47 protein-coding genes and 1 tRNA gene are annotated in these 52910 nt (G+C 69.8%); 31 read left to right on the top strand and 17 right to left on the bottom strand.

The window, feature by feature from the left end:
* Positions 1-48: 48 nt before the first annotated feature.
* Positions 49-1332, bottom strand: a complete 1284-nt coding sequence (locus tag ACN6LB_RS34480) for a hypothetical protein (protein WP_445029272.1) — start codon at positions 1330-1332, stop codon at positions 49-51.
* Between the two features lie 231 nt (positions 1333-1563).
* Here ACN6LB_RS34480 and ACN6LB_RS34485 point away from each other — a divergent pair, with 231 nt between their 5' ends.
* The 4 genes from ACN6LB_RS34485 (at position 1564) to ACN6LB_RS34500 (ending at position 6592) form a co-directional block, all read left to right on the top strand.
* Positions 1564-3735 carry an FG-GAP repeat domain-containing protein gene (locus tag ACN6LB_RS34485; RefSeq protein ID WP_445029273.1) on the top strand — a complete coding sequence of 724 codons (2172 nt, stop codon included), beginning with the start codon at positions 1564-1566 and terminating at the stop codon, positions 3733-3735.
* A 312-nt stretch (positions 3736-4047) separates the two neighbouring features.
* On the top strand, positions 4048-4251 hold the full coding sequence (locus ACN6LB_RS34490) for a cold-shock protein (RefSeq protein ID WP_046247661.1): 204 nt from the start codon (positions 4048-4050) through the stop codon (positions 4249-4251).
* A 264-nt stretch (positions 4252-4515) separates the two neighbouring features.
* Entirely contained in the window at positions 4516-6096 is a 1581-nt protein-coding gene (locus ACN6LB_RS34495) for a DEAD/DEAH box helicase (RefSeq protein WP_356134993.1), read from the top strand.
* 121 nt (positions 6097-6217) lie between these two features.
* Entirely contained in the window at positions 6218-6592 is a 375-nt protein-coding gene (locus ACN6LB_RS34500) for a hypothetical protein (protein ID WP_445029274.1), read from the top strand.
* Positions 6593-6670: 78 nt separating this feature from the next.
* On the opposite strand, the gene ACN6LB_RS34505 is transcribed toward ACN6LB_RS34500, so the two are convergent.
* On the bottom strand, positions 6671-8248 hold the full coding sequence (locus tag ACN6LB_RS34505; protein ID WP_445029275.1) for a carbohydrate-binding protein: 1578 nt from the start codon (positions 8246-8248) through the stop codon (positions 6671-6673).
* A 373-nt stretch (positions 8249-8621) separates the two neighbouring features.
* On the opposite strand from ACN6LB_RS34505, the gene ACN6LB_RS34510 reads away from it, so the two are divergent.
* The 4 genes from ACN6LB_RS34510 to ACN6LB_RS34525 all read left to right on the top strand — a co-directional run bounded on the left by ACN6LB_RS34510 (position 8622) and on the right by ACN6LB_RS34525 (position 10839).
* Entirely contained in the window at positions 8622-9026 is a 405-nt protein-coding gene (locus ACN6LB_RS34510; RefSeq protein ID WP_445029276.1) for a sortase-dependent protein, read from the top strand.
* Entirely contained in the window at positions 9023-9670 is a 648-nt protein-coding gene (locus tag ACN6LB_RS34515) for a class F sortase (protein WP_445029277.1), read from the top strand. Before ACN6LB_RS34510 ends, ACN6LB_RS34515 begins: the two co-directional genes overlap by 4 nt.
* A gap of 205 nt (positions 9671-9875) precedes the next feature.
* On the top strand, positions 9876-10367 hold the full coding sequence (locus ACN6LB_RS34520; protein WP_445029278.1) for an RNA polymerase sigma factor: 492 nt from the start codon (positions 9876-9878) through the stop codon (positions 10365-10367).
* A complete protein-coding gene (locus ACN6LB_RS34525) occupies positions 10351-10839 on the top strand; it encodes a hypothetical protein (RefSeq protein ID WP_356134981.1) in 489 nt (162 codons plus the stop codon). Before ACN6LB_RS34520 ends, ACN6LB_RS34525 begins: the two co-directional genes overlap by 17 nt.
* 83 nt (positions 10840-10922) lie before the next feature.
* Here the strand turns inward: ACN6LB_RS34525 and ACN6LB_RS34530 are convergent, their stop codons facing one another.
* Complete coding sequence (locus tag ACN6LB_RS34530) at positions 10923-11606, bottom strand: DUF6766 family protein (protein WP_445029279.1); 684 nt, start codon at positions 11604-11606, stop codon at positions 10923-10925.
* Positions 11607-11696: 90 nt separating this feature from the next.
* Entirely contained in the window at positions 11697-11921 is a 225-nt protein-coding gene (locus tag ACN6LB_RS34535; protein ID WP_445029280.1) for a hypothetical protein, read from the bottom strand.
* A gap of 556 nt (positions 11922-12477) precedes the next feature.
* Here ACN6LB_RS34535 and ACN6LB_RS34540 point away from each other — a divergent pair.
* The 3 genes from ACN6LB_RS34540 to ACN6LB_RS34550 all read left to right on the top strand — a co-directional run bounded on the left by ACN6LB_RS34540 (position 12478) and on the right by ACN6LB_RS34550 (position 15121).
* Complete coding sequence (locus ACN6LB_RS34540; RefSeq protein ID WP_445029281.1) at positions 12478-13593, top strand: SGNH/GDSL hydrolase family protein; 1116 nt, start codon at positions 12478-12480, stop codon at positions 13591-13593.
* A gap of 212 nt (positions 13594-13805) precedes the next feature.
* A complete protein-coding gene (locus tag ACN6LB_RS34545; protein ID WP_445029282.1) occupies positions 13806-14477 on the top strand; it encodes a DUF4097 family beta strand repeat-containing protein in 672 nt (223 codons plus the stop codon).
* Between the two features lie 110 nt (positions 14478-14587).
* Positions 14588-15121 carry a hypothetical protein gene (locus tag ACN6LB_RS34550; protein ID WP_445029283.1) on the top strand — a complete coding sequence of 178 codons (534 nt, stop codon included), beginning with the start codon at positions 14588-14590 and terminating at the stop codon, positions 15119-15121.
* Here ACN6LB_RS34550 and ACN6LB_RS34555 read toward each other — a convergent pair.
* Together ACN6LB_RS34555 and ACN6LB_RS34560 are read right to left on the bottom strand one after the other, a co-directional pair.
* Positions 15073-17736, bottom strand: a complete 2664-nt coding sequence (locus ACN6LB_RS34555; protein WP_445029284.1) for an RICIN domain-containing protein — start codon at positions 17734-17736, stop codon at positions 15073-15075. The two genes, ACN6LB_RS34550 and ACN6LB_RS34555, sit on opposite strands and share 49 nt — an antisense overlap.
* A 170-nt stretch (positions 17737-17906) precedes the next feature.
* Positions 17907-18689: a polysaccharide deacetylase family protein gene (locus ACN6LB_RS34560; protein ID WP_445029285.1), complete on the bottom strand. Its 783-nt coding sequence runs from the start codon at positions 18687-18689 to the stop codon at positions 17907-17909.
* A 465-nt stretch (positions 18690-19154) separates the two neighbouring features.
* Between ACN6LB_RS34560 and ACN6LB_RS34565 the strand changes: the two genes are divergently transcribed.
* The 4 genes from ACN6LB_RS34565 (at position 19155) to ACN6LB_RS34580 (ending at position 22191) form a co-directional block, all read left to right on the top strand.
* A complete protein-coding gene (locus tag ACN6LB_RS34565; protein WP_445029286.1) occupies positions 19155-20447 on the top strand; it encodes a hypothetical protein in 1293 nt (430 codons plus the stop codon).
* A 66-nt stretch (positions 20448-20513) separates the two neighbouring features.
* Positions 20514-21317, top strand: a complete 804-nt coding sequence (locus tag ACN6LB_RS34570) for a calcium-binding protein (RefSeq protein WP_445029287.1) — start codon at positions 20514-20516, stop codon at positions 21315-21317.
* Between the two features lie 167 nt (positions 21318-21484).
* A complete protein-coding gene (locus ACN6LB_RS34575) occupies positions 21485-21751 on the top strand; it encodes a ribbon-helix-helix domain-containing protein (protein ID WP_445029288.1) in 267 nt (88 codons plus the stop codon).
* Positions 21748-22191 carry a PIN domain-containing protein gene (locus ACN6LB_RS34580; RefSeq protein WP_445029289.1) on the top strand — a complete coding sequence of 148 codons (444 nt, stop codon included), beginning with the start codon at positions 21748-21750 and terminating at the stop codon, positions 22189-22191. Before ACN6LB_RS34575 ends, ACN6LB_RS34580 begins: the two co-directional genes overlap by 4 nt.
* Positions 22192-22364: 173 nt before the next feature.
* Here the strand turns inward: ACN6LB_RS34580 and ACN6LB_RS34585 are convergent.
* A tRNA-Gly gene (locus ACN6LB_RS34585) sits at positions 22365-22435 on the bottom strand.
* Positions 22436-22699: 264 nt separating this feature from the next.
* Between ACN6LB_RS34585 and ACN6LB_RS34590 the strand changes: the two genes are divergently transcribed.
* The 3 genes from ACN6LB_RS34590 (at position 22700) to ACN6LB_RS34600 (ending at position 24077) form a co-directional block, all read left to right on the top strand.
* Complete coding sequence (locus ACN6LB_RS34590; RefSeq protein WP_445029290.1) at positions 22700-22879, top strand: hypothetical protein; 180 nt, start codon at positions 22700-22702, stop codon at positions 22877-22879.
* A 95-nt stretch (positions 22880-22974) separates the two neighbouring features.
* Entirely contained in the window at positions 22975-23550 is a 576-nt protein-coding gene (gene dcd, locus ACN6LB_RS34595) for a dCTP deaminase (RefSeq protein WP_356134908.1), read from the top strand.
* 11 nt (positions 23551-23561) lie between these two features.
* Positions 23562-24077 (top strand): phosphoribosyltransferase, encoded by a 516-nt coding sequence (locus tag ACN6LB_RS34600; RefSeq protein ID WP_445029291.1) that lies wholly within the window; start codon positions 23562-23564, stop codon positions 24075-24077.
* A 178-nt stretch (positions 24078-24255) separates the two neighbouring features.
* Here the strand turns inward: ACN6LB_RS34600 and ACN6LB_RS34605 are convergent, their stop codons facing one another.
* Complete coding sequence (locus ACN6LB_RS34605; protein WP_445029292.1) at positions 24256-26292, bottom strand: cell wall-binding repeat-containing protein; 2037 nt, start codon at positions 26290-26292, stop codon at positions 24256-24258.
* Positions 26293-26694: 402 nt separating this feature from the next.
* On the opposite strand from ACN6LB_RS34605, the gene ACN6LB_RS34610 reads away from it, so the two are divergent.
* Entirely contained in the window at positions 26695-26994 is a 300-nt protein-coding gene (locus ACN6LB_RS34610) for a hypothetical protein (protein WP_356134902.1), read from the top strand.
* Positions 26995-27312: 318 nt separating this feature from the next.
* Complete coding sequence (locus ACN6LB_RS34615) at positions 27313-27537, top strand: hypothetical protein (RefSeq protein ID WP_445029293.1); 225 nt, start codon at positions 27313-27315, stop codon at positions 27535-27537.
* A 75-nt stretch (positions 27538-27612) separates the two neighbouring features.
* Here the strand turns inward: ACN6LB_RS34615 and ACN6LB_RS34620 are convergent, their stop codons facing one another.
* The 6 genes from ACN6LB_RS34620 to ACN6LB_RS34645 form a co-directional block, all read right to left on the bottom strand.
* Positions 27613-28629, bottom strand: coding sequence for a Yip1 family protein (locus ACN6LB_RS34620; RefSeq protein ID WP_445029294.1), 1017 nt, complete (start codon positions 28627-28629; stop codon positions 27613-27615).
* Between the two features lie 146 nt (positions 28630-28775).
* A complete protein-coding gene (locus tag ACN6LB_RS34625; RefSeq protein ID WP_356134896.1) occupies positions 28776-30263 on the bottom strand; it encodes an FG-GAP and VCBS repeat-containing protein in 1488 nt (495 codons plus the stop codon).
* A 263-nt stretch (positions 30264-30526) separates the two neighbouring features.
* A complete protein-coding gene (locus ACN6LB_RS34630) occupies positions 30527-31963 on the bottom strand; it encodes an FG-GAP-like repeat-containing protein (protein ID WP_445029295.1) in 1437 nt (478 codons plus the stop codon).
* 51 nt (positions 31964-32014) lie between these two features.
* Positions 32015-33484, bottom strand: a complete 1470-nt coding sequence (locus tag ACN6LB_RS34635; protein WP_445029296.1) for an FG-GAP-like repeat-containing protein — start codon at positions 33482-33484, stop codon at positions 32015-32017.
* A 221-nt stretch (positions 33485-33705) separates the two neighbouring features.
* The gene (locus tag ACN6LB_RS34640) at positions 33706-34971 is read right to left on the bottom strand and encodes an FG-GAP repeat domain-containing protein (RefSeq protein WP_445029297.1); all 1266 of its coding nucleotides are present in this window, start codon (positions 34969-34971) and stop codon (positions 33706-33708) included.
* Positions 34972-35122: 151 nt separating this feature from the next.
* Positions 35123-37414, bottom strand: coding sequence for a (Fe-S)-binding protein (locus tag ACN6LB_RS34645; RefSeq protein ID WP_445029298.1), 2292 nt, complete (start codon positions 37412-37414; stop codon positions 35123-35125).
* Positions 37415-37673: 259 nt separating this feature from the next.
* Here ACN6LB_RS34645 and ACN6LB_RS34650 point away from each other — a divergent pair, with 259 nt between their 5' ends.
* The 5 genes from ACN6LB_RS34650 to ACN6LB_RS34670 all read left to right on the top strand — a co-directional run bounded on the left by ACN6LB_RS34650 (position 37674) and on the right by ACN6LB_RS34670 (position 42994).
* Complete coding sequence (locus tag ACN6LB_RS34650) at positions 37674-38693, top strand: MraY family glycosyltransferase (protein WP_445029299.1); 1020 nt, start codon at positions 37674-37676, stop codon at positions 38691-38693.
* 107 nt (positions 38694-38800) lie between these two features.
* Positions 38801-40648: a molecular chaperone DnaK gene (gene dnaK / locus ACN6LB_RS34655; RefSeq protein ID WP_356134882.1), complete on the top strand. Its 1848-nt coding sequence runs from the start codon at positions 38801-38803 to the stop codon at positions 40646-40648.
* The gene (gene grpE / locus ACN6LB_RS34660; RefSeq protein ID WP_356134880.1) at positions 40645-41313 is read left to right on the top strand and encodes a nucleotide exchange factor GrpE; all 669 of its coding nucleotides are present in this window, start codon (positions 40645-40647) and stop codon (positions 41311-41313) included. The genes dnaK and grpE overlap by 4 nt, the downstream gene beginning before the upstream one ends.
* A gap of 36 nt (positions 41314-41349) precedes the next feature.
* A complete protein-coding gene (gene dnaJ / locus ACN6LB_RS34665) occupies positions 41350-42537 on the top strand; it encodes a molecular chaperone DnaJ (protein WP_445029300.1) in 1188 nt (395 codons plus the stop codon).
* Positions 42538-42541: 4 nt separating this feature from the next.
* The gene (locus ACN6LB_RS34670; protein ID WP_356134878.1) at positions 42542-42994 is read left to right on the top strand and encodes a heat shock protein transcriptional repressor HspR; all 453 of its coding nucleotides are present in this window, start codon (positions 42542-42544) and stop codon (positions 42992-42994) included.
* A 77-nt stretch (positions 42995-43071) separates the two neighbouring features.
* On the opposite strand, the gene ACN6LB_RS34675 is transcribed toward ACN6LB_RS34670, so the two are convergent.
* On the bottom strand, positions 43072-44769 hold the full coding sequence (locus ACN6LB_RS34675; protein WP_445029301.1) for a fibronectin type III domain-containing protein: 1698 nt from the start codon (positions 44767-44769) through the stop codon (positions 43072-43074).
* Positions 44770-45087: 318 nt separating this feature from the next.
* On the opposite strand from ACN6LB_RS34675, the gene ACN6LB_RS34680 reads away from it, so the two are divergent.
* From ACN6LB_RS34680 to ACN6LB_RS34695, 4 genes are all read left to right on the top strand, one after another.
* On the top strand, positions 45088-46197 hold the full coding sequence (locus ACN6LB_RS34680) for a sugar ABC transporter substrate-binding protein (RefSeq protein WP_445029305.1): 1110 nt from the start codon (positions 45088-45090) through the stop codon (positions 46195-46197).
* Positions 46198-46533: 336 nt separating this feature from the next.
* The gene (locus ACN6LB_RS34685) at positions 46534-48012 is read left to right on the top strand and encodes a hypothetical protein (protein WP_445029302.1); all 1479 of its coding nucleotides are present in this window, start codon (positions 46534-46536) and stop codon (positions 48010-48012) included.
* Between the two features lie 80 nt (positions 48013-48092).
* The gene (locus tag ACN6LB_RS34690) at positions 48093-48599 is read left to right on the top strand and encodes a hypothetical protein (protein WP_445029303.1); all 507 of its coding nucleotides are present in this window, start codon (positions 48093-48095) and stop codon (positions 48597-48599) included.
* A 478-nt stretch (positions 48600-49077) separates the two neighbouring features.
* The gene (locus tag ACN6LB_RS34695) at positions 49078-50121 is read left to right on the top strand and encodes a helix-turn-helix transcriptional regulator (protein WP_356134870.1); all 1044 of its coding nucleotides are present in this window, start codon (positions 49078-49080) and stop codon (positions 50119-50121) included.
* Here ACN6LB_RS34695 and ACN6LB_RS34700 read toward each other — a convergent pair.
* Together ACN6LB_RS34700 and ACN6LB_RS34705 are read right to left on the bottom strand one after the other, a co-directional pair.
* Positions 50075-51058, bottom strand: a complete 984-nt coding sequence (locus ACN6LB_RS34700) for a helix-turn-helix transcriptional regulator (RefSeq protein ID WP_445029304.1) — start codon at positions 51056-51058, stop codon at positions 50075-50077. The genes ACN6LB_RS34695 and ACN6LB_RS34700 overlap by 47 nt on opposite strands.
* Positions 51055-52065: a helix-turn-helix transcriptional regulator gene (locus ACN6LB_RS34705; RefSeq protein ID WP_356134864.1), complete on the bottom strand. Its 1011-nt coding sequence runs from the start codon at positions 52063-52065 to the stop codon at positions 51055-51057. Before ACN6LB_RS34705 ends, ACN6LB_RS34700 begins: the two co-directional genes overlap by 4 nt.
* A gap of 112 nt (positions 52066-52177) precedes the next feature.
* Here ACN6LB_RS34705 and ACN6LB_RS34710 point away from each other — a divergent pair, with 112 nt between their 5' ends.
* Both ACN6LB_RS34710 and ACN6LB_RS34715 read left to right on the top strand, forming a co-directional pair.
* Positions 52178-52447, top strand: a complete 270-nt coding sequence (locus ACN6LB_RS34710; RefSeq protein ID WP_356134862.1) for a hypothetical protein — start codon at positions 52178-52180, stop codon at positions 52445-52447.
* Positions 52444-52779 carry a hypothetical protein gene (locus tag ACN6LB_RS34715; protein WP_356134859.1) on the top strand — a complete coding sequence of 112 codons (336 nt, stop codon included), beginning with the start codon at positions 52444-52446 and terminating at the stop codon, positions 52777-52779. The genes ACN6LB_RS34710 and ACN6LB_RS34715 overlap by 4 nt, the downstream gene beginning before the upstream one ends.
* Positions 52780-52910: the final 131 nt, after the last annotated feature.

A 52910-nucleotide genomic window follows, 5' to 3' on the forward strand; every position in this document is an offset into this window, starting at 1 on the left:
GGGCCGGGGGTGTAGCCCACTACACCCCCGGCCCGGGGAACGCAGGGGTCAGGAGCCGTCCGCGTGGACCGCGTAGACGTATCGCTTGTCGACGTACTCGCTGACGTTCCAGATCACGGACTCGCTGTAGGCCCAGCCGGACGCGCCGCTGGTGTGGTAGCTGAGGTCCTCGCAGCCGATCGCCAGGTCGCAGACCGCGCTCGCGGTCGAGCCGCCGGAGGTGAAGGTGCGCAGGGTGCCCTTGGTGGACGGGCCGTTGCTCGTCGAGAGGTAGTGCTTGCTGTTGCGGGAGACGACGCCCTGGATCTTCTGCTGGGCGACGGTGACCGCTTCGGTCGCGGTGAGCGAGCCCAGCTCGCGGTCGGTGTAGTCGAGGGGCCAGCGGACGACGTGGGGCGTGGCGGAGGCGGGCTTGCCGGTGCCGTTGAACGTGCCGTCGTCGTAGTCGACGGTGCCGGAGAGGGAGTACTCGCTCACCGTCAGGCTGTCGGGGGTGCTGGCGCGGTCGAGCCCGATCGTCGTGTAGCGCAGATATGTTCCGGCGTTGTCGTAGGCGTGGCTCTGCGGCAGGACGTACTGGTATCCGTAGCCGTAGTACGTCGTCCCGTCGGTGCTCAGACCGCACAGGTCCTTCTCGGCGGTGTCGACCGTGAAGAGGGTGTTCAGGTCGAACACCCGCAGGCCCTTGTAGGTGTCGACGACATAGAGCAGGTTGCCGTACCACATGATGCCGCCCGCATGCTTGCGGATGGGGTTGAAGGAGTACGCACCGGTGGCGGTCCTGACGGGCTCGACCAGCAGGATGTGCCGGTACGTCGGTGTGGACGCGGTGTTGTAGTCGACGAAGGTGAGGCGCAGACCCTTGTCGAGCGCGTACTCGTCGACTCCGTCGCCGTCGGGGTCGGTCTCGAAGTACCAGGAGACGAGGACGACCTTGTTGCTCCCGCCCTCCGGGTAGAGCCCGTTGCCGTAGGCGTCGGCGCTGGTGGTGACGCCCTGGGGAATCCAGTAGTCGACGTCCTGGTCGTCGGGGTCCCAGGCGAAGCCGGTCGCGAACGCCTCGGAGGTGCTCGGGGCGCTGGTGAGATGGGTGGCGTTGCGGTTGGTGTCGGCTATGACGGTGGTCGCGTCCACCGTGGGCAGCCTGGCCGCCAGTGCGGCCGTGAGAGCGGCGAACTCGCCGTAGCTGTTGGAGGTGCGGCTGGTGAGCGAGTACTGACTGGCGTCAATGGTGGCCGCCTCGGCGGGAGTTGCGGCCAGGACGCCGGCGGCGGCTCCGGCGAACGGAGCGGTGGCTATGCCCTTGATGATCGCTCTTCTCGACATGGTCATGCCGCGGAAAACTAGGTGCACTCGAACACGTGACACAAGCACGTCAGTTCGCATCAGGACGGTTCTGATGCCCCTGCAGCCCCTGGGTCCCCCCGCCTCCGCGGGGCCTGGCTGGTATACGCTGCCGCTGTTTTTGCGTTTTTCTTCACGCTTCCTGCCCCGCTGCGTGTGATGCGGGAGGCAGGTCTTTCACTTTTGTTCGTGGCATCAAGCCCGGGGGGGCCTTTCCACATGATCATGCAGTCCCGCGCGCTCCTGGGGAGCGCTCTCATTCCCGTACTCGCGCTGACCGTCGCCGCGCCGAGCGCCGCGAGCGCCGCCACCGGCACCGCGACGACCGCGACCACCGCGACGACCGCCGCCGTTCCGGCCGGGCTCGGCTCGTGGACCACGCCGAAGGAACTGCCCGGCGTCACCCGGGTGATCGACCTCGAGTCGGCCCGCGGCGGCACCATGGCCGGACTCTTCGCACAGGACGGCAAGACCGTGCTGTCGGTCCGCCCCGCGGGCAGCGCCACCTGGCAGCAGACCGAGCCCGCGGCCGGCGCCACGCTCCAGCGGACGGACGACGGCGCGCTCACGCTCCTGTGGTGGGTGACGGCGGCCGACACGGAGCAGCGCACGCTGCGGATGTCCCGGCTCGCCCCGGACGGCACCGCGTTCGGCCCGGCCGAGGACGTCACGACGGGCACGCTCGCGACCGACTGGCGCGGCGTGGGGACGCCCCTGGCGACCGTCGCGGCCAACGCCGCCGGTCGGCAGGCCGTCGCCTGGATGGACAAGGACCACCGGCTGACCGTCGTCGAGCGCTCCGGCCCGCAGGGCACCTGGTCCGCGCCGACGGCCCTGGACCGGCTCCCGGACCCGATCGTCCGTCCCGACAACGTCTACAACTACACGCTCCGGGACCTGCACCTCGCCGTCGCCACCGACGGCACCCTCGCGGCGCTCTGGGGCGGCAACAGCTACTACACCGGCGACGGGGTCGACCCCGACCCGAGCGCGTACCAGTGGTACTACAAGTACCTGGAGAAGCCCGCCGGGGCGAGCTCCTGGACCGCGCCCCGCGACCTGCCGCAGCTGGGCGAGAAGCCCCAGCAGGTCACGCTGGCCGCCCACCCGAAGGGCGGCTTCCACCTGCTCTCGCGCGGCAACTACGCCCGCAGGACGGCCGGTTCGGCGGACTGGGCCCCGGCCGAGAACATCGGGATCGCCACGGGCGGCGAGCTGCTGACCGCCCCGAACGGCGACGTCACGGTGGTCGGCCCCGGGACGGCAGTCGCGACGCGTCTCGCCTCCCGCGGCACCTGGGCCGGCGCACGAGAGCTCACCGGTTACGCCGAGACCGGCTCGGTGAGCGCTGCCCGGACCGCGAACGGCGCGGTGGTCGTCACGTACACACAGAAGCGTTTCGAGGCGAGCCGCACGGTCCGCCGCGACTTCGTCACGCAGACCCTCGCGGGCGGCAGCGCCTCCAAGCCGCGCACCCTCAACACCCTGACGAACGCGACGACCAGCACGGGCCGGGTGGCCACCGACGACAAGGGCCGTCCGCTGGCGGTCTGGACGCAGTCGGCCGACGACGGCTCCTCGCGTACGTCGTTCACCGCGACCACCGGCACCCGCTCGCTGCCCAAGTGGCACGAGTACGCCGACACCACCCGCTCGGACATCCTCGGCCTGTCCAGAAGCCAGGCGCTGAACATGTTCACGCAGGACACCGGCAACCCGCTGGTCACCTACCAGACGCGCTCCTGGCCGACGGGCACGCGGGCGGTCGCGTTCGGCGACTTCGACGGCGACCGCTGCAACGACGTCATCGTGCGGCTGCCCGGCGGCGAGGCCCGCCTCTACACCCCCGTCTGCGGCGGCCTGCCCGTCCCGGACTCCGCGTACAAGCGCCTTTCGCAGGACTGGAGCGGCTACGACACCCTGCTCGCCGCCGGCGACCAGACCGGCGACGGCCGCCCCGACCTGCTGGCCCGCGACGCCGCGACCGGCAACATCTACCTGTACGCCCACAACGGCACCGACGGCTTCAAGGCCCGGGTGAAGATCCGCTCCGCCTGGACCGGCTACAAGCGGGTCATCGGCGCCGGCGACCTCAACGGCGACGGCTTCGGCGACGTCCTCGCCCTGGACAGGTCGGGCGAGCTCTGGCGCTACAACGGCACCGGCACCGGCACCCTCAAGGACCGCGTCCGGGTCTTCAGCGACTGGGGCGGCTCCTACAAGGACGTCATCGGCGCCGGTGACCTCAACGGCGACGGCAAGAACGACCTCGTCTCCCGCGACACGTCCGACAACCTCTGGCTCAACGCGGGCAAGGGCACCGGCACGTTCGCCGGCCGCACCCAGGCCGGGACGGCGACGTACTGGAAGACCTGGGCGTCACTGGCCTGATCCTTGGCCTGATCGTTGGCCGAAGGCCTGATCGCCGGCCGAAATGGATATGGGTTCATTATCCCGTGAGTTCTGCGGGTTTATCGCCCGATCGGGGTGGATGATCGCCATGTCTCGGCACGGTTACGGGGTCCGTGGTATGATCGATCTCAGTTGCAGTTGTGGTTCCCAAAAACTTCAAGTGCACTCGTCGGCTCAATGTGCTGATGGGTGCGCTTTGTATGGCCGGTTCTTCCGGACGGGGTAATCATCACGGCGGCGTGGGGCTCGCACAGTGTGGGCCCGCGGGCACTGCCCCGAAGGAGATATGACATGGCTACTGGCACCGTCAAGTGGTTCAACGCGGAAAAGGGCTTCGGCTTCATCGAGCAGGAGGGTGGCGGCCCGGACGTGTTCGCCCACTACTCCAACATCGCCACCCAGGGCTTCCGTGAGCTCCAGGAAGGCCAGAAGGTGACCTTCGACGTCACGCAGGGCCAGAAGGGCCCGCAGGCCGAGAACATCGTTCCCGCCTGACGCTGACGCGTACTTCGTAGCTGGGGCCCGCACCTTGGGTGCGGGCCCCAGCTCGTTGCTTTTTTCCGGGCCGTGAGCCCGGGGCGCCCGTCATCGAGGCGCCGCTCAGATACTCGGACGCGCCGATTCCGGCTGTTCATCCATCGCCCTGAACTCGGCAGCGTCTTTCTCCGGTTCGTTCTCGCGGTTCCCCGCACCTTTTCATTTCTTCGCCGGGAATTCCTTGATACGTGCCGCTTCAAGCCGCATCAAGGAAGGTTCCATATGAACCACACGTCTCGTAGAAATGAACGTTATTCGTACGGCCGCTCGGGCGCGTCCGAGAACTCCCGCGGCGGCGCCCGCCGGGGCGGGGGCTTCGGCTCCCAGTCCACCGGCCGCTCGGGTGGCAGCGGCGGCTCCGGCTACGCCGGCCGTTCCGGCGCTCCCGGCCGCGGCGCACGCAGGTCCGGGGGAGTGCAGGGCGAGTTCGCGCTGCCGGTCACGATCACGCCGGGGCTGCCCGCCGCGGAGGCGTTCGCCGACCTGGACATGCCCGCACCCCTGCTGGCCGCGCTGGCCGGCGAGGGCGTGACCGTGCCGTTCCCGATCCAGGCGGCCACCCTGCCCAACTCGCTCGCGGGCCGCGACGTCCTCGGCCGCGGCCGCACCGGGTCCGGCAAGACCCTCGCGTTCGGGCTCGCGATGCTGGCCCGTACCGCGGGCAGGCGCGCCGAGCCGAGGCAGCCGCTGGCCCTGGTCCTCGTACCCACCCGCGAGCTCGCCCAGCAGGTCACCGACGCGCTCACGCCGTACGCCCGCTCGCTCAGGCTGCGCCTGGCTACCGTGGTCGGCGGCATGTCGATCGGCCGTCAGGCGGGTGCGCTGCGCGGCGGGGCCGAGATCGTCGTCGCCACGCCGGGCCGCCTCAAGGACCTCGTCGAGCGCCGTGACTGCCGACTCGACCAGGTGAGCATCACCGTCCTCGACGAGGCCGACCAGATGGCCGACATGGGCTTCATGCCCCAGGTCACCGAGCTGCTCGACATGGTGCAGTCCGAAGGACAGCGGATGCTGTTCTCGGCCACCCTGGACCGCAACGTCGACCTGCTGGTCCGCCGTTACCTCCACGACCCGGTGGTCCACTCCGTCGACCCCTCGGCGGGCGCGGTCACCACGATGGAGCACCACGTGCTGGAGGTGCGCCCCGCCGACAAGTACGCGACCACCACCGAGATCGCGGCCCGGGACGGCCGGGTGATCATGTTCCTGGACACCAAGCACGCCGTGGACCAGCTCACGAAGCATCTGCTGAGCAGCGGCGTACGGGCCGCGGCGCTGCACGGCGGCAAGTCGCAGCCGCAGCGCACCCGCACGCTCGCCCAGTTCAAGACCGGTGACGTCTCCGTGCTCGTGGCCACGAACGTCGCCGCGCGCGGCATCCACGTCGACAACCTCGACCTCGTGGTGAACGTGGACCCGCCGGCCGACCACAAGGACTACCTGCACCGCGGCGGCCGTACGGCCCGGGCGGGCGAGTCCGGCAGCGTCGTCACGCTCGTCCTGCCCAACCAGCGCCGCGAGATGAGCCGCCTGATGGCGACCGCGGGCATCACCCCGCAGGTCGCCCAAGTCCGTTCCGGTGAAGCTGAGTTGACTCGCATCACGGGCGCCCGCCGCCCCTCCGGTGTGCCGGTCACCATCGCCGCACCGGCGGAGCGCCCCAGGCGCACCGCCTCCCCGGCCCGTGGCCGAGGCGGCCGGTCCGCCGCCCAGGGGCGCCGCTCCGCCACCGGGTCCTCGTCCGCCTCCCGGGGGCGTTCCGGCACCGGCCAGGGCAACTCGTCGTTGCGCGGCGCCGCGTAGCCACGAAGCTCGAAGCACGAAGCACGAAACACGGAGTGCCGGTGGGGTTCGGTCGTCGGTCGCGGTCAGCGACTCGGCCGCTGCCCGCCGGTACTCGGCGGCTCGGATAAAATCGGTGCTCATGTCGAACCCCGACGAACTGCTCATTGCCGTCGCCGCCACGGTGGAGATCGGGCAGAGCAATCAGATGTCCCTGACCGTGGTCGCCGGTGGCGCCGTGATCACCGGAAGGCTGGCGCCCGAGGCCGTATGGCGGCAGCGTGTCGCCGAAGTCCTGACGGACTCGGACCGCCTCGGCCAGTTCTCCGGAATCTTCACCGCGGACCCGGCGGAGCGCCGCGCCCGCCAGAGCAGGCCGCCCACGCATCTCCACTTCCACGTCGCACGGATCATCCAGGGCACCACCGGGATCCCCGAGACGGGCGGGATGTACCGCGTCGCGATCGAGGACATCAGCGCCTGGACCGTGGGAGATTTCAGCTACTCCGACCACTGAGACCACTGACGACCAACGGCCCCGGCCCGTCCGGACGAACCGGACGGGCCACGAGCAGCGAGCTCTGACACCTACGGGTTACGGCGTCACCGGTGAGCCGCCGAAGGTCACGACGAGGTGGCCGTCCGAGGCGTGGGACCAGCCGAGGGCGCCGGAGTACGACGAGCAGCGGGAGCCGTTCGTCCCCGTCCAGAACTGGTTGGAGCTGTCGGCGTTGCCGACGGTCTTGTCGTTCGACCCGCTGACGGCGAACCGGCACGAGGTGTCGGTCCGGAACACCGAAGTACCGGCGTCGAAGGAGAAGTTGCGCTCGGCGTTGTCGATGCTCGCGTTGTTCGAGATCGTCATCGAGCCGGGGTTGCTGTTGTAGGTGAACCCGTGGTGGCCGTTCTTGTAGGCGATGCTGTGCTGGACGACGTGGTTGACCGCGATGTCGTCGCCGCCGAGCTTGTAGCCGTTGCGGTCGCCGTTGGAGTTCACGGTGCCGTCGCTGAGCGTGCCGTTGTTGTAGGAGAGGGAGTACTCGATCGTCACCGGGCCGATGGCACCCGTGTCGGTCTTGGTGTAGAGGTCCCAGCCGTCGTCGATGTTGTTGTGCGACACGTCGTAACGGAAGACGTTCCCCGTGCCGGTGGTGAGCTTCGCGGCGAAGCCGTCGGCGTCCTCGCCGTCGGAGTCGGCGTTGTCGTGCGACTCCGCGCTCACGATCAGGTTGTTGGACGGCCACTGGCTGCTGGGGGTGGTGGAGGCGATGCGTCCGAGCTGCAGCCCCGTGTCGCGGTTGTAGCGGGTCACCGTCCGCTCGACGACGTTGTTGCTGCCGCCGACGTAGATCCCGTTGTCACCGGCGCGCTCGACGACCAGGCCGTAGACGTGCCAGTACGACGCCATCAGCTGGAGCCCGCGGTTCGACGAACTCTCGGTCTGCGCCGAGAAGTTCAGCACCGGGGTCTCGCCCGGGTAGGCGGACAGGGTCGTACGGGCGGCCGAGGTGCCGTTGTTGCCCGCCGGGACGGTCACCGTCGACGAGTAGGCGTAGGTCCCGCCGCGCAGGTAGATCGTTCCGCCGGGTGTGATGCGGGAGATGGCCGAGGGGAGCGTCGTCGGGGCGGACTGGGTACCGGCCGCGCTGTCGGTGCCGCCCGGTGCCACGTACAGCGCGCTGCTCGATGGCGGTGTGGTGGTGCCGCTCACGTCGACGTCGAGGTAGTCGAGGTTGGCGAGGCCGGCGGAGCCGGTCGGGTTGAACCGGATGGTGTTGCTGCCCGCGTTGACCGGCACGGTGAGCGTCTTCGTCACCCATGTCGACCAGGCGCCGGTGGCCTCGAACGAGGCGGACGTGGCCGTCGAGCCGTTCACCACGACGTTCGCGTCTCGCGCGGCGGTCGTCCCGTTGGCGAAGCGGACGTTCAGCGTCGCCGTGCCCGCGCTCGCGGCGTTCACGGTGAACTGGGCATAGCCGGAGGTCGAGTTGGTGCCGTTGCAGAAGCCGGTGCCGGAGTAGCCGGTCCAGTCGGAGTCGATGGTGCCCGTGCAGACCGCGGGCGAACTTTCGGCCTCGTAACGGGTCGACGCGGCCTGCGCCGTGGTGCCGGACAGTGCGACGAGGCCGCCGGCGAGCAGGCCTACGGCCGCGACGACTGGTCTCACGTGCATCGTTCGTCGTTGCATCGTTCGTCTCCATGTTGATCGAGGGGCAACGTGGCTGGTTCGAGTGCATGAACGGGCCGTGCGGTCGGACATCATGTTCAGCGAGGACTCGGTGAGGGTTCAGTGAGTCATCGGCATGGGGAAAGCGCTTTCTCCGGGACGCTAAAGGTGTTGCCGTGAACGCGTCAATGGATGTGCACATGATTAATGTTCATCAGTCTGAACAATCTGCAGGACCGTGAGCGGCCGACGCCGAGGCCGAAGTCCAGGCCGACGCCCGGACCGCCCCGGCGACTTTGCCGTCTCTTTACAACCCGCTCTCGCACTCGGTCGTCTCTCCGCTCGACCCGTCACCGCCGAAGACGAAAGAGAGCGATCAATGCGCCGTACTGTCCTCAGTGCCCTGGCCCTCGCCGCCACCGCCGTACTGGCGAGCACCGTGCCCGCGTTCGCCCACGGAGCGACCCCGAGCCCGGCCCCCACCACGGCCCGCCCGACCGCCACCACCGCCCCCTCGGCCACCCCCGCCCCCTCTCGCAGCGCGGAGCCGACCCGGGCGCCGTCCCCCGTCCCCTCGTCCGTGAGTGCGGAGCCGACCCGGGACCCGGGCAACGGCCAGGTCTCCGTCGTACCGTCGGGCGCGCCCGACACCGGGGTGACGGCGACGTCGTCCTCGTCCTCCGGGTCCGAGGGCCAGGTGATCGGCGGCAGTGCCGCGGCGGTGCTCGCCGCAGGCGGTGCGACGTTCTTCGTCGTTCGTCGCCGGCGGGCGACCGGGGCATGACCCCGCTCTCCAGGCGCGCGTTCACGACCGCGGCGATGGCCTCGCTGCTCGTCGGCTGCGGCGGCCACGGGACTCCCCGGGCCGCGACCGGAAACCCGGGGAACACGCCCTCGCCTTCGCGCACGTCCTCGGGTGCGTCCTCGAAGTCGGTGCGGGCGCTGGGGCGTTCGGCTCCGGTCCGGCTGCGGATCCCGGCCATCGAGGTCGACACCCCGGTCATCCGGCTGGGGCTGGCGCCGGACGGCAGTGTGCAGGTGCCCCCGGTGACCGCGCACGACCGCGCGGGCTGGTACCGGCACTCGCCGACACCGGGCCAGGTCGGCCCGTCGGTGATCCTCGGCCATGTCACCGTCGGCACCTACGGCGACGGGGTCTTCCGCCACCTCGACCGGCTGCGCCGGGGCGACCGGATCGTGGCGCGCCTGGAGAACGGCACGGCGGCGGAGTTCGCGGTCACCACCGTACGGACGGTCGCCAAGGCACACTTCCCGGCGGACGACGTCTACGGCGACGTGGACCACCCGGAGCTGCGGCTCATCACCTGCGGCGGCGCCCGCACCGGCGACGGCTACCTGGACAACGTGATCGTCTTCGCCACGCTGAGCTCCACGAACGCCACCAGCACCACGAACTCCAAGGGCTGAACGGGCTCGGAGGGGTCAACGGGTACCGAGGGTTCGACCGGTCCGGAGGGGCCAACGGGTCCGAGGGCTCACCGGGTCGGTCCCACGGCGCCGTCCGGCCGATGGAACGCCCGCCGACGTCCGGGCATCCTCCCTCACGACCAGGTCCCCCACGACCGTCCCCAACGACCGTCACCCGCAATTGTCCTCACGACCATGGAGAGCGTTGAAACGGTCCCGCGACCAGGCCGCGTCCGAACTGTTCGAGGCCCTGTATCCACGCCTGGCCGGCTGGTGCCGCCGGCTCGTCGACGACGACGGGACGGCCCACGAGATCGCCTCGGAGGCGTTCACCCGGCTCTGGGCCCGGTGGACGTCCGTGGAGGAGCCGCGCGGCTTTCTCTACGTGACCGCGGCGAACCTGGTCCGGGACCACTGGCGCAAGATGGAGCGCGAGCGCAAGGCGGTCCGCCGGGCCGGCACGGAAGTGGCGGTCCGCCCCCACACCGAGGACGTGGACCCGTCCGTACGCCTCCTCGTGCAGTCCCTGCCGGAACGGCTGCGCGTGCCGATCCTCCTCCACTACTACGCCGACATGCCGATCCGGGAGGTGTCCGTGCTGACCGGGCGCAAGGAAGGAACTGTCAAGGCCGACCTCCACGCGGCCCGCGAAATGCTCCGCGCCCACCTGAGGAGAAGCCTTGACCACACGCTTTGACGACGGCCCGGACTTCGACCCCGACGACCCCCTCGCCGTCATCCTGCGCCCGCCGTCCTCCGACTACCTGGCCCCGCCGCCCGACCGGTACGAGACGATCCGCCGCACCGCCTCCCGCCGCCGCCTGCGCCGAGCCGCCGCGGGCGTCACCCTCTCCCTGGCGGCCGCGGCCCTCATCGCCCTGCCGCTGCACTTCGCGGGTCCCGAGCGGCCCAGCACCCCGACAGTCCCGCTGGCCCCGCCGCCCGCGACCAGTCCCACGCCGCCGCGCCCCACCGGGCCGGCATCCCCCGAGCCCAGCAGCCCCACTTCCACCCCCGCCCCCCGGACCGCCGTGCCCAGCGCCCCGGCCGGCACCGCCCGCTCGACGCGCACGTACGCCCCGTCGGCCACCCCGCCCTCGGCCCGCGCCGAACCGTCGACGGATGGCACCAGGGCCGTCCCGACCACCCAAGGCACCGCCGGACGGTAGTGGGCAGGACCCCGGTTCCGCCTCGACCCGGTGACCGAAGCCCGCGCCCCTTGCTTCAGCCCTCACGCTTCAGCCTCGACGCTTCAACCCTCGACCCCGGTGGAGGAGTGGGCGGCACCGACGGGCTTGGACTCGGGGGATCCGCGTTGGCGCAGGTAGACCGAGAGGATGGCCATCGAGGCGACGGCCAGGAGCTCGGACTGCCAGTTCTGCAGAGTCCGGTTCCAGAAGTCGGCGGAGCCCAGGTACTGCACCCACGAGATGGGCGCCTGGAGTTGGCGCAGGTGTTCCTCGTTGTAGGCGGCCGTGCCGCTGATGGACTGGGCCAGCCACGACCACAGGAAGATGACGGCCATGACGACGCCCAGGGAACGCGAGTACAGCGTCTGCCGCCATCCCTTGTCGGCCGCCCAGGCCGGTGAGGAAGGACTCGCGTGGTCGCCGACCTTCTGCTCCCGGTCACTCTCCACGCCGATCTTGTGGAGTTCCTTGGACTCGGGTGAACCGCGCTGGACCAACCAGACGGTGCCGAAGACGTAGAGGAAGAACTGCAGGTACTCCGACTGCCAGTTCTCGGTGACGTCCACGGCGAAGTCGGAGGTCGCGAGATACGGGAGGAAGCCGATCGGCTGCAGCCCGTCGGTGACGAGCTGGTTGTTGAAGTCGGCATGGCCGGTCACGGCCTGCCCGGCGAGGCTGAGCAGGAAGCCGATGCCGAAGGCGAGGGTCAGGCTGTTGTCCTTCACGAACCGTGCCGGGCGGCTCACCGGTGCATCAGCCCCACTGCCGTGAAGTAGCCGAGACCGACCCCGACCGTCAGCAGTACCAGCGTGAACAGGGTGCGCATGGTCGCCCGCTCACCCGCCTTTCACCTTGCATTGATACGGCTGCTCAGGGCGCGGCACGCAGCCCGCCGCGGTGACCCTCCACCCGGCCGGGAAGACCGACAGGAACAGGGTGTCGGTGCCGAGGACGACCTGTGCCTGGCGCCCGTAGACATGGACCTTTCGCACCGCTCCCGCGTAGGACAGTTGTTCCTCGGGGAGGGCCTTGGTGCAGGGGGACCCGGCGGACTGCTCCACCTCCTGCCGGGTTGCGGGGGCGAGCGCCGCGCAGGCGCGCGTCGGCCCGCCGGACGCTCTCCTCGAAACGCAGGGCTGCCCGCGACGCGGCCGCCTCCCGCTCCCCGAGCGTGCTGCAGCCGCTCAGACAGACCACGCCGGCCAACACCACCAGCCCGGTGCACCTCCAGCGCGACAACGAGACCTCCGCTTGTCCGTACGTCAGGGCTGTCGGCCATGCTGATGCGGCGCCGACGCCGTGCACGGCAGCCGCGCCGCATCCGGTGCGAACACAGGGCGTTCGGGCTAGAGCGGTTGCGCCGGACCGATCGGGCCGGATCGGTCGGGCCGGACCAGTCGGGCCGGACCAGTCGGGCCGGACCAGTAGGGCAGGACCAGTCGGGCCAGAGCGGTCCGAGGGGTTGACGGAGGCTCGTGTGACGGCCACTTTGGATGGCATCTGATTGTGGGAGCGCTCCCATGAGGTGGGGAGGAGGCCCTGCCCGGCCGGGGCGCCCAAGGGGCGGTCCGCGACGCCCTCGGCAGCGTTACGTCCATCCGTCAAAGGAGTGACCCTGTGCAGACGCCCCGTCAGTTGTCCCGTAGGACGCTCGTCAGTGCCGCCGCCGCGGGCGTCGTCACCGCCGTCGCACCCCCCGCGCAGGCGTCCGGTGTCCGGGCCCGCTACCGAACGGTGGGCCGAGTCGTGAAGGCCGGTGGCGGGTTTGTGCAGTACACCTGGCCCGGCATCTACTTCGAGGGCCGGTTCCGGGGTACCGGGGTCGGCATCGTCCTCGACGACTCCGACAACGACTACGACGTCCAGATCGACGCAACGACCGTGGCCACACTGGTGACTCCGGGCCGGACCACGTCCTGGATCGACGGCCTCTCCGACAGCGAGCACAGCGTGCGGCTCGTCAAGCGCACGGAAAGTCCCTGGGCCGTGGGCCGGTTCGGCGGGTTCGTCGCCGCGCCCGGGGGTGCGGTTCTGGCCGGGCCCCGGGCGCGGAGCAGGCAGATCGAGTTCATCGGCGACTCCTACACCGCGGGCTACGGCAACGCCTCCACCGTCCACGACTGTTCGGGCAACGGCGGAGTCAACCGCAACAGCAACGCCGACCTGGCCTTCGGCGCCCTCACCGCCCGGCGCCTCGACGCCGACTACCAGATCAACGCCTACTCCGGCCGCGGCATGGTCCGCAACTACAACGGGAGCAGCCCCGGTACGGACTTCCGCACCTACTACGACCGCGCGCTGCTGAACGTCGACGGCGACGTCTGGCGCAAGCCCGACACCTGGCAGCCGCAGGTCGTCGTGGTCGGCCTGGGCATCAACGACTTCTCGACCCCGCTCAACGCGGGCGAGCCCTGGACCACGCAGGACGACCTGATCGCCGCCTACGAGACGGCCTATCAGGGCTTCATCGACAAGCTGCGTGCCCGGTACGGCAGCAGGACGTTCATCGTGGTCAGCGCCACCTACGTCGCCAACACGCCCGCGTTCGCCCAGACCGCCCTGCGCATCGTCCAGACACGCAACCGCCGGGGCGACAGCCGGGTCCGCCACTGGTACTACGACGGCCCCGGCCTGGACTACCTCGGGTGCGACTGGCACCCCTCCTTCCACGACCACCGGATCATCGCCGGGTTGCTCGACGACTACCTGGCCACTCTTCCGCTGCGCTGGTAGTCGGGGGCGCCCCGGCGTCTCCCGTATAGCGTTCACTCTCCTTCATTGCAACGTCAATGAGGGGGAGTGTTGCGTTAAAAGCACATCTGTTGCAACGATTTATTACCTCTCACCTGCAGTGATGATGTTCGAGTGCAACGATATCGTTGCCGATCTAGCGAACGCAACGTAGCGTTTCCGGAGTCAGAAACACTGAACTCAAGGAGCGCACCATGCAGAAGTTCGCCACCTCCGCCCCGATCGCCGCCGTCCTCGACATCCCCGCCGGACTCATCCGGTTCATCGCCGCCGACCGGGCCGACACCACGGTCGAGGTCCGGCCCGCGGACGCCTCCAAGAGCCGCGACGTGAAGGCGGCGGAACGAATCACGGTCACCTACGACGACGGGGTCCTGCGGATCGAGACCCCCGCGTCGGGCAACCGGATTCTCGGCACCTCCGGCTCCGTCGAGGTGACCGTCCAACTGCCCGCCGGCTCGCACGTCGAGGCGAAGGCGGCCCTGGCCGAGCTGCGGGGCGTGGGCCGGCTGGGCGACGTCGTCTTCGAGGGCGCGCAGGCCACGGTCAAGCTCGACGAGACCGCCGGCGCGCGTCTCACCCTCCAGGCCGGCGACGTCTCGGTCGGCCGGCTGGGCGGCGCCGCGGAGATCAGCACGCAGAAGGGCGACATCCGGATCGCCGAGGCCGTACGAGGCACGGTCGAACTGCGCACCGAGGCCGGCGAGATCTCGGTCGGCGCCGCCCCCGGGGTCTCCGCCTCCCTGGACGCCGGCACCGGCTACGGCCGGATCCACAACGCGCTCAAGAACACCGACGGCGCCGAGGCCGGCCTGAACATCCGCGCGACCACCGCCCACGGCGACATCACCGCCCGCAGCCTCTGACCCGAAACCGACGAAAGCCGCCCTCTGTCACGCAACCGGCAACCGGCAACCAGCAGCCAGCAACCGGCAATCCGCAATCCGCAACCCGCAACCCGCAAAGGAGAACTCTGATGAAGTCGCCGCTCGCACAGAAGCCCGCGACGGCGACTCCGGCCGGCCCTGGACCCGTCGCCTCCTTCCTACGGTTCGTGATCCTGGGAGGCGGCGTCGGAGTCCTCTCCAGCTTCGCGGTACCGCTCTCGGCCAAGGTCATGCCCTGGGTGGTCTCGAACGCGATCGTCACCGTCGTCTCCACCCTGCTGTGCACCGAACTCCACGCCCGCTACACGTTCGGCAAGGGCCGCGGCGCCGGATGGCGGGAGCACAGCCGGTCCGCGGCCTCGGCCGTCGCCGCATACCTGGCGACCAGCATTGCCGTGTTCGTCCTGCATCTGACGCAGGCCTCCCCCGGCATGCAGACCGAGCAGATCGTCTACCTCAGCGCCTCCGCCCTCGCGGGCACGGCCCGCTTCGCCGTCCTGCGCCTCTATGTCTTCGCCACCACGAGGACGGGGCCGCAGGCCGGCGTGCCTGCGGCCCCGATGGGGCGCTGGGGTCAGGACGGGTCGCCGTACTGGAGACCGCGCCCGTTGGTGCCGATGTAGACGCGGCCGAAGGCGTCCGGGTCCCCGGTGACGAGGCCGACGGCGGCGAAGTTGCCCCACTGGTGGGCGTCGTCGTTGACGCGGAGCCAGGTGGCGCCCTTGTCGGTGGAGCGGAAGACTCCGGTGACGTTCTTGACGGTGCCGATCAGGTACAGGGCCTGGTACCCGGTGCCCGGCTGGGCCTTGCCGAAGCCGAGGGCGGAGGCGGACTGCACCGTGTTGAGCGTGGTGAAGGTGCGGCCGCCGTCGGTGGAGTGCAGCAGCCCCTTGGCGCCGCCGGCGATCCACAGGTCCCCGGCGATGCCGGGGACGGCCGCGAGCCGGCCGGCGGGCAGGTTGCCGGCGCGGGCGGTGAAGGTCGCGCCGCCGTCGGTGCCGGCGTAGAGCGTGCCGCCGGACAGTGAGTAGAAGGTCTTGGCCGAGGAGCGGTCGGCGACGACCACGGCGTCGGTGCCCAGGCCGCTGACCTTCGACCAGCTCGCCCCCCTGTCGGTGGAGCGGTACGGGGTCTGGCCGGCCTCGGCCCAGACGATGGTGGAGCCGTCCGCCGCAAGCGCGACATGGCCGCTGTCGGCGCTGCCCACCGGCTCCGCCTTGAAGCCGTTCCAGCTACGGCCTCCGTCGCTGGAGTACGCGCCGTCCTGCTCGCCGGCGCGGCCGACGCGGACCATCATCGAGGGGTTGGACTGGGCGAAGTCGATATCGGTGCTGTGGTACATCGTCGGGTTCGTCAGCCGCCCCGCGGGCACCTTGGTCAGGGGGCCGTCGTACCGGAAACCGCCCTGGTCACCCATGGAGGTGATGAGGGTGGCGCCGCCGGGCGGGGCGATCGCGTCCGCCAGCGCGGTCTCCTCCAGCCCTCGGGCCCCCACGGTCCAGTGGCTGGTGCCGCCGCTGTCGGCGGCGGTGACGTCCTTGCTGCGCCAGATGCCGCTGCCGGTGCCGTACAGCACATGCCCGGAGTCGAAGGGGTCGACGGCCAGAGCGGTCATCCAGTGCCCGATGCCGATACCGACATAAGGAGCGGCGGAGTCATCGCGCACCGACTTCGACGCCAGTGGCTTCCAGGTCCCGCCGCCGTCGGTGGTCCGGTAGACCTCGTCCTCGGGCCACCAGCGGTCGAGGGTGGCGACCATCACCGTGGACGGCTTCCGCGGGTCGACGGCCAGACCGGAGAACCCGTAGCTGCCCTGGGACGGGGAGACGTTCTTCCACGCCCCGCCGGCCGGCGTGTACTTCCACACCGAGCCCGCCGTCACGTCGTTGGGGCCGAGGGTGTTGGTGTACGTCAGGTACAGCGAGCCGTCACCGGAGACCACGCCGTGCTGCGGCATCTGGCCGGTGGGCTGCCCGGAGACGGCCTGCCAGGTGCTGCCGCCGTCGGTGGAGCGGTACAGGGAAGCCGACTTGTCCGCGACGCCGACGTAGACCGTCCTGCTGCCGGCCGGGCCGTACGTCACGAAGGAGATGCCCCCGCCGCTGCTCGCACCGTCCTTGACGGGAAACGAGGAGACCTGGCTCCATGTCACGCCGTAATCGGTGCTGCGCCACAGGCCGTTCTTGCGGGTGCCCAGCAGCAGGGTGCCGTGGTCGGCGGGGTCGATCACCAGACGTTCGCCCGCGCCGCGGCCGGGCTCGTTGCCGCCCAGCTTGAAGGGCAGCTCGGTGCGCTTGAAGGTGCGGCCCCGGTCGGTGGAGCGCAGGAGCGCGCCGTTGCCGGCCCACTCGTTGGTGTAGGTGCCCGCCCCGAGGTAGAGCCGGTCGGGGTCGACGGGGTCGGTGGCCACCGAGTCGATGCCCAGCAGGTTCCAGTCCTTCTCGCCGACCCAGTCGGTCAGCGGGATCCACTGCTCGGCCCCGGCGTCCCAGCGGTAGGCGCCCCCCATGTCGGTACGGGCGTACAGCAGACCCTTCTCCCGGGGGTTGAACACCAGCCCGGTGACGTAACCGCCGCCCACCACCTGGGCGTTCTTCCACACATACGGTCCGGCCGCGGTCGGGGTCTGCGTGTTGCCGGACCCGCCCGCCCCGGTCTCACCCACCTTCACCAGCTTCCACTGCTGGTTGGTGCTGCCCTTGTCGGGATACTGGGTGATCGCCGCGCCGTCGGCCGTGGAGCCTGCGGCGACGTCCAGGACCTGGCCGCTCCGGCGGGAGGTGAAGGTGACGGCGTCGGAGCCGCTCACCTCGTCGATCCGCCACTCCTGGGAGGCGGAGGAGCTGTCGGTCTGCTGCTCGGCGGCGGCCGCCCGGGCGGTCGAACTGCCCGCTATGCCCAGCGCTTTGCCGCTGTTGCGGTTCACCAGCTCGTAGTAGCCGCCACCGGTCGGCCTCAGCTTCCACTGCTGGTTGGCGGTGTGCTGGTCGGTCCACTGCTGGATACGGGTGCCGTCAGCCGTGGAGAAGCCGTTGACGTCCATCACCTTGCCGCTGCGGACGGAGACCAGCTGGTAATAGGCCGCGCTGTCGACCGGCGCGGCCTGTGATTCCTCCTGTGTGAACAGGAGATACGGCACGACGACGGCGGCGGGTATGCCGAACAGCAGACCTGTGGCGGTCCAGCGGCGACGGTGACGCCCGCGGCGCCCGCCGTTCGTGGGGTCTGGGTCTTTCACGGGGGGTGTTCTCCTTGCGTACCGTGCACCAGAGGAAGGGCGAATCCAGGCACTGGAGGGACCGGATCCGACTCCTTGTGGTCACAGGGCACGCATAGGGTTGCCGCGCAGAAAACCCCAGATCGCTGACCTGGGGTTTCGGAGCGGGCCTGGGTTCGGCGGGCCGGGGTTCAGCGCACCGGGAAGCCGAAGGAACAGCCCTGCTGCTTGAGCCAGGGGAGGATCCGGCGCAGCGCCTCGACGGTCTGGGAGCGGTCGCCGCCCGCGTCGTGGAAGAGGAGCGTCGGACCGTTGGACAACTCCCGCTGGACGGTGGCGACGATGGTGTCCGTGCCCGGCCGCTCGAAGTCCTTGGTGTCGACGTTCCAGCCCAGCGGGCGCATGCCCCGGGAGGCGGCGAGCTTGCGACTGTAGGGGGTGAAGGCTCCGCCGGGCGCGCGGTAGTACATCGGCCGTACGCCCCCGGACGCCTTGGTGATCATGCGTTCGGCGTCGAGTATCTGCTGCGACTGGTAGGCCTGGGGCTTCTTGTCCATGGTGGTGTCGTGCGACACCGAGTGGTCGCACAGCCGGTGCCCGGCCGCGACCACCTTCTTCACGAGGTCCGGGTGGGCCTGCGCCTGCGTCCCCACCATGCAGAACGTGGCCTTCACCCCGTACTCCCGCAGCACGTCGAGCACTTGAGGGGTCCACACGGGGTCCGGGCCGTCGTCGATGGTGATGTTGACGCCGCGCGGGCCCTTGTCCGAGGCGTGCGCGATGGTCACCGCCACCGCCTTGACGCCGCCGCCCGCGGCGCCCGCCGCGGGCGGCGCGACCGCGCGAGGCGTCGAGCGGCCCACGCCATCGGCCTGCGCGGTCCACACCGAGGCACCCACGGTCAGCAACGTCACCCCGAGCGCCGCCCCGAACACCTTGCCGTACCAGCCCCGCCCGCCACCGTGCCGCGCCATGTCCGCCCCGCTTCCCGCAGTTCTTCGCCGACCCCTCGGTCATCTCCCGACCACCTGGCAGGACGAGCAACGGCGCCCGCAGGATCCGTCTGTTACCGATCACGGACAATTCCGAGGAAGTCCACGGGAACCGCGGCGGCGGCAGCGGCAACGTGAGGGCAACTCACCGCCTGGCCGGCTCGGTGCCGTCGGGCGCTCTCGTACCGTCGGCGGCTGCACCGCGTCGCGCCGGCGAAGCGAGCGCGGGTGAGGCCCCTCAGGGCGGTGCGGATGAGGCCCCTCAGGGCGGTGGCGGACGGCAAGTGATGACAGGTGGCCTCGGCCGGCGCGTCCGTGCCGCATGTGACGTTTGAGTCCGCAGGTGCGCTGGGTACGACGGGCTGCCTGTGTGACGGCTGTGCCCAAGTCGCGGGAATGAAGCGGGGGATGAGAGTGGCTCAGCGTGCAGCACGTCATCGGCGTTCGGTGAAGCGCCGTGTTCTTGCCGGGGTTTCGGTCGCCGCGGCGGCCGGGATCGCGGTGACCGCGACGGTGGCCATGAACGCCGAGGCCGCGTGGACGTCGACGTGGAGCGTGTCGGCCTCCGGCTGGGCCCCTGACGATTCCCCCACGGTGTCGGTCGACCGGCAGGGCGACGCCCTGCTGGCCTGGAACGCCTGCGACCTGTCGACGCCGGGCTGCTACTACCGGATCCAGACCAGAGTGAAGACCGCGAGCGGTACGGTGACGGCGATCCGCACCCTGTCGCCCGACGGTGCCGCGCCGTCCTGGCCGGAGGCCGCCTCCGACGACACCGGCGACTCGGCGGTGGTCTGGCAGCAGGACAGCCAGGTAGTGGGCCGCCGGGTCTCGGCCTCCGGCAGCCTCGTCGGACCGCTCCAGAAGCTGTCGACGTCGGCGCCGGCGACCACCCCGGCGATCGCCGTGACCCCGGGCGGCACCGCGATGGCGGTCTGGACGGAGATCCGCGACGGCAGCTGGTACGCGGTCGCCCGCCGCCTCAAGCTCGACGGCACGCTCGGCGCGGCCATCACCCTCGGCAACGGCTCCGCCGAGAAGCCGGCCATCGGCGTCGACCGAGGCGGCCAGTTCGTCGTCGCCTGGGTGCGCGGCTCGGAAGTCGTGGCCAAGCGGATCACGTCGACGTCGGTCTCCTCGACGAAGGTGCTCACCACACCGATCGCGGCGTACGGCGGTTTCGGCATGGTGCGGATCGGCGTGGACCGGGACGGCGACGCGGTCGTCAGCTACCACTCCGGCGGCGGTGACCGCTCGCAGGTCTGGGCCTCGCGCTGGAGCCGCACCGGCACGCTGTCGTCGCCGCTGCGCATCTCGGCGTCCACGGACAACGTGGGCTTTCACCACGCCCTCGCCACCGACCTCGACGGCGACTCGATGATCGTGTGGACCCGCTACACCAACGGCAAGCTGGAGCTGGTCGGCCGCCGGCTGTCCGCGGCCGGCACCAGGGGCACCGTCACCGGCCTCGGGCTCGGCGACCGGCCGGACCTGGCCCTCGACGACGACGGCGACGGCATGCTCGTCTTCCACACGGTCGTCCCCAAGTCGACGCCCCCGTACAGCTGCACCAAGGCCGGCGCCCGCCTGATCAGCCGCGGCGGCACTTTCGGCACCACGAAGACACTCACGTCGGACGGCAAGGTCCCCCAGGTCGACACCCGCCCGACCTCGCGGTTCACGGTGATCTGGCAGCAGGAGAGCTTCCCGTACACGATCAAGTCGGTCACCGGTCCCTGACCGGCCTCGACTGCCCCGCCGCTCCCGCTCGGCGGGTTCCCGATCTTCCCTCTGGCAAGGAGATACATGCGCAAGCGCGCTGCCTTCGCTCTGCTCGGTGCCGTCACCGCGATGGCCGGCTTCACTGCCGCCGGTGCCTACGCGGGCGAGACCCAGACCGACGTCCAGATCAGCAACGTCTCCTTCGACGGTGGCAAGGACATCGTGGTCGGTCTCGACGCCAAGACGGTCACGGTCTCAGCAACCTTCACCCACCCGTCGGGCATCCAGGACGCGGACTTCGTCCTGTGGCGTGGACCGGATGGCGCGAACCCCTACGAGACGTACGACGACCGCATCCTGTCGAACGAGTACTACTCCCATGCGGACTGCGTCGCCTCCAGCGCCACCACCTCCACCTGCTCCCAGACGATCTCCCTCGAACCGGACTGGAAGTACGGTGGCACCGCGCTCACCAACGCCCACGCCGGCACCTGGAAGGTCAGCGTGCAGGGCGTGGCCAATGACGACACCTGGACCCACACGGCGAGCTACACCACGACCCGCCTGCAGCGGAGCGCCGAACTCACTGTGAACGCAAGCCCGGAGCCGATAGCCAAGGGCAAGACCCTCACCGTCACCGGCAAGCTCACCCGGGCCGACTGGGACAATCTCGATTACCGGGGCTACACCAACCAGCCGGTCAAGCTCCAGTTCCGCAAGGCCGGCACCACCACCTACACGACGGTCAAGACCGGCTACACCTCCAGCACCGGCAGCCTGACGACCACAGTTGCCGCGGCCGAGGACGGCTACTGGCGCTGGAACTTCGCAGGCACCTCCACCACCCCGCCCGCCAAGGCGACCGGCGACTTCGTGGACGTGCAATAACCCGATCTCACCTGCCGCACGACGACGGACAGAACTGAGCCGTCCACACCTACGGCACAACCGGCGGCGACTGACGGGGCGACCGTAGGAGATCGTGCCGTACACCTCGTACTCGTGGGCAGAAGCGCGCGGATACATCAATCCGGTACATGGACTATCGTTGGTACATGTCCATGAAGCGCACGAACGTCTACGCCGACCCCGAGGACCTGGCCATCATCAAGGAGGCTGCCAAGCGCCGAGGTATAAGCGAGGCCGAGATCATCCGCCAGGGCATCCATCTTGCGGCCATGGCGAACCGGGTCTGGGACGAGCCGCTGTTCTCGCGCACCTTCGAGGGGCCGGGGCGCACGCCGTCCAAGTCGGAGGTCCGCGACACGGTCGCCGAGGCCGTCCGGCGTGAGACCGGCTCGGGTTCCGGATCCGCCGCGTGATCGTTGTCATCGCCGATACGTCCGGCCTTCTGGCAGCCCTGGACTCGTCTCATCCGGAACACGGGGCGGCGAACGAGGCGATCATGGCGGCCGGCCTACTGGTCATGTCCCCGCTCCTGCTGGCCGAACTGGATCACGTGGCGACGCGTGAGCTAGGCAGGGAGGCAGCCCTCAGCGCGGTCGACGACCTGCGGCGCTGGATGAGCCGGGGGCGTGTCGTCCTGCCGGAGATCACGGAGGACCACCTGGGCGCCGCCCAGTCCGTCCGTGTCCGCTACCACGCGCTGGACCTCGACCTCGCCGACGCGGTGAACGTGGCGCTTGCCGCCGACTACGACACGGACGCGATTCTCACCCTCGACCGACGGGACTTCCGGGCCGTACGCCCATTGGGTCGCTACAAGGCGTTTCGGGTACTCCCCGACGACCTTCCGCTCTGACGCAGGGCCCTCGGCGGCCAAGCGCCCCCTCCCGCACGAGGCTTGTGCACCGCCCCCGCAAGGCGCGCGTGCCCTCTACGTGCCCGATCTCGGGGCGCAGAAGCGCCCGCAAAACGCAGCAACGGCTCCCCAACGAACAAGCCCCAGGTCGCTGACCCGGGGCTTCAAAAAAGAGCGGGTGACGAGAATCGAACTCGCACTCTCAGCTTGGGAAGCTGATGTTCTACCACTAAACTACACCCGCGTAAGACGCCGGTTGAACCGGTGTCGTAAACGCTCAGTCACTCTACCTCATGGCAGGCCCCCGGCGCTGAAGCCGTGGGGCCTGTGTGCATGCGAGGGGGTGGACGGGGCTGCGGGGGCCGGGAGTTGGGGCGTACGGTGGAGGCGGCGAAGAGGGTCCGTGGTTGGTCGGAGTGCCGCCTGGAGGGCCGTTCCTTTCGTCCCGTAATGTGGCTTTCGTCGTCACTCACGCCAGTGAGACGAAGGCTCTTGGGGAAGGGACTCTGTGGACTTGATGGAGCACACCGTCGTCCGTTGTGCCGAAGGGCACGTGTTCAGCACCGCTTCGTTCCCGATGCAGCAGGCCGAGCGGCTCGGTCCCGGACGGCTCGTCCGGTGCCCACGCTGTGCCCGGCTCCGCAGTGCGGTGCCCGTGGCCCTGGAGAAGCAGCAAGCGAAGCGGTGAGTCGAAGCAGCGAGTGAAGCGGTAACGGCGTAGGACCCGGCGCGTGGAGTCGTCACGATTGTGGTGGCTCCGCGCGCCTTGCGTATCCTCAGGGCGTGCTTCTCTCAGACAAGGACATCCGGGCCGAGATCGACGCCGGGCGGGTCCGTATCGATCCGTACGACGCATCCATGGTGCAACCCTCAAGCATCGACGTGCGGCTCGACCGCTACTTCCGGGTGTTCGAGAATCACCGCTACCCCCACATCGACCCCTCCGTCGAGCAGGCCGACCTGACGCGGCTCGTCGAACCCGAGGGGGACGAGCCGTTCATCCTCCACCCCGGGGAGTTCGTGCTCGCGAGCACGTACGAGGTCATCAGCCTGCCCGACGACCTGGCGTCGCGCCTTGAGGGCAAGAGCTCGCTCGGGCGGCTCGGCCTCGTCACCCACTCCACCGCCGGGTTCATCGACCCCGGCTTCTCCGGGCACGTCACGCTGGAGCTCTCCAACCTCGCGACGCTCCCGATCAAGCTCTGGCCGGGCATGAAGATCGGGCAGCTGTGCATGTTCCGGCTCAGCTCGCCGGCCGAGTTCCCGTACGGCAGTGACCGGTACGGCTCCCGTTACCAGGGCCAGCGCGGGCCGACCGCCTCCCGGTCCTTCCTCAACTTCCATCGGACCCAGGTGTGAGCGGGAGCGACATGAGTGACCTGCCTGTGCGCGAGAACCTGACCTACGAGCGCTTCGGCGGCGCGATCCGTGAGCTGGCGCAGACCATCGCCGACGACGGGTACGAGCCCGACATCGTCCTCAGCATCGCCCGGGGTGGCGTCTTCGTCGCGGGCGGGCTCGCCTACGCCCTCGACTGCAAGAACATCCACCTCGTGAACGTCGAGTTCTACACGGGCGTGGGGACCACTCTCGAAATGCCGGTCATGCTCGCCCCGGTCCCCAACGCCATCGACTTCTCCGACAAGAAGGTGCTGATCACGGACGACGTGGCCGACACCGGCAAGACGCTGAAGCTCGTCCACGACTTCTGCGTCGGCGAGGTCGCCGAGGTCCGCAGCGCCGTGATCTACGAGAAGTCCCAGTCGCTCGTGAAGTGCGAGTACGTGTGGAAGCGCACCGACGACTGGATCAACTTCCCGTGGAGTGTGTTGCCTCCGGTACATAGGCTGGGCGAGGCGTCCAAGGAGAACAAGGAAGCGGTCTGACCTGCGGGTAGCGGGATCGGCAGAACTGGCGACGTAGGGGCCCTCGGCTGATCACCGAGGGCTTCTTCTCGTCCGGTGCCCGGCTCTGGAGCCGTTGCTCGGGGCGCACGCTGCCGCTCGCGAGATGCCGCCGGTGCTCCGGGCCGCCCTCTGGGAGGAAGGCGGCCCGGACACGGGGTCACTTCGAGACCGTCACCTTGAGCGGGGCCAGATCCGGGCTCGAAACGGGCTTGCCGGTGCTCGCGGTGCTCGCGGACAACGGCTGGGAGGCCGGGCTCTGCGGGATGTCACCCTTGTAGTACGGGGTGTACGTGTAGGTGCTGTCCACACCGATGGCCCTGCCGATCAACGGGACCACCTTCGCGTCGACGGAGCCGCTGCCGCCGAACACGGCCACGTGGTTCAGGCTCGCCGACGTGCGCATCATGTACCACTTGGTGTCGTACGTCAGCGAGGTGACGTCGGTCCACAGCAGCGGACCGGCGGTGCTCATCGCCGAGGATGCGGAGACGCCGCCGCGCCAACTGCCCACGGAGGCCACCGCGGCGTCCGACGGCGACGACCACCAGAACTCGGCGAGGCTCGCGGCGACCGGCGCCGGGCTGCCGCCGAAGCGGTAGTAGCTGTACGTGCTGGGCCAGTGGGGCAGCTTGCCGGCGTTGTATGCCTTCGTCAGCGCCGACTCGGCGTCGACCCCCACCGTGATGATCTTCGTCGTGCTCGGGCTGTACTTGTTCAGGTAGCCGTACACGGACGTGGTCATGGTCGAGCCCTCGGTCAGCAGTACGACCGAGGTGCCCGAGGTGCCCATGGCGCCGGCGGCGGAACTGGCCGCGAGGGCGTTGTGGTAGTCCGTGCCGGTCGCCAGGAACACGTACTTCGGGGCGCTGGTGATCGTCTTGGCCACGGCCACCGAGGTGGAGTAGCGCGAGACGTCGGACAGCCGCTTGGCGACGTACCCGAGCGAGGTCACCTTGGATGCCACCGAGCTGCTGAGGATGCTGGTGCCGCCGACCAGGTAGACGGTCCTGCCCTTGGGCAGCATGCGCTTCAGCTCGGTCTGGACGGAGGAGTCCAGGCCCGTGCCGGAGGTCATCAGCACCGGTCCGTGCTTCTTGCCGGCCAGCGAGGTCGCGGTGGTGGCGTACGCGGAGTCCGACTTGCTGATCAGGACGGCCGAGCTCGCGTTCATCAGGCCCGGCACACTCCTGCCGAGGGTGTTCCACGTCCACTTGGACGCGGCGATGTTGCCGTCGTAGATGTCGGAGCCGTAGACCCGGGAGATCGCGTTCTTCCGGAGCGGCTGCCAGGCCACGTCGGTCCCGCCGGCCATGGGCACACGTGTCTCCGTGCCCGCGGCGAGGTCGTGGATCCATAGCTGCGAACCGCTGGGGCCGGTGTCCGGGCCGCCGGTGAAGTAGGTGTCGTACGCGATCCGGTCGCCCTTGGGCGACCAGGCGGGACGGTTGTGGTCGGCGGGGTCCGTGGTGACCTGGGTCAGCCCGGTGCCGTCGACCTTGACCGTGAAGAGCTGTTTGTGTCCGGCGACCGTCCGGGTGAAGGCCAGCGACTGCCCGTCCGGGGACATGCTCGGGTCGTCCGCGTTGGCGGCCACCTTGGTGAACGCCTTGGTGGGGCCGTTGTAGACCCAGACGGCCGGAGTACCGGTGGTGGAGCAGCTCGTGCCGGTGCGCACGAAGGCCAGTTTGCCGTTGACGGCGCCGCTGGCCTTGGAGTCGCAGCCGTCGACGTCGGTGCCGAACAGTGTCTTGGGAGCGAGGGCGCTGTTCGCTACGGCCACCCGCAGTCGGCCTCCGGCGGTGAAGACGATGTCGCCTCCGCCGTACCAGAACGTCGGGTGGGTCGGATGCCAGCCACTGCCTGCCGGCATGACGATGTCGTTGCCCGATATCGACTCCTGGGCGTACGTCTTCGTGCGGAGACGGCCGTCGGTGGAGCCCACGTAGGCGATCTGGCTGCCGTCGGCGGACCAGGCGGCCTGATTCGCGGTCTCGTAGAACTGGGCGCTCCAGGTCCCGTCGGGGTTGATGTAGTGCAGCGAGCCGCCGCCGTCGTTGTACAGCAGCCTGCCGTCCGTGGCCGGCCAGCCGGCGGTGTCGGCGGTCGCCTGGCCCGGGAGCCCGGCGACGAGACCGGCCGCGAGTGCGGCGACGGTCGTGAGCGCCGCGAATTTGCGACGCGCAGAGGTGTTCAATGTGCCCCCACAGGTGAATGGATGGCTGCGTTGCCCCTCCCCCGAGGCGAACGGACGGCATCGTGTTCGTGGTCCGTACGGCAGCGGCGAAACTTTAGCGCCGTACCACGGCATCCGTGGAGGCAGGGGCGCCCGTTATTGACAGACCCGCTTGAACGACGGTGAAGGTCGCTGAACGAGACGATGCGGTACGGGCTCACGCGGTGCGGCGCCCGCTGCTTGCCGCAGGCGCCGGTACGCCTCCGCGCGCTCTGCCGGGCAGGGCTCGTGCGATGGCACGATCCCCATGCCTGTCCGGCGTGGGGACACCATTGGCCGTCGCGGAAGTGTGTGCGGCAGCGGATGGATGTTGGCTGGTCGGAGAAGCGCGTACACCTCGACGAGTAGTAAGGCGGGCTGGACATGGCTGTCGTGATGTCGATGCACTGGGCGGGAGTCACGCCGGAGCAGTACGACACAGTGCGGGACGCGGTCGACTGGGAGGAGGTCCCGGCGGCCGGTGGCCAGGTGCACGTGGCCTGGTTCGACGCTCAGGGGTTCCACGTGACCGATGTGTGGGAATCCCAGCAGGCGTTCGAGACCTTCTTCACCGAACGGCTCGCACCCGCGATCCAGAAGGCCGGCATCACCGGCACACCCGACACCGGCTTCAGCCCGCTGCACCGGCGCTTCGTCGCTCCCGGGATCAGCGGCGCCGCGTAGCGGACAGGCACCCACGCTCCGGACAACGGGGAACCCCTGGGTCACCGACCCGGGGGTTCTCCGGTCGGACCGGGCGGTCCTTGAATGCCTCGGTGGTCCGCCTCGCGAGCGCTGACGTGCGCCCATGGGAATCAGCGTCCACGTTCAGGCGTACGGGGGTGCGATCAAAGCCACATGCGTCCATCCCGCCGTCGGGGCGCTGTGCGCGAGGCCGAGGCGGCGCAGGAAATCCTTGCCCTGACGGCTCGGATCGAGCGCAGAGCCCACCGATACCTTGTCTTCCACGGCGACTGAGCCGGGGGCGGGAGGGGGCCGGCGTTGGTCTTTCACGGGGTGGTGGCCCTGGCCATGGGCGGCACCTTCATGGTGGTGGCCTGCGGCTGCCGCGGTGTCGACATGTGGGTGTGGGACCGGGCGGACGTGGCGTTCACCCGGCGCACCCGGTACGGGACGCCGTGGAAGAACCTCACGACCATGCGGATCCAGTTCGGAATCGCGGGAGTCTTCTTCCTGGGCCTCGGTCTGCACACCTTGATGCGTTGAACACCCTGACCCGCGTGCAGAGGACCCCCGGCCCATCCGGACCGGGGGTCTTCGTTCTGTGGGGCGGCGGCAGTCCTAGAACGTGCCCAGCTTCACGATCGACAGGATCGCGATCAGCTGGATCGCCGAGGCGGCCAGGGCCTTGGGCCACGGCAGGTCGTGGGAGCGGCTGACCATCATGGTCAGCAGGGCGCCCGCGGCCACCCAGGTCGCCCAGCCGAGGACCTGTACGAACGAGGCGTTGCCACCCGCGAACATCGCGACCAGGAGGCGGGGCGCGTCCGTGATGGACATGATCAGCATGGAGAGGCCGACCGTGGGCTGCCACGCGCCGTCGCCGCCGAGCTGGCGGGCCAGGGTGTGGGTGACCACGCCCAGGATGAACGTACTGATGACGAACGCGACCGCGGTCGTCAGCACGATCGGCACCGCGTTGGACAGCGTCGCGTTGATCGCGTCCTCACGGGCGCCGTCGAAGCCGAAGACCGCGAGCAGGCCGTAGGTGAACGTCACGATCAGGGCCGGGCCCCACATCGTGTAGTCGCGCATCTGGAGGAAGGTCTGGTTGGGGCGGGTGATGACGCCCTTCAGCAGGTCCTTCCAGTGCAGGCGCGGGCCGACCGGCGGCGCCGCGGCCTGGCCGGCGCGATAGGTCTCGCCCTGGCTGTAGGGGTCCTCGCCGATGGAGAACGCCTGTGTGTGACCGGGCTGGTTGGCCGCGTACGGGTCCGGGCCCTGCTGGGGGTGCCCGTCACCGAAGTACTCCGGCTCGCCCTGCCCGCCGCCCGGCTGCGGCCACTGCTGCTGACCGCCGTAGGGCTGCTGTCCGCCGCCGTACTGCTGCTGCTGTTGCGGCGCAGGCGGGTAGCCGTACGGCTGGCCCTGCGGGGACGGGTATCCCTGCGGGGGCTGCTGCCCGTACGGCTGCGGCTGCTGCCGCGGGTTTTGTTGCGGTCGCGCCTGCGGGGTCCGGTTGTCCCGGTTGCCACGTCCGATCCTGAATCCAGCCACGTTATCGAACGTACCTGGTCCCGGAGAGTGACGTGCGGGACCGGGGGCCGCCGGGGCGGCTTTGCTGCCGACCTGTGACATCACCTAGGGGAGCCGCGAGGAGCCCCTTACGGGTCCACGGGGAGTTCGCACCAGACGTACTCGTACAGACCATGTGGGAGGTCCGAAGCCCGGCACGGTGGCGGCCACCACCGTGCCGGGCTCCGGAGTTCATACGTCAAAGGCGGTCAGTCGGCGAAGTTCACGCCGAATGACGGGGTGCCCGTTGTGGAGACGCCTGAGGTGCTCGGGGAGACGGTGCGGGAGCCGGTGGTGGTGATCTTCGTGCCGTTGGAGGGCAGGTAGAGGACCGCGCCGTTGCCGTCGTTCTCGTAGGAGCCCGCGAGGAGGTCGGCCTTGCCGTCGCCGGTGACGTCGTCGAGCTTGACGTCCGCGCCGAGGGCGTCGTTCTTCTCGTCGTCGCCGGGGACGCCCGCCGTGCTCTGGGCGAAGGCCTGGGCGCCGGAGGAGGTCTTGATGCCGCTCGCGGAGCCGTACAGGACGGTGACCATGCCGGCGTCCGTGACGCCGTCGATGGTCTCGCCGGCGACGCCGACCACGAGGTCCTGGTAGCCGTCGCCGTTGATGTCGCCGAGGTCCAGCTCGTAGCCGAAGTAGTCGGTCTTCTCCGAGGTGCCGGGGACCGAACCGGTGTTCTGGGTGATGCCGGTCGCCGAGCCGGGGCCGCCGGCCGAGCCGTAGGTGACCCACACCTTGCCGCCGGTGGCGGAGTCGGGGACGGTCGTGCCGTCGCTCGTGGTGGTGTCCCAGTACGCGCCGCTGACGATGTCGCCGAAGCCGTCGCCGTTGACGTCGCCGATCGCGGTGATCACGCCGGGCTTGAGGGTCTGCGCGGACGCGACGCTCAGGCCGCTCGCCGTGCCGGGCACCCAGTAGTTCTTGTTCCAGCCGTAGTCGGTCTGGGTCTCGAAGCCGTCGACCACGAGGTCGGTGCGGTGGTCGCCGTTGACGTCGCCCGCGGTGAGGTTCAGCGGGCCGCGCGCGTCGCCGCCGGACTGGATCGGGGGCTTGATCGTGTAACGGCCGCCGGGCGTGCCGGACGTGGTGAAGCCGCCCTTGTAGACGTAGATCGTGTTGGTGGAGCTGCCGACGGCCAGGTCGGCCTTGCCGTCGCCGTCGAAGTCACCGGCTGCGAGGTTCTTGCCCCAGTAGTCGTGGCCCGAGACGGACGGGTCGGGGACGTCGGAGGACTTGCCGGTCAGGCCGCTCGCCGAGCCCCACAGGATCGCGAGGGCGCCGCCGTTGGTGTCGTCGCCGACCTTCTCCCACGGCGTGGCCACGGCGAGGTCGTCGTAGCCGTCGCCGTTGAAGTCGGCGTACGCCGTCTCCGCGCCGAAGCCGTCTCCGGCCTCGGCGGTGCCGGGCACCCCGGAGGTGTTCTGGCTGATCGTCGAGCGCTTCGCGGACGACACGCCGGTGGAGGTGCCGTAGAGCGCGACGACCTGGCCGGCGGCCTTATGGCCGTTCACATAGGCGCCGGAGGCCGAGAAGGCCACGTCGCCTTTGCCGTCGCCGTTGAAGTCGGCCTGCGGGACCGTCGCGGAGTCCGCGGCTGTGGCCGTCGTGGCGGCGAAGGTGAGGAGACCGCCCGTCAGCGCGGCCGCGGTGGCCGTCGCGAGGGCGAGTCGCAGGTGGTGCTGGTGACGCTTGTGCATGCGGGGTTCTCCTGCGGCATGCGGGGATGCCTGGCGGGCATCCGCAGTTGATGGGGGCGAACCGCCCGTGTTTGCCCGGAGTTGGCCTGGGCTTTGTGCGGCGGTTGCGATCAGGAGACACGTGTGGGGCACACAGGGTTGTACGTGAGTTCGATGGAATCTTCGAGGGAATCTTCGAGGAAACTGCCCGGGAGGCCGCGGACGCGGAGAGGGGCACCCCCCCCCGGCCGTCCGGCCGCGGGGTGCCCCTGGGTGTGGGTACGTCAGCCCGCGAGCACGTTGCCGAAGTACGCGTCGCCCGACGGGCCGCCCAGCGTCGTGCCGCTGAAGGACTTGGAGCCGGTGGCGGTGGTGCCGGAGCCGGTGGACTTGAAGAGCCACACGGAGCCGTCGGAGGTGTTCTCGCCCATGGCGCCGACCACGAGCTCGGCGCGGCCGTCGGCGTTGGCGTCCGTGAGGAAGACGGCGTCGCCGAAGTAGTCCTCGGACTCGGCGGTGCCGGGGACGTTCGCGGTGTCCTGGGAGTACGACTTGGAGTTCGTGCCGGTCAGACCGGTGGCGGAGCCGCGCAGGACGGTGACCTGGCCCGCGTGCTTCACCGAGCCGAGGCTCTCGCTGTTGGCGCCGACCACGACGTCGCCGTACCCGTCGCCGTTGGTGTCGCCCGACGACAGGCTCCAGCCGAAGCCGTCCCCCTTCTCGCCGGTGCCGGAGATGCCGGTGGTGTCCTGGGTGATGCGGACAGGGGTGCGGGTGCTGAGGCCGCCCGCCGCGCCGTACGTCACCGTGATCGCGCCGCCGAGGCCGCCGTTCGGCTCGTTCGTGGACTTCTCCATGAAGTTGCCGGTGACGACGTCGCCGAAGCCGTCCTTGTCGACGTCGGCGATGGTGGCCGTGTAGCCGCCCGCGAGCTTCTTGCTGTACTTCGGGCCGGTGGCCGAGCCGAGGTAGAGGGCGCTGCGGGTGCGGGAGTCGCCGCCGCTGGTCTCCTCCAGGCCCATGACGAGGAGGTCGGTCTTCCCGTCGCCGTTGACCTCGCCCGCGACCAGCGCGTCCGGGTAGATGGTGGTCTGCTCGACGGTGTCGACGCCGATGAGCGAAGCCGCCTTGCCCGTACGGGAGATGGGGCCCCGGAAGATGTTCAGGGCCGGCGTGGAGTTGTTGGCGGCGGCCAGGTCGGTGTGACCGTCTCCGTCGAAGTCGCCGGCCGCGATCTGCCAGCCGAGCTCGTTGCGGAACTCCGGCAGCGGCGAGGAGATGTCGGTGCCGGACTTCACGCCGTCCGCGCCGCCCCACAGCACCGTGAGGGCGCCGAAGGAGTCGGTGGAGCCGATCCGCTCGCCGTGCACGCCGACGACGATGTCCGTGTAGCCGTCGCCGTCCATGTCGCCCGTGGTCAGCCGGTCGCCGAAGTAGTCGCTCGACTCGGGCACGCCCGGGATGCCGGTGGTGTCCTGGCTGATGATCTGCCGCTTGGAGGTGTCGAGGCCGCTCGCGGTGCCGTAGACGATCGCCACGTATCCGGCGCCGGTCTTGCCGGCCACCTTCGCGATCGGCGCGGCGATCGCGAGGTCGCGGTAGCCGTCGCCGTTGAAGTCGCCCGACAGGTTCGAGGGCGCGGCCGTGGCCGTGGCGGCGGGGAGGGCGGTGAGGAGGCCGGTGGTCAGGGTCGCGGCCAGGAGAAGGGTGCGCTTGCGCATGGAGGTCCGTTCGGAATTCGGAGATCGGAGATCGGAGAAAGGGGGGAGGGCTCAGCCGATGAGGTTGGTGCCGAAGCCGCCGTAGGTGCGCGACTGGCCCAGCGAGCCGGGGCCGAAGGAGCGGGCGCCCGTGGTGGTGATGCCGCCCGAGGAGCCGAGCAGGGCGGTGATCGCGCCTACGCCCTCGTCCTCGAAGGTCGCCGCCACGGTGAAGTCGGGGTGGCCGTCCTTGTTGACGTCCGAGAGGAGGACGTCGGAGCCGAAGTAGTCCATGGACTCGGGGGCGCCGGGGACGCCGTAGGTGTCCTGCGAGATCGGGCTGCGGCCGCCGGTGAGGGACCAGCCGGCCATCACCACGGTGGTGCCGGTGTCCTCCTTCGTGCCGATGTCCTCGAAGGGGACGCCGATGGCGAGTTCGCCGTAGCCGTCGCCGTTGACGTCGGCGATGGAGACCGAGCCGCCGAAGCCGTCGTTCTCCTCGTCGGTGCCGGGAACTCCCTCGGAGGCCTGGGTGAGTTCCGCCATGGGCGCGTCTCCGTTGACCGGGCCGCCGGCGCTGCCGCGGATGACGGTGACCTTGCCGCCGAGGCTGCCGCTGTGGTCGTCCTCCTTGGCGAAGACGTTGCCGAGGGCGATCTCGTCGTAGCCGTCGCCGTTGATGTCGCCGAGCGCGATGGAGGTGCCGCCGTTCAGCGGGCGCCCCGCGGCGGTGTCCGGGCCGGAGGCGGTGCCGAGGTAGGCGACGCCCTTGGACCAGCTTCCCGAGCGGTCCGAGTCGAGCCGGGCGCGGTAGGTGAGGACGAGGTCGGCCTTCTTGTCGCCGTTCGTGTCGCCCGCCTTCATGGCGTCGATGCCGAACAGCGCCTGCTCGGGCAGCGTGATCTTCTGCGTGCCTCCCGTGGTGCCGGAGGCGGTGAAGCGGCCCTTGACGACGTACGCGTGCGAGGAGCCGGTGGCGACGGCCAGGTCGGCCCGGCCGTCGCCGTTGAAGTCGCCCGCCGTCAGCCCGCGGCCCCACTCGTCGTGCGCGGAGGCGGCCGGGTCCTTGACGGTGGTGCCGTTCTTCAGGCCGCCCGACGAGCCCCACAGCACGGTGACCGAGCCGCCGTCCACGTCCGTGCCGACGTCCTCGCCGGGGGCACCGACCGCGAGATCGGTGTAGCCGTCGCCGTTCAGGTCGGCCACCGCGAGCGCCCGGCCGAAGCTGTCCTCGACCTCCGCGGTGCCGGGCACGCCGGTGGTGTTCTGGCTGACCACGGTGCGCTTGGCTGGGTTCAGGCCGGTCGAGCTGCCGTAGACGACGGCCACGTAGCCGGCCATGCCCTTGCCGTCGACCTTCGCGTACGGCGCGGCGAACGCGACGTCGCCGTAGCCGTCGCCGTTGAAGTCCGCCTTGTAGGCATGGGTTGAGCCCGCGGCCGTGGCGGTCGTGGCCGCGAGGGTGAGGAGACCGCCCGTCAGCGCGGCCGCGGTGGCCGTCGCGAGGGCGAGTCGCAGGTGCTGCTGGTGACGCTTGTGCATGCGGGGTTCTCCTGCGGCATGCGGGGATGCCTGGCGGGCATCCGCAGTCGATGGGGTGCGGACCGCCCGCCTGCGCCGAGCCGGGAGGCGTTCCCGGGGCGTGCGGATCGGTCAGCGTTCAGGAGACCTTCAACGGCACGTAAGGGTTGTACGTGTGTTCGGTAAATTTTCGAGGTCCCTGAGGCGAGGAACGCTCGTCAGGGCGTCAGGGCGTCAGGGCGTCAGGGCGTCAGGAACTCGGCGCTGGAGAAGGTGACCGAGGGCTTCGCCGCGATCAGCCCCTTCTTGGACCCCGGGTACACCGCGATCGTGTCCCTGGTCTCGCCCCGGTACGTCCGCACCACCAGGTCCGCCCGTCCGTCCCCGTCGAAGTCGCCCACCGCGGCTACCCGGGTGGTGCCCTGGTCCGGGGGCGCGACGGTGACCGCGGAGGCCGTCGAGAGTCCGGTCGTACGGCCCCGGAACACGCGCAACCGGGCCCCGCTGGAGACGAGCTCGCTGAATCCGTCGCCGTCGAAGTCGGCGGCGTCGAGCATCGAGCCGGCGGAGGCGAGGCTGCCGCGCCCGGCGGCCGACAGGTCGTAGCGCAGGGACGTTTCCCCCATCGCGCCGACCGCCGCGTCCAGCGCCTTGCCCCTGCCGAAGCGGCCGAGCGCGACGTCGAGGCCGGCGGGCAGGACGGTTCCCGTACGGGTGGGGCCCGCCGGGCCGCCGAGGACGATCGCGGACGTGGCGGGGCCCTCCGCCGTACGGACGAGGAGGTCGTCGTATCCGTCGCGGTTCACGTCGGCTGCGGGGGCGGTGGGGACGTTGCCCGGCGAGGTGAGGGGCTTGTCCGCCGCGCGCGGGGCGCCCTTGCGGGTGAACGGGCCGCGCAGATAGCTGAGTCGGCCCTCGGAGGCGTGCACGACCAGGTCCTGGGCGCCGTCGCCGTCGAAGTCGCCGCACACGGGCTGGTCGGGCCAGTCGTTGCCGAAACGCGCCCGCGCGGGGACCGTCAGCTTCACCGCCCTGCCGGTCGGTCCGGCGGGGGAGCCGAAGAGGATCTGGAGAGGGACCGGGGGCCGCCCCTGGCCGTCGTACGGCGGATCGGTCGATACGACGAGATCGGTGAAGCCGTCCTTGTCCAGGTCGCAGCTCGCCTCCGCGTCGAACACGGCGGGCAGTCGGCCCTTGGTCGGCGCGGCCTGCTTGCCGGGGCCGAGCAACTGCCGGGCGGCCGGGGTGAGTCCGTGGGCGCCGCCGTAGACGATGCCGATGCCCGCGTCGTCGGCGTGGCTCTGGTCCTTGACCAGGTCGTTCAGGACGAGGTCGCGGTGGCCGTCACCGTTGAAGTCATCGGGCACCTTGCTGCCCTTGCCGCGGGGGACGGGAAGCGCGGCGGGGCCCTTCGCGACCTTCGCGGGGCTGTGCCGGGCGGCGTCGGGGCCGGCGGTGGGGCCGCAGGCGGCGAGCAGCAGGACGCAGCAGAAGGCCGCCGTACCCATCGTGCCTCTTTGCACGCGCACCGTTCACCTCGTGAGCACCATCGACAACGCCTCGGCAATGATGCACGCGTTCGACATACGACGACACCCCCGGGCCCGGACCGGGCCTGGGGGTGTCGACTGCAGGGAACTGTCCGAAACGGAGGGGCGGTTACTTCACCGGCTCCGGCTCGGGCGCGCTCTCCGACTCGGTCTCGCCCGCCGGGGGTTCGTCGTCGGCCGGCGTCTTCACCGAGTCGAGCAGCAGCTGCGCTACGTCGACGACCTGGACGGACTCCTTCGCCTTGCCGTCGTTCTTCTTGCCGTTGACCGAGTCGGTCAGCATGACGAGGCAGAACGGGCAGGCGGTGGAGACGATGTCGGGGTTCAGCGACAGCGCTTCGTCGACGCGCTCGTTGTTGATGCGCTTGCCGATGCGCTCCTCCATCCACATCCGCGCACCGCCGGCGCCGCAGCAGAAGCCGCGCTCCTTGTGGCGGTGCATCTCCTGCTGGCGCAGGCCCGGGACGGCGGACATGATCTCGCGCGGCGGCGTGTAGATCTTGTTGTGGCGGCCCAGGTAGCAGGGGTCGTGGTAGGTGATCAGACCCTCGACCGGGGTCACCGGCAGCAGCTTTCCCTCGTCGATGAGGTGCTGGAGCAGCTGGGTGTGGTGGATGACCTCGTAGTCGCCGCCGAGCTGCGGGTACTCGTTGCCGATGGTGTTGAGGCAGTGCGGGCAGGTGGCGACGATCTTCTTCGCCGACCTCGGCTTCTTCGAGTCCGCGGTGACGTTGCCCTCGTCGTCCGTCTCCTCGCCGAAGGCCATGTTCAGCGCGGCCACGTTCTCCATGCCGAGCTCCTGGAACAGGGGCTCGTTGCCGAGACGGCGCGGGGAGTCACCCGTGCACTTCTCGTCGCCGCCCATGATCGCGAACTTGACGCCCGCGATGTGGAGGAGTTCGGCGAAGGCCTTCGTGGTCTTCTTCGCGCGGTCCTCCAGGGCGCCGGCGCAGCCGACCCAGTACAGGTACTCGACCTCGGAGAGGTCCTCGATGTCGCGGCCGACGACCGGGATCTCGAAGTCGACCTCCTTCGTCCACTCCAGGCGCTGCTTCTTGGCAAGACCCCAGGGGTTGCCCTTCTTCTCCAGGTTCTTGAGCATCGTGCCCGCCTCGGAGGGGAACGCGCTCTCGATCATCACCTGGTAGCGGCGCATGTCGACGATGTGGTCGATGTGCTCGATGTCGACAGGGCACTGCTCGACGCAGGCGCCGCAGGTGGTGCAGGACCACAGGACGTCCGGGTCGATGACGCCGTTCTCTTCGAGGGTGCCGATGAGGGGGCGCTCGGCCTCGGCGAGGGCGGCGGCGGGAACGTCCTTGAGCTGCTCCTCCGACGCCTTCTCGTTGCCTTCCATGTCCTTGCCGCCACCGGCCAGCAGGTACGGCGCCTTGGCGTGCGCGTGGTCCCGCAGCGACATGATCAGCAGCTTCGGCGAGAGCGGCTTGCCGGTGTTCCAGGCGGGGCACTGCGACTGGCAGCGGCCGCACTCGGTGCAGGTGGAGAAGTCCAGCAGGCCCTTCCAGGAGAACTGCTCGACCTGGGAGACACCGAAGACGTCGTCCTCGCCGGGGTCGGTGAAGTCGATGGCCTTGCCGCCCGACGTCATCGGCTGGAGCGCGCCGAGGGCCGTGCCGCCGGTCGCGTTCCGCTTGAACCAGATGTTCGGGAAGGCGAGGAAGCGGTGCCAGGCCACACCCATGTTGGTGTTCAGCGAGACCACGATCATCCAGATGAACGAGGTGCCGATCTTGACCATCGCGACCAGGTACACCAGGTTCTGCAGCGCCGACACGCTCAGGCCCTTGAAGGCCAGGACCAGCGGGTACGAGGCGAAGTACCCGGCCTCGTAGCCCTCCACGTGGTGGAGCGCACCCTCCAGGCCGCGCAGCACGTAGATGGCGAGACCGATGGTGAGGATGACGTACTCGACGAAGTACGCCTGACCGGCCTTGGAGCCCGCGAACCGGGACTTGCGGCCGGCCCGGGAGGGCAGGCTCAGCAGCCGGATCACCATGAGCACCGCGATGCCCAGGATCGTCATCACGCCGATGAACTCGATGTACAGCTCGAACGGCAGGAAGTCGCCGACGAACGGCAGCACCCAGTCAGCCTTGAAGAGCTGCCCGAAGGCCTGGGCGAGGGTCGGCGGCAGCGTCAGGAAGCCGACGGCCACGAACCAGTGGGCGAAGCCGACGATGCCCCACCGGTTCATCCGGGTGTGGCCGAGGAACTCCCTCACCAGCGTCACGCTGCGCTGGTAGGGGTTGTCGGTGCGGGCGCCGGCGGGCAGGCGCTGGCCGAGCTTGAAGTACCGGACGAACTGGCCGATGGCGCGTGCGAGCAGCGCAACGCCGACCACGGTCAGAACCAGCGACACGATGATCGCGGCGAGTTGCATTTGGGGGCTCCTCGGGCCTGCGAGGCGGGGCTTTGTGGTGGGCTCAGCAGTCTATTACTAAGCGGTAACTTATGCAGTCCGTCTGAGACTACCCATATCTTCTGCCGCACTGTAGCCAGGGGCGCGGTGATCTGTGTCGCTGAGGTTCCCCTGAGTGGGGCGCGTCCCTTCCGGGCCCGAGGCGGGTCGCTCACCGGGGCCGTAAAACCAGATCGTGTTATTCACGCAATATTGTGACATTCGCGAATAAGTTGGCGCTGTGTTGTACGGAATCGCCGCCGCCACCGCCGCCCTCTTCCTCACCGCCGTGCTCGCCGCGCTGCTGCGGTCGCTCGCGCTGCGCCTGGGGCCGCGACTGGGGCCGCGTCTCGGGCCGGGCTTCGGGCTTGTCGAGCGGCGGCGGCTGCGGCGGGTGCCGTTGCTCGGTGGCCTCGCCGTCGTCGCCGGGACGGGCATCGTGGCCGGCGCCGGTGACTGGAGCGGGGTGGCTCCGCTCGGGGCCGACGGAGGCGGGCTGCTGCTCGCCGGGATCGCCGTCGGCGCGCTCGGGCTGGTCACGGATGTGCGGGCGGTGCCTCTTGCGGTACGGCTGCTCGTGGTGGCCGGGGCCGCGGCCTGGACCGTGCCGTACGGCGAACTCGGGCCCGCGCTCGCGGTGCCGGCCGTCGGCTGGATCGTCTTCGTCACCTTCGCCTTCGCCTCGCTCGACCATGCCGACGGTGTCATGGGGACCGTCGCCGTGGTGACCGCCTTCGCGCTGAGCGGGTGCGCGGCCGCCGAGATGATGGACGGTCTCGCGGCGCTGCTGAGCGTGCTGGCCGCCGCGCTCACCGGGTTCCTGATGCAGAACTGGCCGCCGGCCCGGATCGTGTCCGGCCGCTGCGGTGCTCTGTTCACCGGGTTCGTCCTGGCCTCGGCGGCGGTGCTGGTGCACACGGGGCGGGGGGCCGGGGTGAGCGCGGGGGCGCTGTTCGCGCTGACGGCCGTGGCGAGTGTCGATGTCGTCCTGGTGCTGGTGGCCCGGCGCCGCGGCGGGCATCTGGCGCACCGGCTGCGGCGTTTGGGGCTGACGTCCCGGGGTGCGACGGTGGTCGTGGGGGTCGCTTCCTTCGCCGGAGCCTTCGTCGGGCTGATGATCCATCTGGGCTGGCTGGAAGCGACGGCAGCGCTCTGGGTGGCGGGTGGGGCGGCCCTGGTCGTCCTCGGACTGTCACTCGTACCGGGGGTGCGGGCGGTTGACGCCCGGAGAAACCCCAGGTCAGCGCCTACTTGCGTGTAAGGAACGGATAAGAGTTGAGCCCCCACGACTCAGCTCTGTTGACCGGGCGCCGGGTGTCGTGCACACTTGAGCCAGATCCACTCAAGTAGGCAGCTGGAGGAATTGAAATGGCACGTGCGGTCGGCATCGACCTGGGCACGACTAACTCCGTCGTCAGCGTTCTTGAAGGCGGCGAGCCCACCGTCATCACCAACGCAGAGGGCGCCAGGACCACGCCGTCCGTCGTCGCCTTCGCCAAGAACGGTGAGGTGCTCGTCGGCGAGGTGGCCAAGCGTCAGGCGGTCACCAACGTGGACCGGACCATTCGGTCCGTGAAGCGTCACATGGGTACGGACTGGAAGATCGAGCTCGACGGGAAGAACTTCAACCCGCAGCAGATGAGCGCGTTCATCCTGCAGAAGCTCAAGCGTGACGCGGAGGCGTACCTCGGTGAGAAGGTGACCGACGCGGTCATCACCGTCCCGGCGTACTTCAACGACTCCGAGCGTCAGGCGACGAAGGAGGCCGGTGAGATCGCGGGCCTCAACGTCCTGCGCATCGTCAACGAGCCGACCGCCGCCGCGCTGGCCTACGGCCTCGACAAGGACGACCAGACGATCCTCGTCTTCGACCTCGGTGGCGGCACCTTCGACGTGTCCCTCCTGGAGATCGGCGACGGCGTCGTCGAGGTGAAGGCCACCAACGGTGACAACCACCTCGGTGGTGACGACTGGGACCAGCGCGTCGTCGACTACCTGGTGAAGCAGTTCCAGTCCGGCCACGGCGTGGACCTGTCCAAGGACAAGATGGCCCTCCAGCGCCTCCGCGAGGCCGCCGAGAAGGCCAAGATCGAGCTGTCCTCCTCCACCGAGACCTCGATCAACCTGCCCTACATCACGGCGTCCGCCGAGGGCCCGCTGCACCTGGACGAGAAGCTCACGCGCGCTCAGTTCCAGCAGCTGACGGCCGACCTTCTGGAGCGCTGCAAGACGCCGTTCCACAACGTCATCAAGGACGCCGGCATCAACCTCTCCGAGATCGACCACGTCGTTCTCGTCGGTGGTTCGACGCGTATGCCCGCCGTCGCCGAGCTCGTCAAGGAGCTGACCGGCGGCCAGGACGCCAACAAGGGCGTCAACCCGGACGAGGTCGTGGCCATCGGTGCCGCGCTCCAGGCCGGTGTCCTCAAGGGTGAGGTCAAGGACGTCCTGCTCCTCGACGTGACCCCGCTGTCCCTCGGTATCGAGACCAAGGGAGGGATCATGACCAAGCTCATCGAGCGCAACACCACGATCCCGACCAAGCGGTCCGAGATCTTCACCACCGCCGAGGACAACCAGCCCTCCGTGCAGATCCAGGTCTACCAGGGCGAGCGCGAGATCGCGGCGTACAACAAGAAGCTCGGGATGTTCGAGCTGACCGGTCTGCCGCCGGCCCCGCGCGGTGTCCCGCAGATCGAGGTCGCCTTCGACATCGACGCCAACGGCATCATGCACGTGACCGCGAAGGACCTCGGCACGGGCAAGGAGCAGAAGATGACCGTCACCGGCGGCTCCTCGCTGCCGAAGGACGAGGTCGACCGCATGCGCCAGGAGGCCGAGCAGTACGCGGACGAGGACCACCGTCGCCGCGAGGCCGCCGAGGCCCGCAACCAGGGCGAGCAGCTCGTCTACCAGACGGAGAAGTTCCTCAAGGACAACGAGGACAAGGTCCCCGGCGACGTCAAGACCGAGGTCGAGGCGTCCGTCGAGGAGCTGAAGGCCGCGCTCAAGGGCGAGGACACCGCTGAGATCCGTACGGCCACCGAGAAGGTCGCCGCCGTCTCGCAGAAGCTGGGTCAGGCCCTCTACGCCGACGCGCAGGCCGCGCAGGCCGCCGGTGGTGCCGAGGCCCCGCAGGGCGAGGCCAAGGCCGCTGACGACGACGTCGTCGACGCCGAGATCGTCGACGAGGACCGTAAGGACGGTGCCGCGTGACGGAGGAGACCCCGGGTTTCGACGAGAAGCCTGACGTCCCTTCCGGCGCCACCCCCGAAGACGCCGAGCCGAAGGCCGCCTCCCCCTCTTCGGAGGAGGGGGCGGCCCCGGCCGGGGACGCATCGGCAGCCGCTCAGGCGGCCGGTCTGACGGCCCAGCTGGACCAGGTGCGTACGGCGCTCGGCGAGCGCACGGCGGACCTCCAGCGGCTCCAGGCCGAGTACCAGAACTACCGCCGCCGGGTCGAGCGCGACCGGATCGCGGTCAAGGAGATCGCCATCGCGAACCTCCTGACCGAGCTCATGCCCACGCTCGACGACATCGGCCGCGCGCGCGAACACGGCGAACTGGTCGGCGGCTTCAAGTCGGTGGCCGAGTCGCTGGAGACCGTCGCGGCGAAGATGGGCCTGCAGCAGTTCGGCAAGGAGGGCGAGCCCTTCGACCCGACGATCCACGAGGCCCTGATGCACTCGTACGCGCCGGACGTCACCGAGACGACGTGCGTGGCGATTCTGCAGCCCGGGTATCGGATCGGCGAGCGCACCATCCGCCCCGCGCGGGTGGCCGTGGCCGAACCCCAGCCCGGTGCGCAGCCGGTCAAGGCCGAGGACGCCGCGGCCGAGGCTGCCGACGAGAAGGAGAACGGTGGCCCGGACGAGGGCTGACGTTGAAGAACGCGTGAGGAAGGAGGGACGTCGGGGATGAGCACCAAGGACTTCATCGAGAAGGACTTCTACAAGGTCCTCGGCGTCCCCAAGGACGCCACCGAGGCCGAGATCAAGAAGGCGTACCGGAAGCTCGCCCGCGAGTTCCACCCGGACGCCAACAAGGGCAACGCCAAGGCCGAGGAGCGCTTCAAGGAGATCTCCGAGGCGAACGACGTCCTGGGTGACGCCAAGAAGCGCAAGGAGTACGACGAGGCCCGCGCCCTCTTCGGCAACGGCGGCTTCCGCCCCGGCCCGGGCGCCGGCGGCGGCTCCTTCAACTTCGACCTGGGTGACCTCTTCGGAGGCGGCGCCCAGACAGGCACGTCCCAGGGCGGCTTCGGCGGCGGTATCGGGGACGTCTTCGGGGGCCTGTTCAACCGGAGCGGTGCGGGCGCCGGCACGGGCACGCGGACACAGCCCCGGCGCGGCCAGGACATCGACACCGAGGTCACCCTCAGCTTCACGGAGGCGGTGGACGGCGCGACCGTCCCGCTCCGCATGACCTCACAGGCACCCTGCAAGGCCTGCTCGGGCACCGGCGACGCCAACGGCACACCGCGCGTGTGCCCGACGTGCGTCGGCACCGGCCAGGTCGCTCGGGGCTCGGGCGGCGGGTTCTCGCTCACCGACCCCTGCCCCGACTGCAAGGGCCGCGGCCTGATCGCGGAGAACCCCTGCGAGATCTGCAGCGGCTCGGGCCGTGCCAAGTCCTCCCGGACCATGCAGGTGCGCATCCCCGCGGGTGTCTCCGACGGCCAGCGCATCCGCCTTCGCGGCAAGGGAGCACCGGGTGAACGGGGCGGTCCGGCGGGCGACCTGTACGTCACCGTGCACGTCCACGCGCACCCGGTCTTCGGCCGCAAGGGCGACAACCTGACGGTGACCGTCCCGGTGACCTTCACCGAGGCGGCACTCGGCGGCGAGGTGCGGGTCCCCACCCTGGGCGGCCCGCCGGTCACCCTGAAGCTGCCGCCGGGCACGCCCAACGGGCGCACGATGCGCGCCCGTGGCAAGGGCGCGCTGCGCAAGGACGGCACCCGTGGTGACCTCCTGGTCACCGTCGAGGTGACGGTTCCGCAGGATGTGTCGGGCAAGGCTCGTGACGCCCTTGAGGCGTATCGCGAGGCAACCGCGGGCGAGGACCCGCGGGCGGAGCTGTTCCAGGCCGCGAAGGGAGCATGAGCAGATGGACGGCCGTCGTCGCAACCCCTACGAACTGACCGAGGAAACCCCGGTCTACGTCATCTCGGTGGCGGCCCAGCTGTCCGGCCTGCACCCGCAGACACTCCGCCAGTACGACCGCCTCGGCCTGGTCTCCCCCGACCGCACCGCAGGGCGGGGCCGCCGCTACTCGGCCCGCGACATCGAACTGCTGCGCACCGTCCAGCAGTTGTCGCAGGACGAGGGCATCAACCTCGCCGGCATCAAGCGCATCATCGAGCTGGAGAACCAGGTCGCCGCGCTGCAGGCCCGCGTGGCGGAGCTGTCGTCCGCCGTCGAGGGCGCCGCCGCCGCCATGCAGCAGCGCGAGGCCGCCGTCCACGCCTCCTACCGCCGCGACCTCGTCCCGTACCAGGAGGTCCAGCAGACGAGCGCGCTGGTGGTGTGGCGGCCGAAGCGGCAGCAGTCGTCCGACTGACGTGCACGCGTGAGAAGGGGCCGGGAGGTTCGTCCGAACCTCCCGGCCCCTTCGTCGTGTGGACGCGTTTCGTGGGTTCACGCGCCCGGTTCGGTGACCGTGACGTACGAGAACTCCTCACCGGTGCCGAATCGGGAGTTGCCGTACTCGTCCACGGCGATCACGGCCCATCGCACGGTCTCGCCCTGCGGCTCGTAGATCTCATGGTAGAAGCCCAGGATCTTCTCGTCCTCCTCGCCCTGGTAGGTCTCGCCCCAACGCTCGTATTCCCAGACCCCGTTGACGAGAGCCCCGCGATAGGCGTCGTAGTGGTCGACGTCGCTGTCGGGGCTGCGCTGCCACTCCAGGGCGATCTCGTCGCCTTCCATGGCGCCGGTCAGTCCGGTGACGGGAGGCGGGGCGAGCCCGGTCGCCGGAGCGGTGCCTGTGGCAGGTGCCGACGCGACCGACTCATTTCCCACCCTGTCCACGGCGGTCACCGTGTACGCGTACGTGGTGCCCTGCAGCACGGTGGTGTCGGTGAAGGCGGTCTGCGTGGCGCGGACCTCGTCCACGAGCCGCCCCTTGCGGTAGATCCGGTAGCGCACCAGGTCCTGCGTGATGGGAGTCGTCGGGGCCTTCCATGTGAGTGTGACGCCGGTGGCCGCCGTAGCGGCCGTCACACCCGTGGGTGCGGAGGGTGCGTGGTCGGCGCGGCTCACGTGGGCGGGTGCCGACATCGTGGACCGATTGCCGGCGCTGTCGGCCGAGGTGACCCAGTAGGTGTAGTACAGGTTCTCCTTGGCCGTGGCATCAGTCCAGGAGGTGGTGGTGGCCGTCATCACCTGCAGGGTGGGATTGTCGCCGCCATCGTCCTCCCAGCGGCGGTACACGGTGTAACTCGCCGCTCCCGGCACGGCTTTCCAGGCCAGCGCGATCCCGGGCTGCCCGTCGACGGCGGTGAGCCCGGAGGGGACCTGAGGAGGGGTCTTGTCGGCGGTCGTGACCGGCTGGTCGGTGCTGCCGGCCGACTCGTTGCCCGCCTTGTCGACGGCGCGGACCTCGTAGTAGTACGTCGCGCCCGTCGCGGGCGGGGTGTTGATGTACGAGGTGGTCGCGGCCGTCGTAGTGGTCAGCTTCGTCCAGGTGCTGCTGCCCTTGAGACGGCGGTATACGCGGTAGCCGGCGAGATCCATCTCCTTGTTCCGCGACCACTTGACGGTCGCCTTCAGCGTGTCGCCGTCGTATGAGCTCGATGCGCCGCTCGGGGCGAGAGGCTTGACCCTGTCGACGTCTGCGGAGGTGCGGGGCACATAGTCGACCTCGACGTTCGCCGAGCCCGTCCAGTTGACGTAGTCGACGCGGAGGGTGTGCCTGCCGGCGGGGACGGTGATGTTGACCGTCTTCGTGACCGTGGAGGAGACGTTCTTCCAGAGGTCGACCTTGCGGGTGCCGTCGAGGTAGACGCGGAGGCCGTCCTGGGTCGCGACGGGGAGGGCGAAGGGGCCGCCGGAGCCGAAGTCGCGGGTGACGGTCCAGCGAACGCCGAAGTTGTTCGACGGGAGGCCGGAGGCGGGGGCGCCGGTGCCCCAGTTCTGGTCGATCGTGCTGTCGCAGTCGGTCTTCTTCGGCGTACCGGAAAAGCTGGTGTTCGCGAAGAACTGCCGCTTGTAGACCGGGGAGGTACAGGTCACGGCGGCGGACGCGGGGGCGGCCGTGAGGCCGAGGAGGGTGCCCGCGGTGGAGAGCACGACGGTGGTGGCGACCGCGGCCGTCGTGCGTCTGGCTGGGTTCATGCGTTCCTTCAGTCCGGATCGTCAACGGCAGGGGAGAACCGTTGACGATCACGACTCGCAAGGCGGGGAGTTGGTTGTACGCGCAGGTGAGGAAGTACGCCGCGACGGTGGGCGTCCCAAATGGTGGAGGTGGCGAAACGGAGTGGCGGGCTCCCTGCGACACTGTCTTCACGCGGGAAACACAGAACGCTGTTGCCATCTCGTTAAGTGGTTACTCCTTGACGCTGCGGTGAACGCCGCGTTGGCTTTCAGCCACCTGGGTCGCAATACTGCGCCCTCGTCCGGAAGGCACGTGATGTGAACACTCGTAACACCCGTATGCGTCGTACGGCCATAGCCCTGGCCGGCTCCGCCGCGGCCCTCTCGCTCTCCGCCTGTGGTGTGGTGGACGGGATCGGCGGTGGCAGCAGCTCGGCGAGCCCGAAGAAGGGCAACGACATCACGGTGGGGCTGCTCCTTCCGGAGAAGGAGAACTCGCGTTACGAGAAGTTCGACTATCCGATCATCAAGCAGCAGGTGGCCGAGCTCACTCACAAAAAGGGCAAGGTCGACTACGTCAACGCCGAGCAGGACGCGGACAAGCAGAGCGCCCAGCTCCAGCAGATGATCACCGACAAGGTCGACGTGATCCTCCTGGACGCGGTGGACTCCAAGGCGATCGCGGGCGACGTGAAGAAGGCGAAGGACGCGGGCATCCCCGTCATCGCCTACGACCGTCTGGCGCAGGGACCGATCGACGCGTACATCTCGTTCGACAACGAGCTCGTGGGCCAGGTGCAGGGCAGGGCCATTCTCGAGGCGCTGGGGACCGACGCAGAGTCCAAGAAGATCGTGATGATGAACGGGTCGGTCACCGACCCGAACGCCGCCCAGTTCAAGGAGGGCGCGCTCTCCGAGCTCAAGGGCAAGGTGAACATCGCCGAGTCCTACGACACCAAGGACTGGAAGCCGGAGAACGCCAAGACCAACATGCAGGAGGCGATCTCCAAGATCGGCCTGGACAAGATCGCGGCCGTCTACTCCGCCAACGACGGCATGGCGGGCGCCGTCATCGACGCCCTGAAGACCGCGGGCGTCAGCAAGGTCCCGCCGGTCACCGGGCAGGACGCGGAGCTGGACGCGGTGCAGCGTGTCGTCGCGGGCGACCAGTACATGAGCGTCTACAAGTCGTACCCGCAGGAGGCGTCCGCCGCCGCCGAGATGGCCGTCGCGAAGGTCCAGGGCCGCGGCATCGAGTTCGACGCCCTCACCCGCGACAAGACGGACAGCCCGACCGACAAGGCCATCCCGTCCCAGATGGTCCCCGTGATCGCCCTCACGAAGGACAACATCGCCGACACGGTCGTCGACGACGGCATCTACACGGTCAAAGAGATCTGCACGGCCAAGTACAAGGCGGCCTGCTCGACCATCACGGGCCTGAAGTAGCCCTGCGGGCCCTTTCCCGGGCCCCCGCCTCCGCAGACCCCCACCCCCGCCCTTCCGCATCCGGGGTGGGGGTCTGCGCGTTGTGCCGAAGCCGGCGAGTGCGGGGCGGGCCGCCAACAAGTCCTGGTGCGACGCCGGTTGCCGGGGTTTCGGGCGGGCGGCCGGAGCGCGGAGGTCTTGTGGAGATGGCCACATTTCCAGGGGGGAGAAGGGGGCAATCCCTGCCGATCAGGTCAACGGCTGGTCAAGGCAGGGTTGTTGATCGTCTATGGTGACCGGCTGCAACACAATGATCACCGGGGCACCGGGTCACAGGACGACGGGGGATGCGATCCGATGGACGGGACGGACGGGACGGACGGCGGGATACGTCAGCGGGGCCTGCTGCGGGCGCGGAGCGCCGCCGCGGTCAAGGTCGTGGCCGCGGTCACGGGCCTGGTGCTGCTGAGCGCGTGCGGCGGCGGGTCCTTTGACGGGGACGGCACGGACGGCGGGAAGAACGCCGGATCCGGTGGCAGGGCAGCCGCAACCGGCGGCCCCGCCTACAAGGGCCCCGAGCTGCCCGGGTTCGCGAAGAAGGCCGCCTGGAGCCTGCCCCCCACCGAAGGCGGCGGTACGCCCGGCGCGCTGGACCTCGGTGAGACGCTGCTGTTCGCCAAGGACGCGAGCGGGAAGTACGTCGACAACTCCGGTCCGGAGAAGGGGAGCGAGCAGGGCGAGAAGCACTTCCTGCACTCCTCCGACGAACCGGAGAGCCTGACCCTGGAGTTCAGGGACGCGAAGACCGGCGCGGTCACCAAGTCCCTGAAGGTGAAGACCGATTCGGTCACCGCCACGACCTGGCACGACGGCGCCCCGGCGGTCGCGGTCGCCACCTCCTCGACCTCCGCCTCCGACGGGCTGACCGAGGCGAAGAAGACCTCCACGGCCACCCTGTACGACGCGCACGGAGCCAAGTTGGGCAGCAGCCCCGTGCCGCAGGACAAGTACAACAACGACGACCCGCGCCTGCTGACGGAGGGCTACCGCGTCGAGCTCGACGACGACGTCATCCGCCTCGTCCCCATCGACGGCGGCACCACGCGCACCCTCACCTGCACCGGCCAGCTGGCCCAGTGCGAGTTCCACCCGGAGACCGGCACCGCCGACGGCTTCGCCACACACGCCCCGCTGATCAGCGGCCAGTACTACGCGGGCTTCCTGAACGCGACCAACTACGACAACGACCGCGAGCAGATCACCCTGAGCGACCTCGCCACCGGCAAGCAGGTCTGGAGCACCGCCGACGTCGAGGTACCCAAGGGCGTGGCCCTGGACGACGACGGCGAGCGGCAGTCCGGCGCGGTGCGCGTGGTGCGCGTCGCCGACGGCAAGGTTCTCGTCGCGTGGAGTGCGAACGTCACCGCGTCCTCCTGGATCTACGCCTGGTACGACGTGAAGAGCGGCGCCCTGACCGGCTCGTACGAGGCCCCGGAGGACGCCCTCCTCTCGCCCTCCGGCGAACTGGTCGCCAAGGACAGGGAGGAGATCGGGGAGTTCGACGGTACGGCGGTGTGGCAGGTCGCCGACGGCAAGCAGCTCTGGGCGCAGGCGGAGGGCGAAACCGCCCTGGACCCCGTGCGGTTCACGGCGGACGGCTCGGTCCTCTACGGGCTCACGGACGGCGACACGGGCCTCGTCGTCGACGCCCGCACCCGCAAGGTCCTCGTCAAGAGCCTCCCCGAGGACCACATCCCCTTCGTGGACGCGGCCACGGGATACGGCTACCTCAGCACCGAGGACGGCTTCTTCACCTTCGCCCCCTCCGAGTCCTGACCCCGCCTCCTGCCCCCGCCTTCTGTCCCCCTCTTGTCCCTCCCGTCCCCCTTCCTCACCGCCACCCACAGAGGTCCCCTGTGCGTACCCGCATCCCCGCCGCCCTCGCCGCCTCCGCCTGCGCCCTGCTGCTCGCCCTCACCGCCACCGCGTGCGGGAGCGACGACGGGCCTCCTCAGGCCGGCGACCAGCAGGGCGTGGCCGATTTCCTCAAGGACAAGGTCGGTTGCGAGGACATCGACTTCCTCGGCGCCGACGACCTCTCGGAGATCCGGGGCGAGGGGATCAACGGTCTCGACGGCGGCGGGGAGTGCGACCAGGAGAGCGGTGACATCGACTTCCTCCACGTCACCGACATGAAGGTGTTCGCACAGTCCATGGCGTCGCAGGACGGCGACGGCAACTCCCTGCTGATCGGCAAGGACTTCGCGCTCGACGTCGACCGCGACCAGGACGTCGACAAGCTGATCGACGCCGGCCTGTACATCCTCGACTGCGACCCGGGCATGCAGACCCCGGACGGCTACCACCGCGAGGACGTCGCGGCGGGCTGCGTGGCGACCGACTACCGCAAGGACGCCGAGTAGCCGGTCCGCCGACGTCGGCGCGGCATACGCCCGTTGCGCCCCCCAAGACCCGTAAGTCCCCTTGCCGCCCCCTGCCCCCCTGTCTCCCCGTCCCGCATCGGCCAATGCGTACGCGTCAAATACGTCCGCCATGACCTGACGGCAGATGCGCTCCGTAGCGCTCCGGCCACTCGGTGAATTCCGGCCGCTCACGCGGATTCCGCCGGGGCACGACGGTCCCGTACCCGGGGGCGAATTCCGGCCACGGCGGCCCGGGCGGCGCGGCCGCTCGGGAAGCGTGCCCGCCTCGCACCGCACACTTGGGACGCGGCACCTTCATGTGATGGCAAGGGGACGGGCGGAGGCAGGGGCAATTCCGGATGTAAAGGAGGAATTCGGGGCGGCTGAGCTGCGGAGCCGTGTTGCGGAGGCGGGCCAGGCCGCGCATAGTGTCGCTGCGGAAGGCGCTGGAGCCAGGCGTTGGAGCCAGGAGTGGAAGATGGCCGGGCACGGGACGGACACACATCCGCACGGCCCTGACCGGCTGTGCGACGCCGGGGACCGGGTGTATTCCCGCGCGGTACGGCGCGGACGGGTGCCGCGCTCGGACGCCGAAGCGGTGCCCTGTCTGGTCGAGTTGGCGCTGCTGCACCCTGACCCCGACGACATGGACTGGCTGGTGCCGACCTCCCCGCAGGAGGTCATGACCCGGCTGCTGCGCGGGGTCTACGACGAAGTCACCGCCGGTCAGGCGCGGATGAGCGACGCGGTGGCCGCCTTCGAGTGGTACGCCGGGCTGGGCGGACGCGTCCAGGGCCCCGCCGACAGCGTCGCGATCCGAGTCCTCGACGGGCTGGCGCGTATCCGGGTCGCCATGGACGAGGCCACCGAGGCCTGTACGACCGAGGTGCTCACCGTGCAGCCGGGCGGCATCCGCCGCGAGGACGAGCTGTCCGAGGGCCTGCACCGGGCACTGGAGATGCGCCGCCGCGGCGTCCGCATGCGCGACCTGTACACGCATGTCGCCCGGCACGGCCAGGGCCTGCACAACTACATGGAGCTGATGGGGGACGCTGCCGAGGCCCGCACCCTCGACGAGGTCGTGGAGCGGCTCATCCTCTTCGACCGCAAGGTCGCCTTCATCCCCGCCAACGCGGACCGCACGATAGCGCTGGAGCTGCGCCACCCGGCGCTGGTGGACTACCTGGTCACCGTCTTCGAGCGGCTGTGGCGGCTGGCGATCCCGCTGGCCGCCCCGCTCCCCTCGACGGGCATCGAGGGCATCACCCACCGGGAGCGCTCGATCGCGACCCTGCTGGCGGAGGGCCACCAGGACGCCGCCATCGCCGAACGCCTCGGCATCAGTGTCCGCACCTGCCGCGCCCACATCGCCCGGCTGTCCGAGACCCTGGGCGCCGCCAGCCGTACGCAACTGGGCGTCAGGATCGCCCAGGCGGGGCTGGACGGTCCCCTGCGCCCGCCCGATCCGCTGCCCGTCAGCGGTTCTGCTGTTCCTGCTCCAGGATCCCCGACTGCCCGATGAGGTAGCCGAGTTGGGCGCGGCTCTCGCTGCCCAGGCTCGCGGCGAGTTTGGCGATGTGCACGCGCGCCGTACGGACGTTCATCCCGAGGCGGTCGGCTATGACGGTGTCGGTGTGGCCTTCCACGAGGAGGGCGGCGATGGCGATCTGACGCGGTGTGACGCCGTTCAGCGACGGTCGCTGGACGGCCTCGGGGTACATGGGGGTGGCCAGGCGCCACAACCGCTCGAAGGCGGTGGCGAAGTAGTCGAGCAGCGCCGGGTGGCCGACCTCCAGGGCCAGGGTGCGGTCCTTGCTGGCCGGGATGAACGCCACGGTCCGGTCCACGATGAGGAGGCGCTCGGTGACTTCGTCCAGGGTGCGGACCTCTACGTCGCCCTTCAGCAGTTCGTAACGGGCGGTCACCGCGGGGGAGTGGCGGAGCGTGTGCTGATACAGGGTCCGTATGCGGCCGCCGCGGTCCAGCATCGCCTGGTCGCGTTCCAGCGACGCGGCCTGGCTCTCGGTCGTCAGGCCGCTGTGCGGCTGGATGGCGAGGAGCTCCCGGGACGGTGGGGCCATGGCCTCGGTGATGGCCAGGTTGATGCGTTGGCGGCCACTGAGGATGCGGAGCGTCGGGGTGTCCGCCGTCTCCGTGTGACGGCCGTCCAGCCGCATCAGCGGCTCGAATGCCTCGGCCAGCCGCACCTCGCGCTGCCGTTCGCCCGCGATGCGCTCCTCGGAGGTCCGCAGCAGGCGGTGGAGGGCGGCGGCGGGAGCGACGGGCTCCAGCCAGGTCAGATCCTCCACGGCCGGGTGCAGCAGCCCGAAGTCGACGAGGCAGGGTGCTTCGTCGGTGTCCGCACTGCGTACGCGCCCCTCGTGCAGAGCGCGGGCGTACAGGGCCAGGCCTGCCTCGCACAGCTCGTCTACGGCGTGCTCGTGGCCCCGGGTGGTCACCTGTTGCTCTCCGGTATCGGTATGGAGTGACCCTGGTCGAGGATCCCCGACTGCGCTATGAGAAAGCCGAGTTGTGCGCGGCTTCCGCTGCCCAGGGCCGAGGCGAGCTTGGCGATGTGGGCGCGGCAGGTGCGGACGTTCATCCCGAGGCGGCGGGCGATGGCCTCGTCGACGTGGCCGTCGATGAGGAGTTTGGCTATGGAGCGCTGGACGCCCGTGATGCCCTCGGGAGTCGCCTCGTAGGGAACCTCGTCCATCAGGGGTGTCGCCCGCTGCCAGAGCTGTTCGAACACCTTGATCAGGTACTGCACGAGACCGGGGTGGCGGAGTTCCAGGGCCACCTGGCGGTCGTCCTGGGCCGGGATGAAGGCGACGGTCCGGTCGCAGATGATGAGCCGCTCTATGAGCTCTTCGAGTGTGCGGATCTCGACCTTGGCGCCGGCCATCTTGTCCATGTACGCGAAGGTGCTCTGACTGTGCCGGACCGTGTGCTGGTACAGCGTGCGCACGGAGATGCCCCGCTCGATCAGGGGCTGGCTCCGCTTCAGAGCCTGACTCAGGATGTGCTCGGGCCGGCTGCCGCCGGGCTGGATGGTCAGGACCTCGGTGCGAGCCTCCGCTATCGCCACGTCGAGCGTCGCGTTGATACGGCTGACGCCCTCCAGCACGGTGATGGCATGCGTGGTGGCCGGCTTCTGGGCGCTGATGGTCAGGAACGGCTGGAAGGCATCTGTGAGGTCGAGGGTCAGCCTGCGACGGTTCTGGATCTCCTGTTCCAGGGGTTGGAGCTGCTGTGCGAGTACGACGGACGGCGGCACGGGACGCAACCAGTTCGCGTCGTCCGGGTCCGGGTGCAGCAGCGCGAATTCGAGCAGGCAGGGAGCGGGCTCGACCTCGTCGCGGGAGATGCGCCCGGCGCCGAGCGCACTGGCATAGAGGCGCGTACCTTCGGCACACAACTCGCTTATGCCATGAGGATGTGTCGGCTTTGTGCTTTTTGTTGGCAAATCTCCACCCCCCAGGGTCCTGAACGTGCAGGAACATGATGCATCTCTTGTGTGGCATTGACGTGCCTGAATGAGCCATCGTCTTATTTCGCGGGGGAGAGGAAGCCATCAAGTGAGGACGAAGCCGACCATGAAAAAGAGAATGCTTCGCTCGGTGCTTGCTACGGGCGTCGTTGCTGCGGCACTGGCCTTCGGCGCGGCCGGTCCTCTCGACGTCGGCTGGCAGATCACCTCCCACACCGCCGGAAGTGCGGTTGCCCACACCGATGGAACGCAGGATGTCGGCTGGCAGGTCGTCGCACAGGATGTCGGCTGGCAGGTCGTCTCCGGTAGCGGTACGCGAGATGTCGGCTGGCAGGCACCGGCGGACGCGGACGCATGACCATCCCACCCGACGACCGCTCCTTCCGCCGCGAAATGGCCACGGCCTACCGCTCCGGCTGGCACTTCATCGATCTGGCCACCGCCATCCCCCACAGCGGTGACTCATTGATGGTGACCGTGTTCGGAGAACCTGTCGTCGTCACCCGGGATGACGACGACGACGTACGGGCGTACCGGTGTCTGCGACGGCCTCGGGGGGCGCCGCAGCCGGTTCGGTGCGCCATTCGATACGGCATGATCTTTGTGAACCTGGACCAGCGTGACCATCAGCTGGTGGAGCCGGATGCCCCGGACGTACAGACCATCTCAGCCACCCCCCGCAGTGCCTGACGCGATTCCCCCGTCGTAGTAGATCGCGCAGGTACTTCCCCCCGCAGCGGGGGGGGGGGGGGGGGGGGGGGGGGGGGGGGGGGGGGGGGGGGGGGGGGGGGGGGGGGGGGGGGGGGGGGGGGGGGGGGGGG

The organism is Streptomyces sp. SAS_270 (assembly GCF_052543295.1).

What these genes read in the sequence shown, in the direction of transcription:
- ACN6LB_RS34560 (WP_445029285.1), bottom strand. Translation starts at nt 18,689, where the DNA reads ATGGCGCGGCACGGTGGCGGGCGGGGCTGGTACGGCAAGGTGTTCGGG.
- ACN6LB_RS34675 (WP_445029301.1), bottom strand. Translation starts at nt 44,769, where the DNA reads ATGAACCCAGCCAGACGCACGACGGCCGCGGTCGCCACCACCGTCGTG.
- ACN6LB_RS34695 (WP_356134870.1), top strand. Translation starts at nt 49,078, where the DNA reads ATGGCCGGGCACGGGACGGACACACATCCGCACGGCCCTGACCGGCTG.
- ACN6LB_RS34680 (WP_445029305.1), top strand. Translation starts at nt 45,088, where the DNA reads ATGCGTCGTACGGCCATAGCCCTGGCCGGCTCCGCCGCGGCCCTCTCG.
- ACN6LB_RS34500 (WP_445029274.1), top strand. Translation starts at nt 6,218, where the DNA reads ATGTCGAACCCCGACGAACTGCTCATTGCCGTCGCCGCCACGGTGGAG.
- ACN6LB_RS34505 (WP_445029275.1), bottom strand. Translation starts at nt 8,248, where the DNA reads ATGCACGTGAGACCAGTCGTCGCGGCCGTAGGCCTGCTCGCCGGCGGC.
- ACN6LB_RS34570 (WP_445029287.1), top strand. Translation starts at nt 20,514, where the DNA reads ATGCGCAAGCGCGCTGCCTTCGCTCTGCTCGGTGCCGTCACCGCGATG.
- ACN6LB_RS34515 (WP_445029277.1), top strand. Translation starts at nt 9,023, where the DNA reads ATGACCCCGCTCTCCAGGCGCGCGTTCACGACCGCGGCGATGGCCTCG.
- ACN6LB_RS34495 (WP_356134993.1), top strand. Translation starts at nt 4,516, where the DNA reads ATGAACCACACGTCTCGTAGAAATGAACGTTATTCGTACGGCCGCTCG.
- dnaK (WP_356134882.1), top strand. Translation starts at nt 38,801, where the DNA reads ATGGCACGTGCGGTCGGCATCGACCTGGGCACGACTAACTCCGTCGTC.
- dnaJ (WP_445029300.1), top strand. Translation starts at nt 41,350, where the DNA reads ATGAGCACCAAGGACTTCATCGAGAAGGACTTCTACAAGGTCCTCGGC.
- ACN6LB_RS34600 (WP_445029291.1), top strand. Translation starts at nt 23,562, where the DNA reads ATGAGTGACCTGCCTGTGCGCGAGAACCTGACCTACGAGCGCTTCGGC.
- ACN6LB_RS34480 (WP_445029272.1), bottom strand. Translation starts at nt 1,332, where the DNA reads ATGACCATGTCGAGAAGAGCGATCATCAAGGGCATAGCCACCGCTCCG.
- ACN6LB_RS34635 (WP_445029296.1), bottom strand. Translation starts at nt 33,484, where the DNA reads ATGCACAAGCGTCACCAGCAGCACCTGCGACTCGCCCTCGCGACGGCC.
- ACN6LB_RS34545 (WP_445029282.1), top strand. Translation starts at nt 13,806, where the DNA reads ATGCAGAAGTTCGCCACCTCCGCCCCGATCGCCGCCGTCCTCGACATC.
- ACN6LB_RS34620 (WP_445029294.1), bottom strand. Translation starts at nt 28,629, where the DNA reads ATGTCACAGGTCGGCAGCAAAGCCGCCCCGGCGGCCCCCGGTCCCGCA.
- ACN6LB_RS34485 (WP_445029273.1), top strand. Translation starts at nt 1,564, where the DNA reads ATGATCATGCAGTCCCGCGCGCTCCTGGGGAGCGCTCTCATTCCCGTA.
- ACN6LB_RS34610 (WP_356134902.1), top strand. Translation starts at nt 26,695, where the DNA reads ATGGCTGTCGTGATGTCGATGCACTGGGCGGGAGTCACGCCGGAGCAG.
- ACN6LB_RS34575 (WP_445029288.1), top strand. Translation starts at nt 21,485, where the DNA reads ATGTCCATGAAGCGCACGAACGTCTACGCCGACCCCGAGGACCTGGCC.
- ACN6LB_RS34670 (WP_356134878.1), top strand. Translation starts at nt 42,542, where the DNA reads ATGGACGGCCGTCGTCGCAACCCCTACGAACTGACCGAGGAAACCCCG.
- ACN6LB_RS34685 (WP_445029302.1), top strand. Translation starts at nt 46,534, where the DNA reads ATGGACGGGACGGACGGGACGGACGGCGGGATACGTCAGCGGGGCCTG.
- ACN6LB_RS34625 (WP_356134896.1), bottom strand. Translation starts at nt 30,263, where the DNA reads ATGCACAAGCGTCACCAGCACCACCTGCGACTCGCCCTCGCGACGGCC.
- ACN6LB_RS34550 (WP_445029283.1), top strand. Translation starts at nt 14,588, where the DNA reads ATGAAGTCGCCGCTCGCACAGAAGCCCGCGACGGCGACTCCGGCCGGC.
- ACN6LB_RS34715 (WP_356134859.1), top strand. Translation starts at nt 52,444, where the DNA reads ATGACCATCCCACCCGACGACCGCTCCTTCCGCCGCGAAATGGCCACG.
- ACN6LB_RS34630 (WP_445029295.1), bottom strand. Translation starts at nt 31,963, where the DNA reads ATGCGCAAGCGCACCCTTCTCCTGGCCGCGACCCTGACCACCGGCCTC.
- ACN6LB_RS34490 (WP_046247661.1), top strand. Translation starts at nt 4,048, where the DNA reads ATGGCTACTGGCACCGTCAAGTGGTTCAACGCGGAAAAGGGCTTCGGC.
- ACN6LB_RS34640 (WP_445029297.1), bottom strand. Translation starts at nt 34,971, where the DNA reads ATGGGTACGGCGGCCTTCTGCTGCGTCCTGCTGCTCGCCGCCTGCGGC.
- ACN6LB_RS34510 (WP_445029276.1), top strand. Translation starts at nt 8,622, where the DNA reads ATGCGCCGTACTGTCCTCAGTGCCCTGGCCCTCGCCGCCACCGCCGTA.
- ACN6LB_RS34645 (WP_445029298.1), bottom strand. Translation starts at nt 37,414, where the DNA reads ATGCAACTCGCCGCGATCATCGTGTCGCTGGTTCTGACCGTGGTCGGC.